Raw genomic sequence first — 57,671 nt, 5'->3', positions numbered from 1 at the left:
TGGGGGTGGTTGGTTTGGGTTGCCCGCGATTCGTTGCTCAAAGGCGATGGAATAGGTTGCTCGCTGGGGTTTGTATTCGGCGTCGGAGCTCGCTACCGCTGTCATGGTTCCAGTGGGGCGTGAGTCTGCGGGTAGCCCTTCAATCGGAGGAAGCAGTGAGGGAAAGTGCCTTCCGTCCCGAGCATCGGGAGCGCACCATACAAGGGACGTGTTGACGCAGGAGAATCGAACGATGAGTTGTGCAGTTGGTAGTTGACTGGATGCTTTCTTTTGCCAGCACTCAAGAACTGTTGCTGAGTATCCGGTTGGGATGAAGAACTCGAAGTATTCAGTGGGGGAGAAGCTGGTTTTCCCGAGAATGAAGTCTCGAATGAACGAATGCTTCTGTCGCTCTGCGGCCTCCAGTGACAGCCAGGTGGACCGCAAGATTGACTTGATTGCATCCACGGGGCGATAAGGCGGCGCATACATGCTGAGGGTTGCTGTTTTGCTCGCTTCGGACACCTTGAATTCCAAGGTGGTGTCGCTGCCGCTCAGCACGACTGGTAGTGGTCCGTCAAACTGACCTCCGCCGATATGTGAATCTCCTCCCGGGTGCCTCAGCTTTGCGGTGCCCGCTCGTCCCCTGACGCGACCAACGGCGCGCTGTGGATGGAACATGCTCGCCAGTTGGTTGTCGTGTGTCTCGCCGTACCCTCCATTGCATGCGTCGCATTCTTCATACGAGAAGAGGTGTCGATTTCCGAAGGCTGCAGGAATGAGGTGCGCCTCTTTGCTGAATTTGGTTTCGCCTTCCGTTTTGTTGCAAAGTGCGCACCTCTTGTTATCGCGCGAGCCTAGGGATTCGCGAGGTGGATTGTCGCCTCTTAGGTTGCAGGCGCGGAAAACGAGCTGGTCGTAGTGGTCGGCGAAGGCCTCATGTCCGCTCTTCCATCTCGGGTCAAAGGGCTGGAAAAAACCGCTATCTGGCATGAATTGCTCCTGCGGACGTTCCTGTTGGCTGATGTGAAGCTTCTCTTGCAGTTCTTGAGATGTGGTCTGCAGCTCAGCGTTGGAAATGGCTTCCAAACTCGTATGTAATTTTAAATGAATGTATGGGCTTCAGTCGGCGAGCTGTCCTTGACGCGAGGGGTTCCTCATTCTTCATCGATATCAGGGCACTCGCGAGCCTCAACGGCACCGCTGCGGCCTACGCGAAAGAGCTGGAATTTTGATTTCTTCGACACGGAGAGTGGGTATGTTTTCGCTGCGAGGAAGTGCGCTCCTCCCTCAAAGATGAGACGGCCGCTAACCACCCACGTTCGGGTTTCGGGAGTTAGGGCAAAGCCATCAAGTGTTGTGAGCTGCTTGAATGCTGCTCCGTCCGGAGTGATGGAGAGAAGCTCAGGAGCTTGCCTGCTGCTGAAGCCTGAGCCGACGGTGCGATTGGTGAGCACGGAGAAGTTCTCGCCAGCCCACACGACCCACGGCTTTGTAGTGACAGCTAGGCTGTTTGTCAGGACTCGAGGGGGGACTCGCTCTCTCCCGCGGACGTCGTACTCAAGCCAGACGAGTTCATCGGAATGGCCAATCGCGACACCGAACCTGTCAGGGCCGGCGGCGAGATAGGGGGCGTGGCCGTCGGTCATGCCATCTTCAGTGAGAGGTGGCATCGATAGCTTGGCTGTCTTCGCGAGGCGCATCTTCTTGGTATCGACGAAATAGAGGACGTAGCTGCTTCTGCCGAACTGCGCAGCAACGGCCAGGACATCCCCAATCACTGCGGCGCTAGGGTGTCCGCGCATCGATCCGTCTGGAGACCGGCCCAGGGAAATCTCCCGCTGCTTACCGCCGTCTCCAAGATTCTCTACTACGAGCCGCAGGCTGCGACCGAAGTCGTTGGACTTGATCGATACGACCAATGGTGACGCGCCAAGGCTCGTCACATCGCAGTCGAGGCACGAGCGAACCCGTTCGACAATCGTCCGTGTCCACCATGTTGGAGTCAGTGCGGGGGGGCCGACGACTCGGTGGCGCCCGTGGTTCATGAGGTGGCGAGGACAGTCGACCCACGTGCCTTCTTCTCCAGCGGCTATTGATGCCACGGGGCTCAGAGAGAGGAGCAGCGCGACGGACGTGGCTAGGTGTTGGAGTTGATGCATGGCGAACAAGAATGTACAGCGCAGGAAGTTGGGGCCTAGGGGCTTTCCGGAGGGGAGTTGGGTCCGACCCGCTATGCTCGCGAGGCTGGCGGCGTTAGCGACAGCACAGCCCCAAGGGCCCATGTCCACAGCGGGCGCCGGTCAGCGCCACGGGCAGCCTTCTCCGCGTGCTGTGCCATGGCTGCATCGAGCTCTGTTCCTCACCGGGGGACAACAGTAGCGAGCCTTCCCTGGGGCGTCGAGGAGTTGGGGACTCACCCTTGAGAGGTATGGACGAAGAGGTTGCGCTCTGCCTTCGGACGAGTCGCGCCTGAAGGCATGGACGAGCAGCTTCTGGAGCGTCTCTGCCCGCGGGCAGAGACAGAAACGTGCGGGCACGGAGCGATTCTTCGGGGCGGTCTTCGGCTCTCAGAGAGAGACTCACCAAGAGCCGTAGTAGCGGCTTGACGAGAGGAGTAGGGAAGGCGGCATCATCCCGGCATGAGTCAGGCCTCTCCTTCTCAACCGCTTTCACCTCCTCCTTCGCAGCCAACGCCGCCGAAGGGGATGCCCGTCCTTGTCATGCTCATCGCCTCCTGCTTCGTGCTGGCCTTCATGGGCTGGGTCATGAGGCTTGGATACCCTGGAGCGGTGCTGGGAGCGGGCGCCCTCGCTGGGTCCATCGCAATCTTCAGGAAGAAGGACTCCAAGCACCGCAGCGCTGCCGTCATTGGCGCAATTGCTTCTGGCATTGTCGTCTTCGGCGCCATCGGGAACGGGAACGAGAAGTCGCGCAGCGAAGCTGCGAAGGCGGCCTCCATCGAAGAGGCGCGGCAGAAGGCGGAAGCAAGTCGCGCTCATGAAGAGGACGTGTCCTCGCGCATTGCTGCGCTGGTTGCGTCGACGGCTCCCCAGGAGGCAGTAGACCTTTGCAACAGCTTTGGGGACGTCGGAGCTATCCCCGAGAAAGGCCGTGCCGGGTGCGGTGTGGCGTACCTTGCCAAGGGCCGCGAGTCGCTGGCCGCCGCGAAGCTCGCAGAGGCAGTGCCCCTCCTGGAGAGGGCGAGTGCCTTGTCTCCAGGCAACGCAGACGCGGCGACCGCGCTTTCGAGCGCGAGGGAGCTGCGCGGCAAGGAGGACTTCAAGAACAAGGGGCCGGAAGTCTCCGCTGGGCTGGCGCGTGCATTGACCCATGCCAAGGCGAAGGAATGGGAAGCGGCGGAGACGGAGCTGAACGCTGCTGACGCCACCCTGAAGGCATTTGAGGGACTCGAGGTCGCCAAGTCGAAGGAGTGGAACATGCTGTCGGGCCAGGCCGCCCAGCAACGCAAGCGCATCCAGCCAGGGCTGGAGAAGCTTGAACTCCAGCGTCAGGCGCAGAAGGTGATGGTGGAGATGCGCGGGGAGAAGCCGCTGAACTCACCTTGGGATGGCTCGGTGCCGGAGGTGGAGCGGTACCTCAAGAAGGTGATGAACGACCCGGACAGCTATGAGCATGTCTCGTCGTCGGCTCCTGTTGCCCGCGACGCCTACTGGATTGTGAAGAGCTCCTTCCGTGGGAAGAACGCCTTCGGAGGGAAGGTCATCAACACGAGGTACTTCTTCATTCAGCAGGGGCAGGTTGTCCGCGTGGAGGAGTAGGGCGGTGCCCCCCCACGTGACGAGGTGCCAAGCTCTTCTCCGCCCGTTCCGTCAATCGCTGCTGGACGACTCGCTCACATGAGCAGGAGAGGAGCATCGGAGCCTCAAAGGAGACGAGACTAGGTATGAATCAGTACTTCCATCTTACCGCACAACAACTCATGACGCGTCTCGCTCAGATTCGCGTATTTGTCACCAACCACAACCCTACTATCGGTACGCTCACGGAGACTGTACTTCGCGAGTTCCTTAAGGAACACCTTCCTGAATCCGTCGGCGTCGCGCAAGGCTTCGTACTTGGTAATGATGACGTCTTGTCCCCCCAAATGGACATCGTCCTGTACGACCGGCATCGGCACGCGCCCGTGTATCGGCTTCATGATATCGTGATCCTTCGACCAGAAGCGGTGCTCTCGATAATCGAAGTCAAGACCACGATTAATAAGAGCATCATGCACGATGCCGTTCGGTATTTTCGTCGTCTGCCGTACATTCCTCATGTGCAGACACACCTCTTCATTTATGATGCAAAGTCAATCGATAGCATTGGGAGCTATCTTCGTAGTTTTCCACATGAAGGGGAGTGGAAGTCTTTTGATCACGACACGTTCGAGATGCTTCCGGACTACGTGACTGGCATCGATGAATCATACCACCTAGGAAAGAGCGCGGTTATCCACGACTCGGATGACGTAGGATACGCCTCTTGGTTCTATGAGGACGCGGCGGGGACGCAGATCAGCGCGCTCCAGCTTTTTCTTGAAAGCATCTACAGGCACATCGATGGGAGAATTGGCACGCAACTGATTCAGCCGCAGACCCAAGACACGGGGGGGCTCAACCCTGAAGAGCAGGGCTCTGGTCGGCGAAACCGACGGACCACGCACATCCACGCCATCTCCCTCTTCCCGATGTAGCGCGTAGAGACGGATAGGGAACTCCGCCACGGCGTGACCCTCGCCACTCCTTCAGGAGCTTCTTCCGACCTACTTAGTGGGGTGGCGACATTGGGCGTCGCGCTAGAGTCTACCGGGCCGGCTATCAACAGAGCCGCTCAGGGCTCTATTCCGGAGGAAATAGGTGAGAAATCTCGAGCAAGAAGAGGCCAAGGAGAGGATGCGGCGAGAACTCCTGCCTGTGGTGCTTGAGGAGATTGGTTTGACTGGATTGTATATGACGGACGAACTTACTCGGCCGATGGCTGGAGTATTGGCCGGCCTCATTGAGCAGAGTGGCGTTGAGGTGATTCACCTCAATGTTATTCCTTGGGTTGGTGTTCATGCCTATTTGACGCATGCGAAGTATGATTTGGTGAAAGGTAAGTTGGAGGGTATGGCGATGGCTAGGTTTGGCAACGGAAGCATCTAGAGGTAATCGGCCTGGCCCTGTGTCTCGACTTCAAGGGCACGAAGCGCGCTGCCCGCGCCTTCCGCCCGGGTGGCCGCTGCCTCATACCGGCCGGCGTAGCCGAGGGTGATGAGGTTCAGCAGGGCGCCTTCCGCCATGGATGTCCCCTCCGCATGCTGCGAAAGCGGCGAAGGTAGCAGTGCATGCTTCGCTCGAAACTGCGTGGAAACTCATGCCTTCTCGCGCAGGCAGGCGGTGTTTGTTCACGCGCAGCTCCTCGCGGGCGGAAACGGCCTCGCCTCCGCAGATCAGCGGGGCCGTCTTGGGGCGGGCGCGGCGGACCGCTGCGCGGGCCTCGACACGGCCCCGCAACGGGCGCTGGCGGCGAACGCGGGCGCATCCTCGGGCTGTCCCCGTCCTCGCCCAGCCGGAGCCACCACGGCGCGCGGGCAAGGGCCGAGAGGAGGGGCAGAGGGCCGTGCCGAGGACGCGGCCAAGAGTTTCTGAGAGCCGTCTCGGAGAGTCTGCGCGCGAGACGAAATCAGGAGTACCCAGTAAGGACTGAGGGCGTTTCGCTCTCTCGGTTAACAGAAACGAAGGGCCGGACTGGCCTCAAAAGGCTCCGGGCCGTCTTGGAGACAGGGAAGCGAAGCAACCCTGGAAGGTACGACATCGAAAGCCCTGGATTGTTAGAATCGGTCGCCCGAAGTGGTTAACAAAACTGTTAACCACTCTCGGCCTCTCTCTCCCCAAAACGGGTGAAAGAGCGGTCCAGAGAGCCCAATCGGCGGCGGAGGAGAGGGGCATCTCGCTCTGCGGGGTAGAGAGCCGAGAGCGCCCTCTTCGTCACCGCGAGCCAGAATCCCTTGGGATTCAGCGGCTTAAGCACGAAGGCCCCGCGATATCATCGCGAGGCCCTTGTTAAACAAAAAGGGCCCTACCGGTTGGTAGGGCCCTTCAAGTAGCTCCCCGACGAGGACTCGAACCTCGGACCTAGTGATTAACAGTCACCCGCTCTACCGGCTGAGCTATCGGGGAATATGTCGTCCCGGCGGAACCGCGTTGCCGTGATGAGGCGCTTTCTAGAGAATGGTGCCCGCTCTGTCAACAGTCCCTTTTGATCCGCTCTCCCGGCTTCGCCTCCAGCCCTGGTCCGCACTCGCCGGCCTGGGCCCTGTGGCGGCCGATTCCATCGCCCAGGTGCTCGCCGGCTCCGCCGCTGAGCGCGTGCTCGACCGCACTCTGCGTGACCATCGCTCCCTGACCCGCGAGCAGCGCCAGGCCCTCAAGGAAGCCGTTTTCAACGTCGGGCTCTGGCGGCGCCGCCTCGGGTTCCTCCTGGGCCGGGAGGACGTCGCGCCTCTCTCCCTGCTCCATGCCCTGCTGCACGGCCTCGCCGGCCTCCCAGCCGTGGAAGCCGCCTCCCTGGCCGGGCTGGAGGAGGGGGCTCCGCCTTTCTTGGACGCGTCTTCGCCCCCCTCACTCGCGCTCCGGGCCTCCCTGCCGGACTGGCTCGCCGAGCACTTCACCCGGGAACTCGGGCCCGAGGCCGACGACTTCTGTGCCCACCTGAACGTCCCGGGCCCCATCACCCTCCGGGCCAACGTCCTGCGCACCGCCCGAGAGGCCCTCGCCGAGCGGCTTCGCTCCGAGGGCGTCGAGACGCGCCCCGGCCCCTGGAGCCCGCTGGCGCTCCATATCGAGGGGCCCCGGCCCAACCTCTACGGGCTCCGCGCCCTCCAGGAGGGCCTGTTCGAGGTCCAGGACGAGGGCAGCCAGCTCCTGGGGCTCCTCGTGGGCGCCCAGCCTGGAGAGACGGTGCTGGACCTCTGCGCCGGCGCGGGCGGGAAGACGCTCCAACTGGGCGCGGACATGAAGGACTCGGGGCGGCTCCTGGCCTATGACCCGGACCCCGAGCGGCTCGACCGGCTCCTCCAGCGCTCCGCCCGCGCGCACCTCACCCGGGTCCAGGTGCTCCGGAGCCTCCCCGAGCACCTCGAAGCGGACCGGGTGCTCGTGGACGCCCCGTGCTCCGAGCTGGGTTCCCTGCGCCGGGGCCCTGACCAGCGCTTCCGCATCCAGCCGGAGGTGCTCACCCGGTTCCCGGCGCTCCAGCAGGACATCCTCCAGCGCGGGGCCCGCCTGGTGCGCCCCGGCGGGCGGCTCGTCTACGCCACCTGCACCGTCAACCGCGCGGAGAACGAGGACGTCGTCGCCGCCTTCCTGGAATCCCGCCCGGACTTCCACCTCGTGCGGCCCGGGACGGGGTGGCTCCCCGACGCGTGTCTCCGGGACGGCTTCCTCTTCGTCGCGCCGCACCGGCATGGCACGGACGCCTTCTTCGCGGCCGTCCTGGAGCGCTCGGCAGGGTAGGGGCAGGAGCGGCAGGCGGTCGCAGTGTCCGTGTCCCGACGGACGGGGGAACTCAACGCTTCGCCCGTCCAGGCCGCGAATCACCGTGCCGCCCGAGCCCCGGATGCTATGAAGCGCACCGTGCGCTGGCTCAAGCCCCTTCCGCTCCGTCCTCGCGACGCCGTGCATGTCGTCGCCCCCTCCGGGCCCTTCGACCGCCCGAGCTTCGAGGCCGGCCTGGCCGTCATCGCCGAGCGCTACCGCCCCATCCACGGCTCCGACCTCTTCTCCGCCCACCGCTACCTCGCGGGCGACGACGCGCGCCGGGGCGGCGAGCTGTCGCGCGCCCTGCTGGACCGGGACGCTCGCGCCATCTTCAGCGCCCGTGGTGGCTACGGCAGCGCCCGGCTCCTGCCGGACCTCCCCTTCGCGGACGCCTCGCACGCGGCCTTCGTCGGCTTCTCCGACCTCACCTCCGTACACGGAGCGCTCCAGGCGCTGGGGCGCGTCTCCTTCCACGGGCCCGTCCTCACGCAGCTCGGTCGGCAGCCCCCCTCGGTGCGCGAGTACCTGTTCCGCCTCCTCGAGTCCCCCGAGGCGCCGCCCCCGCTGACGGGCTCGGCCACCTACGTGCCCGGCATGGCGGAGGGGCACCTCGTGGGCGGCAACCTGTCCGTGCTGTCGCGCCTCATCGGCACCTCGTATCTGCCGCCGCTCGACGGCGCTGTGCTGCTGCTGGAGGACGTCACCGAGCGCCCGTACCGCCTCGACCGCATGTGGACCCACCTGCGCCTGGCGGGTGTCTTCTCGCGCGTGCGCGGCATCGTCCTGGGCGACTTCACCGGGTGCGAGGAGAAGGGCGCGGACTACTCCAGCGCCGACGTGCTCCGAGAGCTCGCGCGCGAGGCGGGCCTCCCCTGCGCCGCGGGCTTCCCCATTGGCCACGGTGACCTCAACTACCCCGTGGCGCTCGGCACCCAGGTCCGCCTGGACGCGGACGCCGCGCGCCTCACCTTCCTCGAAGGAGCCGTGCGCGCATGAGTGGCGGTACCCACCCCATCGCGATTCTGCAGAAGGTCCTCGACGATGCCTGTGCCCTGGGCGTCTTCCCCTCGGCCCAGGCCGTCGTCCTGCACCGGGGCGTCCAGGTGTTCGGCGGCGTCGCGGGCAACGTCTCTGGCGACACGCGCTTCGACCTGGCGTCGCTCACCAAGGTCATCAGCACCACCTCGCTCTTCCTCCGCCTCTGGACGGAAGGGAAGGTAGGCCCGGAGACGCTGGTGTCCCGCTACTTCCCGGGCACTCCGGTGGGCGACGCGGGCGTCACCGTGGCGGACCTGCTCTACCACCGCTCCGGTCTGCCGCCCTTCGTGCCCTTCTTCGCGCAGGCGCTCACCGTGCACCCCGAGTTGCTCGACGCGGACTGTCCCTCCGCCCTGCGCGCCCGCGTCCGCGACGAGGTCATCCAGGCCGCCGCCGCCACGCCGCTCGCCGCCGAGCCCGGGACGCGCGCCGCCTACAGCGACGTGGGCTTCATCCTCCTGGGCGAGATCCTCTCGCGGGCCGCGGGCGCTCCGCTGGACACGCTCTTCTCCCGCCACGTCGCCGAGCCCCTGGGCCTCGGCGCCCGCTTCCACCGCCTCACCGACTTCCCCGCGGACGCCATGCCCGCGCCCACCGGCGCCACCCGCCCGCGCGAGCCCGCTCCGGGGCAGGAGACGCTGTGGAAGGACGTGCCCACCCAGCCCACGCGCCCGGGCGAAGTGGACGACGACAACGCCTGGGTGATGGACGGCGTCGCCGGCCACGCGGGCCTCTTCGGCACCGCCGTGGACGTGGCCCGCTTCGGCCAGGCCGTGCTGGACGGCTGCGCGGGCGGGGCCATCATCGCGCCGGGGCCGCTGTGGCACCGCGCGCTGGCCACGGACCCGAAGGTGCAGGCCAGCACCCGCTCCATGGGCTTCGACTCGCCGTCCGAGGGCGTGTCCAGCGCCGGGCACTACATTGGCGACACCCCGCCGGGCGCGGTGGGGCACCTGGGCTTCACCGGCACCAGCCTCTGGGTGGACCTGCGCCGCTCGCTGGTGGTGGCGCTGGTGACGAACCGCGTGGCCAACGGCCGCCAGGAAACGCGCATCCGGGACTTCCGCCCGCTCTTCCATGACTTCGTCGTGGAGGCGCTCGAGCTCACTGAAACGAAGCAGGGACACCATGGCTGACGACAACGGAAACGTGCTCGACACCCTCGAACCCGGCAGCGTGCGCCGCGTCCACCTGGTGGGCGTGGCGGGCACGGGCATGGGCTCCTTCGCCGGCATGCTCAAGGCCGCCGGCTACGACGTCACCGGCAGCGACGAGAATGTCTACCCGCCCATGAGCGACATGCTCCGGACGTGGGGCATCCCCGCCTCCACGCCGTACCGTCCGGAGAACCTGGACGCGGCGAAGCCGGACCTCGTCATCATCGGCAACGTCATCCGCCGGGTGAATCCCGAGGCCACCGCCGTGCGCGAGCGCGGCCTGAAGCAGATGAGCTTCCCCGCCGCGCTGGGCTCGCTCTTCCTGGACCGCGCGCACTCCGTCGTCGTGGCCGGCACGCACGGGAAGACGACGACGTCCTCGCTCATCGCCCACGTGCTGGTGGCCGCGGGCAAGGACCCGTCCTTCCTGGTGGGCGGCGTCACCCAGAACTACGCGGGCAACTACCGCGTGGGGAAGGGGCCGCACTTCGTCGTCGAGGGCGACGAGTACGACACCGCGTACTGGGACAAGGGCTCCAAGTTCCTCCACTACCGGCCACGCACCGCCATCCTCACCAGCGTGGAGTTCGACCACGCGGACATCTTCCGCGACCTGCCGCACTACGAGGCGACCTTCGAGAAGTTCGTCCGGCTCATCCCCCAGGACGGGCAGCTCGTCGTCTGCGCCGCCTACCCCAACGCCGTGAAGCTGTCGCGCGAGGGGTGCAAGGGGCGCGTGGTGACGTACGTGGCGAAGGAGGGCGCGGACGCGGACTACACGCCACGCAACCTGTCCTTCGGCCCGGACGGCGCCCGCTTCGACGTGGTGGCCCATGGAGAATCACTGGGCACCGTGCAGCTCCCCATGGGCGGCGCGCACAACGTGGAGAACGCGCTGGCCGTCATCGCCGCGGCGCGGGGCCTGGGGCTCACCTTCGACGAAGTCGCCCAGGGGCTGGCCACCTTCAGCGGCGTGAAGCGCCGGCAGGAGCTTCGCGGCGAGCCGGACGGCGTCATGGTCATTGACGACTTCGCGCACCACCCGACGGCGGTGCGGGAGACCATCGCCGCCGTCCACCACCGCTACCCGGAGCGGCGGCTGTGGGCGATTTTCGAGCCGCGCTCCAACACCAGCCGGCGCAACATCCACCAGGAGGACTACGCCCACGCCTTCACCGGCGCGACCCGCGCCAGCCTCAAGGTGCCCGAGCGCCACGACAAGGTGCCCGTGGGCGAGGAGCTGGACGTGCGCAAGCTCGTCTCGGACCTCCAGGCCCAGGGCATCCCCGCCGAGGGCGCCACGGACGTGCAGACCCTGGTGGACCTGGCCGCCCGCGAGGCCCGCCCCGGCGACGTGCTGCTGGTGATGAGCAACGGGGCCTTCGGTGGTTTCATCGACAAGGTGCTCGTGGCCCTCTCGGCCCGGGCTCGGAAGGGAGCCTGACATGCCGCGCCTGCCATTCGCCGTCGTCGTGGGAACGCTCGCGCTGTCCGGCTGCGCGAGCCGCCCCGCCATGCCGCCTCCGGTGCCGGAGGGGCAGGGGGCTGCGCAGCCGCTGGACTTCCAGGTGAAGCGCTACCCCGGCGGTGAGCCGTACGACGTCGCCTCGGACCGGGGCAGCGTGGTGGTGCTCGACGTGTGGGCCACCTGGTGCGAGCCCTGCAAGGACGCGCTGCCCTACTACCAGGACCTCGCGAACGAGTACGCGGCCCAGGGCTTGAAGGTGTACGCGCTCAACATCGACGAGGACCCGCGCGCCATCCCCGCCTTCCTGGCGGAGACGAAGGTGACGCTGCCCGTCCTCATGGACGAGAACGCTCAGGTGGCCGAGCGCACCCTCAAGGTGCGGGGCATGCCCACCACGTACTTCATTGACCGCAAGGGCGTGGTGCGCCACGTCCATGAAGGCTTCACCGAGGAGTTCCTCGCGAAGTACCAGACGGAGCTCGAGGCGCTGCTCGCCGAGCCCACCCCGTAGAGGAGCGCGTCATGTCCCAGGACTCACCCGACAGCCTGCGCCGCACCGCCGAGGAGGGCGCCCGGCTCGCCGGCCGCATCCTCGCGGACCGCTTCCTGGGCGAGCGCACCATCGAGTTCAAGGGGGGCATCGACCTGGTGACGGACGCGGACAAGGCCTCCGAGGAGGCGCTGCTGGCCTTCATCCGCGAGCGCCACCCGGAGCACGCCATCCTCGCGGAGGAGAGCGGCGCCACGCAGGGCACCGACAGCCTGCGCTGGCTGGTGGACCCGCTGGACGGCACCACCAACTACTCGCACCGTGTGCCGCACTTCTGCGTGAGCGTGGCGGTGGAGGGCCCCGGCGGCGTGCTGGCCGGCGTCGTCTATGACCCGATGCTGGACGAGCTGTTCTCCGCCGCGCGCGGGCAGGGCGCCACGCTCAACGGCCGTCCGCTGCGCGCCAGCACCGTGGCCTCGCTCCACCGGGCGCTGCTCTGCACGGGCTTCCCCTACGACGTGCGCGAGCGCCCGGATGGGCCCGTGGGCCTCTTCAGCCAACTCATCCTCCACGCGCAGGGCATGCGCCGCACGGGCAGCGCCGCCCTGGACCTGGCCTACGTGGCCGCGGGCCGCTTCGACGGCTTCTTCGAGTTCGGCTTGAAGCCGTGGGACATCGCCGCGGGCTCGCTGCTGGTGGAGGAGGCGGGGGGCGTCATCCGCCACATCTCCGGCGAGCCCTTCGAGGTGCTGCGCGGTGACGTGATTGCCTCCGCGCCCGCGCTGGCCCCGGCGCTGCTGGCCGAGTCGAAGCGCTTCGTGGACGGGCTGCGCGAACAGCCTCCGCGCGGCTGAGGCCCCAGGCTAGAAGAAGCTCTCCGGCACGAAGACGATGTCGCCGGGCTGGAGCATGAAGTTCTTCTCCCGCCCCACGCCGATGTCCTCCACGGGCACGCGAATCTTGCGCTCCTGCCCGCCCACCACGCGCGTCACCAGCGTGTTGTTCTTCGCCGCCAGCTTGGTGAAGCCGCCGGCCAGCGTAATCGCCTGGACGATGGACATCTCGTTGTCCACGGGGAAGGTACCCGGCTTCTGCACCTCGCCGAAGACGAACACCTTCTGCGAGTTGTACTCGCGGATGAGCACCGACACCTGAGGGCGCCGCACATAGCGCGCCAGGCAGTCGCGCAGCTGGTCCGCCGCCGAGCTGGGCGTCGTCCCCGACAGCGGCACCTTGCCGCACAGCGGGTAGTCAATGGTGCCCTCGCCGGACAGCCGCCAGGTGCCGGAGTGCTCGGGCTCCTGGAAGACGCGCACCTCCACCACGTCCCCGGGGCCCAGCCTGCCGCCCGTGGAACGCGCGGCTTCGGCCTCCGCCGCGGGAGTCGGGGCGGGCGGCGGCGGACGCCGCGACGTGCCGAAGCAGGCCGGCAGCGTCAGCAGGGACAGCACGGTGAGGGCGGCGCGGAAGCTGTTCATCTCCAAAAGGGACAGACGCTCACTCAGTACGTCACGGAGAGGCGGGCGTACCCCTCGTGCCGCGAGTAGTTGAGGCCGCCGCCATCCACCGATGATGAGCGGCTGCCCAGCATGTAGCCGGCCGCGCCCGTCAGCCACGGGTAGAACTGGTACTCCGGGCCGATATTCACCCCGACGACGGTGTCCTTCCGGCCGCCGTCGAAGCGCAGGAAGTCCACCGCGAGTCCACCGGTCACCGTCAGCTTGCCGCCGAAGAGGGCGCGCACCTCGCCGTAGCCCCGGTTGTCCGTGAAGAAGCCGTAGGCGGCCACGGGCTCCAGGGCGCGCAGGTAGCCCGCCTTGAAGCTCAGGGTGGGGCTGTAGAGGTAGGTGCCATCCAACTGCCCCAGCAAGGTGCCGCCGCCGGTGCTGCCGAAGTTCTGGCCCCAGCCCGCCTTGGCCGTGACGGCCACCTTGGGGGACACGAGGCCCGCCACGCCGCCCATGACTCGCAGCAGTGCGGCCCCCGGCGTGCTGTCATTGAAGTAGCTGCGCACGTCCAGGTTGGTGTCCAGCACCACCGCCGTCTTCGGCAGGAAGCGCCAGCGGCCCTCCGCGCCCACGCGCAGGTTGCCGTAGTCGAAGCGCTCCACGGCGGCCGGGTCACACACGCTTTCGGTACAGCCAATGGGGCTCACCGAGCTCAGCGGCTGGAAGAACTCCACCGCGTAGGCCACGCTGGGCGTCAGCTCCACCGCGCCGCCGCCGGGGCGCCACGGGGCCTTCACGCGCGCTTCATTGAAGAGGCTGAGCACGCCCACGCCCACGGCCGCGGTGCGCGTGCGGTCCGAGCGCGCGAACTGGTTCGACACCTCCAGCGACAGCGGGGCGTCCGGGTTGAAGCGCGCGTTGAGGTCCGCCGCGCCCTCCATGCGCGAGGCCGCGCTGGAGTTCTTCGTCACCAGGCCCGTGTACATCACGTAGTCCAGGTTGGCGCCCAGGTTGAACGCCAGGGTGGACGACGGAATCTCCAGCCGGAAGCCAGGGCGGAAGCGCAGCGCCACGTCGCTCGCCAGGTTGGCTGACACCGGGTCGCTGTTGGGCTCCGAGTTGCCGGTGGGCGAGAAGTAGCCCACGCCGCTGTCCAGCCGCGTCTCCAGGTCGAAGTAGGGGTGCAGCCGCCCGTTGCCCACCTTGAAGCCGTTGCCCCCGGTGGGAGGCGCCGCGATGCCCTGGGCGGAGGCCGTGCCGCCCAGCGCGAGCAGCGCCAGCGCACCCAGTCCTCCCCAGAATGTCGCGGGTTGCTTCATGGCTCAGGAGGGCTTCCCAGGTGTGAGGCGCATCTCCTCCCACCTTTCGTGCTTGCGGCCGGCGGCGTCATAACATGCGAGTCAGGCCGGACCGAACGTTTGTTACCGGACGGGGCTGGCGGGAGGTGGGCGTACCAGGACGATGTCGGGCGTGAGGGGACGGCTGGGGTCTCCTCCGGGGAGGTTGTTGGGCTCCTCCACCTCCACGAAGAGGTTCTCATCGGTGCGGAAGGCGAGCTGGCCGATGCACTCCTCGGCCTCCGAGCGGAGCTGTCCCACCTTCTGCTGGGCGATCATCACCTTGGTGAATTCGTGCTCGCTGGACGAGGACTCCTGGCGGGACACCGCCTCCTGGAGGGACACGTCCGCCTGCTCGGAGATGCGCAGCAGGCCCTTGATTTGGGTGAGCTTCTCGTTGGCGCAGTTGAGCTTCACCACGTCCTTGGTGCGCCGGGCCTCCTCCACCTTCCCCAACACCGAGCGCAGCACCTCGCGCATGACGCCCAGGGCCTGCGTGCTGCGCGCCAGCTTCGCCGAGTCCGGCACGTCGCGGGCCTGCTCCAGCGCCGCGGTGGCGGCGGGAGGGGCGGGTGGCGCGGCGGGGGACGGACCTTGTGCCGTCGCCATGCCGGCGGCCAGGACGGCGAGCATTCCGACAGTGCGCATGCGGCTCACGATGCCGCAGAGCGTAGAGGCAGGGGTGGGGGGTGTCAAACCAACACGAGGGCGATGAAAGTGGTCAGGACTGACTAATCAGACCTTCGTCGCGAGACGGACATTGGCCTCGCGCAGCCGGGCAGACAGGCTCCTGGCGATATTCACCACGATGAAGGTGAACCCATCTCCATGTGTCCTCCGGAACTCGCGGAGGTCCTGTGCGCAGAGCTGAAGGACGTCCACGTCCGTCATCGCGCGCACGGTGGCGGAGCGGAAGTCCTTGTCGATGAGGCCCATCTCCCCGAAGAACTCGGGCGGGGACAGCACCGCGAGCGGATGCAGGCCGCCCTGCGGCTGACGGCGAGCGACCTCCACCTGTCCGCGGACGACGACGAAGAGGCTGTCGCCCAAATCTCCTTCTTCGAAGATGACGTCCCCGGCCGCGAAGTGCCGCGCGCGCGCCAGCTCGGCGAGGTGGCCAAGCTCCGCGGAGGAGAGCATCTCGAAGAGTGGCGAGGCGGCGATGACGGACAGCTTCTCCATGGTCCCCCCGGGGCCCGGCCGGGTGCTCCCGACACCGGGAGCCTAGCCCGCCGGCGCGAAGACGAAGGGGTAGGAAACGGCTGTCTCGTCGTCGGGTTTGAAGGGGAACACCCAGCTGCGGATGGTGGTGCGGATGCAGCTGCCCACCGCCTCGCTGCCCAGGGTGTTCTCCTCGATTTCAATGTCCCCGGCGCGGCCGGACGTCTTGATGGTGAAGCGCACCACCACCTTGCCCTTGAGGCGGGGATTGCGCTTGAGCTCCTTCTCGTAGCAGCTCTGGATGGCGGCCTTGCGCGCGCGCACGTAGCGGGCCAGGGCGTCGCGGTCCACGTCGGAGCTCTCGATTTCGGGCGTGGCGTCCTGCACGCGGCCCCTCACCACCGCCTCCTTCTTGTCGCCCAGGTCCACCTTGCCGCCGCCCTGGGTGCCGATGGCGCCGATGTCCGTCACCGTGCCCGTGCCACCGCCGCGAGGACCGCCGGTGGCGCCCACGGAGGCCTCGCGGGCCACGCCCACGCCGCCCGCGCCCGCCAGGGCCTCGGCGATGTCCCCGCCGCCACTGGCACCGCCCAGCACGTCCGCGAAGGCCCCCTGGCCGCCGCCGCTGTTGGAGCCCAGAATCTTCAGCAGGCCCTTGCCGGAGACCTTCTTCACCACCTCCGCGCGGCGCTGCTGGGCGGCGTCACCCGCGGGCTTGTCTTGCGCGGGCGAGTCCTCCTTGGGCGCCGCATCGGGCGTGTCGCTCCTGGGCGCTTCCGCGGCGCCGGTGTCCGCCGGCTTGAGGGCCTCCACCGGGCGCTGGGGGATGATGGCGCGCACGAAGCGGTCATCCAACTCGTCCAGCTCCAGCTCGGCCACCTGCGGCGTCTCCGAGGTGATGATGAGGGCGGCGCCGGAGAAGTGGACCAGGAGCGAGGCGGCGAGGATGCCGAAGAAGACGCGGTCCATCGTCTTCCACCGGCTGACCATGACGTCCGCGGGCAGCACCGGCTTCGCCTCTTCGGGCGGCGGCGTGACGAACTGGAAGAAGAGGGTGACGTCACCCAGCTCCACCTTGCCGCGCGCGCTCTCCGGCAGGGGCAGGACGTGCAGGTCGCCGCGGCGGGTGGCCAGGCCCTGCGCGCGCAGGGCTTCGAAGTCCACGTCGGACGAGCCCAGGTTGACGCGGCCCTTCATGTCCGGCGCGATGACGAGCTGGAACTGCTGGTGCTGGTTCTCCAGCAGGGCGAAGCGTGCGGGCCGGCCCTCGGTGGCGGGCAGGACGATGGTGTTCTTCGCGTCGTGGCCGATGGTGACCGTTTCGCGGCGGACGTGGTGCTCTTCGACGATGCGGCCGTTCTGGATGACGCCGACGCGGAGCAGCTTGTTCTGCGAGGTGGCGGCCATGGGACTAGAAGGGTTCCTGTTCCACGCTCTTCTCGACCTTGGGCACGAAGCTCTCGGTGCGGCTGAGGTCGTCGAAGCTCAGGTTGGAGCGCTGGAGGATGTACATGGCCTGGGGCTTCTGGATGCGGCCCTCGACGGTGAGGGCTTCCAGGCGGATGACTCTGCGCGGGGCCTTCTTTGGCGCCGCGGCGCCGCTGCTGGACGAGGAGGCCTGACTGGCGTCCTGGGCCAGCACGGGCGCGGCGGCGAGCAGCACGATGAGGGCGAAGGCGGAGCGCATGGCGGATTTACTGGGCGTCGGTGGTGAGTCTACCCGAGCCGGTGGGCACCGGTGCAGCGGACGCGCCGTCCGGTGCCGGTGCCGGGCTGCTTGGGGTGGAGGTGGTGGAAGGTGAGGCGCCAGGCGCCGCGGCGCGCGTGCCTGGCTCCGGGTTGGACACCGTGGGGGTGGGCGGTGTTCCCTCGGGCGGCGTGGCCGCGGCGGCTTTCTGCGCCTCGGCGGCCTTGCGGAGCTGGTCCTTCTGCTCGCGCTCCAGCCGCCGCTCCTCGCGGTCCATGAGCTTGCGGGCGTCCTTCACGTACTGGGGGATGCGCTCATCGCGTCCGCCGCGCGCCTGGTAGCTGTCGAAGTGGGTGAGCGCCGTCTTGTAGCGCTTCAGCGTCTCCATCCCCGGCGGCTCCACGTCGAGGTAGAGGATGGCCAGGTTGAAGTACGCGTCCGCGGCGCCCGGCATCAGCAGCAGCACCTGTTCATACTCGGCGCGGGCCCGCGCGAAGTTCCCCTGGCCCCGGTGGGCGTTGCCCAGGTTGAGGCGGGCCGACGCGAAGTCCGGCGCGGCGCGCACCGCGGCCTCCAGCTCTGTGACGGCGGCCGCGTAGTCCTGGGCCTCGTTGAGCATGGCGCCGAAGTTGTTGCGCGCCTCCGCGAAGTCCGGCCGCAGCAGCGCGGCCGTCTTGAAGGACTCCAGGGCCTGGGGGCGCGAGTCGAGCGCCAGGTACACCAGCCCCAGCGCGTTGTGCGTGGCCGCGTCCTTCGGGTCGATGGCGCGGGCGTTCTCCAGCACCATGCGCGCCAGCTCGTGCTTGCCCTCGCGGTAATAGACCTGCGCCAGCACCTGCATGGCGCGCACGTGCCGCTCGTCCCCCTTCAGCGCCTGCTTGGCCTCGGCCGAGGCGCCCGCGTGGTTCTTCGCCTGGAGCAGGGTGATGGCCAGCGCGGTGCGCAGCGCCACCGCGTCCGGCTGGGACGACAGTCGCTCGCGCAGCTCGGCCTCCAGCTTCGCCGTGCGGCCGGTGCGGCCATACAGGCGCGCCAGGCAGTCCCACGCGGATTGCTGCTCGGGGGCCACGTTCAGCGCTTCGCGGTAGGAGCGCTCCGCGTCCGCTGGCTTTCCCAGCCGCTCCTGGACGATGCCCAGGTTCGTCCACGCGTAGTCCAGCTTCGGGTCCAGCTCGACCAGGGTGCGCAGCGCCGCTTCGGCCGCGGTCAGCTCTCCCCGGCGCGCAATCTCCACCGCCTCGACGAAGTCACGCTCGGGGCCGCGCGGCGCCTCCAGGCGGGGCAGGGGCTGCGGCCGCGTCTGCGCGGTGGCGCCCGCGTCCGGCGGTGTCGCGGCGGCGCCCGCGTCCTCGGTGGAGCCAGCCCTTTCGGGCGTTGGCCGGGTGACGGCGGGCGTGGTGGCGCACGCGGACAGCCAGAGGCTGGAGGCCAGCACCACGGAGGTCAGCGCACGGGCGCGGGAAAGACGCGGGCCAGGGCTCACTTCGTTCCCTCCCCGGACAGGCGCGGGCCCTCTTGCGTCGTGGAGCGAACGGGCCCGGTGAGGCTGCCCACCAGCCCATCCGGATAGGTGGCGTCCGCGGCCAGCGCCTGCTTGGGCTCCTTGAGCACCGGATACTCCTTGGGCCGGAAGCGGTTGAGGGACTCCAGCGTGCGGCGCGTCCACTCGTTGTTGAGGCGGTTCTTCCGCGCCTCGGCCAGCGTGGCGGCGTAGCTCTCCACGGCGGCCTCTTCCAGCGAGGTGGTCTGCTGGACCAGCGCGTCCTGGTAGACGACCACCGCCTCCTCGCCCATCCGCTTCACCTCCACCGGGACGGGCGTCTCGATGATGGTGTTGGCGAAGCGCTCCAGCGCGTACCCCCGGCGGTAGAGCGCGGCCAGCGTCCACTCCAGCTGCTTGTACGGGTAGACGCGCGCGTACGCGGTGTTGACGGACTTCACGCCGTTGCGCTTCGCCGTGAAGCTGCGCTCCAGCGCCTTGCCCTTGCCGCCAATCTTCAGCTTGTCGAACTTCTGGAACTCCAGCTCGGCCAACTGGAAGCGGCTGTAGGCGGCGGCATCCGCGGCCAGCGGGTGCGTGTCCGGCTGGAGCTTGCGCCGGTCGAACTCCGCGGCGGAGCGCTCCCAGGCGCGCTGTGCCTCGCGCGCGCTGCCCAGCTTCTGGTGGGCGTCGCCCATGCGCCGGTGCGCGTCCACCACCAGCTCCACCTGGCTGGACCGCGAGGCGAACTTGCGGACGAACTCCTGCAGCGCGCGGACCTCTCCGCGGGGGTTACCCTGCTTCTCGTAGATGATGGCGGCGCGGTACTGATTCTTGGGCGCGTCCTCCGCCTTGGGGAACAGGTCCGAGTAGCGCATGAAGGCGGCGGCCGCCTCCGGGTAGCGCTGCTGGCCTTCCAACAGGCGCGCGGCGTTGAAGAGCGCGGCCTCCCGGTCCTTGGAGCCCGGGTAGTCCTTCACCAGCTTCTGGTAGCTGACGACGGCCTTGTCGAAGTCGTAGGAGTTCTCCGCGTTCACCGCCACGCGGAACAGCGCCCCGCCAGCCAGCGGCGACGACGGGTATTCGCGGTAGATGCGCTCGTACAGCTTCAGCGCGGAGTCGAAGCGGCGCGTGTTCTCATTCGCCACCGCGGCGTTGTTGAGGGCCTTGTCCGCGAACTCGTGGCGGGGTGACTCGTCCACCAGCTCGATGTACTTCGCCGCGGCCTCTTCGTACTTCGACTCGGCCATGAGCTGGTCGGCGAGCTTGAAGCGGCCGGCGAGCTTGAACTTCACCAGCTGCTTGTGCAGGTCGCTGGCCGGGTCGATGACCTTGTCGTTGCTGGCCAGCCGCGCGCTGACGGACTCCACGCTCCGCCAGTCCTCGTCGATGAGGAAGGTCTCGATGGTGAGGTTGGTGGCGTAGCGGGCCACCTCGTGGCTCGGGTACGCCTGGATGATGGCCTCGAAGCGGCGGCGCGCCTCGGGGAAGTCGTCGTGCGAGTAATGCAGCTCCGCGGCCTGGTAGGCGATGCCGGGCGCCTTCTCACTGCCGGGCAGCAGGGCCACGTAGGCGTCCGCGGCGGCCACCAGCTTCTGCTCGGTGGGCGCGAAGGGGCGGGGCTTCACCGCCTGGCCCTGGGGCCGCTCCGTCGAGCGCAGCGTCCTGGACTCCGGCACCGTGCCCGCCTGGACGTCCAGCGTGAGCTGCTGCTGCCACGCGAGCACCGCGTTGAGGGCCGCGTCCGGGCGGTGCTTGTTGGCCGCGTCCGTGTCGCGCACCTCTTCATAGACGCGCGCGGCGGCGGCGAACTGGAAGGCGTTGTAGAGGCACTCCGCGTAATAGAAGCGCATGTCGCCCGCGCTCTTCGTCCGCGGGAAGCGCTCCAGGTACGTGCCATACGCGCGGGCGGCGACGTCGAAGGCGCTCCGCGCCTGCTCGAACTTGCCTTCCTGCTTGAAGACCAGGGCCTGCTGGTGGTGGTAGGTGGCGCTGCCGTAGAGGCTGCGCTCGGCCAGCGTGTTGGCGCGGGTGATGGCCGCCGTGTCGCCCTTGTTCTTCTCGTGCCAGGCGCCGCCGGGCTGGTAGAGGTTGGCCAGGGCCTCGGACTCGGCGAAGGACAGGCCCAGCAGGCGGTCCCGCTCGTAGGCCTGGACGATGCGCTGCTGCACCATGGGCGCGTCCGGTGCGTCCGGCGCCTTCTGCAGCACCCGGCGATAGGCCTCGATGGCCGGCGCGTGCTTCGTCTGGTCGAAGTAGACGTTGCCCAGCCGCTGGTACACCTCGGCCTCGTAGGGGCGTGGGCCACGCTCCGCGAAGAGCGCGTCCGCCCGGGTGATGCCGCCCCAGGCGTCGTCCGCCAGGGAGATGGCCACGTACTGGAGCGCTTCCTCGCGCAGGTCGCCGCCGGCCGCCGCGTCGCCCTTCGCCACGCGCTGGGCCTCGTAGAACTCCACCAGCGTCAGGAAGGACGCCACCGCCGGCTCGAAGCGGTCCATGCGGTAGTACGTCCAGCCGAGCTTGTAGAGCGCCTTGTCATAGAGCGGGTGCGAGGCGTCGCGCGTGGCGGCCTCGTAGGCCTGCGCGGCCTTGGGCAGTGCCCGTGGGTCCTCGTAGTTGTCGAACCAGTACTCGCCGATGCGCACCCAGGACTCGGTGGCGAAGCGGCTCTGTGGGTAGCGGGCGATGAGCTGCTCGTACGCGTGGAGGCTGTCGTCGTACTGGTCCTGCTTCTCCAGGCAGTAGGCCAGCAGGTACCAGGCGCCGTCGTTGAGGCGGTAGTCCGGGAAGGTGGCCAGCAGCTGCTGGTAGAGCGCGATGGACGGCGCGTAGTCCACGCGCGGCTCGGTGGGGAACTCCGCGCCGGGGTCCTTGTCGTGCGCCTCCAGCCGCTCCGCGTAGTCCCGCATCGCCAGCAGGTGGTCGTCCGACGAGCGCTCGTAATAGAGCTCCGCCAGGCGGAACATCACGTCCGGCGTGAAGCGCGGCTCGGCGGGGTAGCGGCGCAGGAACGCCTCGAACCGGGCGATGGCGTCCAGCCGCTCGCGGCGCTCCTGGGCCTCCAGGTCCTTGATGCGCTTCTCGTAGGAGGCCGCCAGCGCGCCACGCTTCTGCTCGTAGCGCCGCTCCACCAGCTCCTGCACCTCGCGGTGGAACTCGCGCGCCTCGGACTCGTAGCGCTCGAGCGCGCTGCTCACCTCCTGGAACAGCGCCTCCTGCTCGGGCGTGCGTCCCATGCCCAGGAGGTAGGGGGATGCGGGCGCGGCGGGAGCCTCCGCTGCGGACGCGGGGCCACCCAGGGCGAGCAGCGCGGCGACGAGACGGGCGCGCATCACTCCTTCACCTCGGACAGGACGTCCTGGAACTCGGCGTCCAGCTCGCGCAGGGCCTCGTCCTTCTGCGCGGAGAGCGTCTGGATGGCCGTCGTCTTGTCCTGCTTCTCGTTGAAGGCCACGTCCACCACGCCCACGTCCGCCTTGAGCACCAGGTCGTAGAGCTGCTGCCGCACGCGGCGGATGCTGTCGTAGGCGATGCGGCCCACCAGCTGCCGGGCGTCACCGGACACGGTGGCCACTTCGGCCTCGTAGCGCTCCAGGAGCTGTTGCTCGGCCACGACCTTCTCGCGGATGACGCGGCCCCGGCGCTCCAGCCGCTCGCGCACCACGACCCGGGCCGCCGTCACCCGCCCGCGCAGGACGTCCAGTCTGCCGCGCACGCCCTGGGTGCGCCGCAGCGTGGCCAGGACCTCCGCGTCCGCCCGGGGCTCCGCCTCGCGCAGGAGCGCGTGCTCGCGCCGCAGCGAATCAGCATAGGCGGTGCGGATGGCGCGCTCGCCGGCCAGGGTGGTGTCCACGGCGTTGCGCTCGTCCGCCAGTCGCGCGCGCGTGGCGGTCAGCTCCGCCTTGAGGTCCTTCAGCGTCTGGACCTCGGCCTGCAACTGCAGCAGGAACTCGCGCTCCTCGTCCGGAGGCGTCTGCCGGAGCGGCCGCGAGTCATCCACCCACTTGCGCACCGAGGCGGCGATGGCGTGGAGCGACTGGAGCTCGACGTCGAGCCGGTGGGCCTCTCGGTCCAACGCGTCCACGCGCCGCTGCATGCGCTCGCGGCGGTCCTCCATCGCCGTCAGCGTGGTGGGCAGCGCGGAGAAGCGGCGCTCCAGGGCCTCGCGCGCCTGCCGGGCCTCCGTCAGCCGCGCCACTTCGTCGGGCGTGAGCACGCCTTGCATCGCGAGCGTCTCCACCCGCACCAGCTCCGCCTCCGCCTGGGTGAGGGAGGTGTCGACCGCGTCCGCGCGCGCGTTGACTTCCTGCAGCTCCGGGAAGGTCTCCAGGCCGCGCGTATCCAGGGCGTGGAGGATGCGCTGGGCAATGGCCGCGGCCTCGCTCCGGCCCCGGCGACCGCTGTCGAGGTCCTCCACCAGCCGCACCGCGTCCGTCACCTCGCGCTGTGTGGTGGCGTACTTGAGCACCAGGTGCGGCAGCACCGTGCGCATGTCCAGCGGGCCGTCCGCGCGCACCAGCAGCCGGTCGAAGTACGCCACCGGGTCGCTGTGCGAGCCCAGCAGCGCGTCCACCTGCTCCCTGGGGGGACGGAAGGTGTCGATGACGTGGGTATAGGCGTCGGTCGCCTCGTCGTACCGGCGCAGCTTCTGGAGCAGGTGGCCCTGGAGGATGCGGCCTTCGGCCGCGAGCTGCGAGTCGGGCGCCACCAGCAGCAGGATGTCGATGGCGTTCTTCGCCTGCTGGTAGTGGCCCTGGCGCACGTGGACCCAGGCGGATTCGTAGAGCGCGTCCGGGAAGGACTCGCTGTCACGCGGCACCTGGCCGTAGCGGTCCAGCGCGTCGTCGAAGCGGCCCGTCTCATACAGCAGCCGCCCCAGTGACATCAGCGCCAGCTCGCGCACGCGGCGGGACTCCTCCTCTGGCGTGGGCGTGGCGCGGCGAGGTCCCGTCTTGCCCGGAGCGGCCTGGGCGGCCTGAGCGGAGGGTGGGGTGGCCAGCTGCTGGAAGCGGGTGATGGCCGCGGGCAGGTCACCTTCCTGCACGGACAACACGCCCAGGTGGTAGGCGGCCTGGAGCTGGAAGGCGCCGTCGGGCACCTGCGCCAGCGGCGTGAAGGCGGCGCGCGCCTGGGCGACGCGGTCCGCGGGAGCCAGGTCCGTGCGCCGGAACAGCCACTTGGCGTGGACGTAGGCAATCTCCGGGGGCAGCTGTCCGCCGGACAGCGCGCGGGCCTGCGCCACGTAGGCCTCGACACCGTCGAAGTAGTTGAGGCGGCCAGCCACCGTCAGGTAGCGCGACAGGGCCTCGCGGTAGTGCCCGGAGGTGGGGGGCAGCGCCAGCAGCTCGCGCAGGTACAGGCGCGCGCCAATGTAGTTGCGCTGCGCCAGGAGCGAGTCCGCCAGAAAGAAGAGCGCGTCCGGATAGCGCGGATGCGAGCGGAAGCGCGGGTCGCCCACCAGGTCGTAGAAGAGGACGGACGCCGCCGGCCAGTCGCCCAGCAGGTAGTGGATTTCGCCGTCGGAGTAGCGGCGCGCGCGGGCGTCGTCGTCACTGGGCTCGGCGCGCTGGGTGAACTGCGTCTCCACGAAGCGGAGGTTCTCCTCGACGCCGAGCAGTCCCGCCTCCACCGCGTCGAGCCGTGGCGACAGGTCGCGCGCGGTCGGCGGGGGCGCGGGCACCTGCGCGGGTTCGGCGGAACGGACGGCCGCCGGCCCCAGCAGGGCCGCCGCGAGAGCGAGGGCACGGAGTGACGCGTTCACCGTCTGGCCCTCTACTGCCCGGGAATGGAGCGGGTGACGGGCGGCGGCGCGGCCTTGCGGCCCGACTCACGAGCGACGGAGACGTCATAGCGCACCGCGGGCCGGTCCTTCAGGTCCGTGGTGATGCCGCCCTGCTCGTAGCCCACGACGTGCACGGTGGAGGTCTTCCCCGGCTCGGAGTTGAAGGTGTAGCTGGACTGCACCTTGAACTTGTAGCCCTCCAGGTAGCTGAACACGCCGTAGCCCTTGCCCCGGTACACGAGGCGCACGGCGAGCTGGTGCTGCCCGGGGACGATGCGGCCGTTGAAGACCTCGAAGCGCTCGCGCTTGCCCAGGTCCGTCTGGCCCTCTTCATCCACCTGCGTGTAGACGGGCGCGCCGTCGAGCGCGTACGCCACCGACTCCAGCTCGAAGGAGCCGCCCATCTCGTTCTTGTGGAGGATGACGGCGCGAGCGCCGGTGGAGACGTCACCGCCCAGCACCGTCTCCTGCAGCAGCAGCAGGCGCGCCTTGGAGCGGTAGATCTTCTCCTTCAGGTCGACGACGTTCTCCTCCAGCGTCTTCACGCGGGTGTCGAACGCCTCGTCCGCGGTGGCCTGCGCGGAGGGAGGAGCGGAGGCGGCGGGCTCCTGCGCGAGCGCCGGCCCACAGAGGGCGGCGCCCAGCAGGGCGAGGAGCGGGAAGGTGGCGGCGACACGCACGGTACGACCTCAGTGGGCAGACGGTCCGACCTGACGGCAAGGGAGGACATAGCACCCTTGCCTGTAGGACGTCTTGCCACGCCGTGGGCGGGGACCGGGGTCGCCCGCCTGGGCGCTTGCTTCAACCACCCTTCTTGAGCTCGGTGAGGACGAGCTTCGCCACGGCCTTGAGCGTGTCGAAGACGCCCACGCCCGTGGGGGCCACGGCCTGGTACTCCGGGATGTTGCGGGGGTTGAGCGCCTTGCGCATCTCCTCCACCGTCACCGCGTTGGGCAGGTCGCGCTTGTTGTACTGGATGACGTACGGAATCTTGTTCAGGTCGTAGCCCTGCTCCGCCAGGTTGATGCGGAGGTTCTCGAGCGACTCCATGTTCGCTTCCATACGTTCAATCTGGCTGTCTGCCACGAACACGACACCGTCCACGCCCTTGAGGATGAGCTTGCGGCTGGCGTCGTAGAAGACCTGACCGGGCACCGTGTACAGGTGGAAGCGCGTCTTGAAGCCGCGAATCTCACCGAGCGACAGCGGCAGGAAGTCGAAGAAGAGCGTGCGGTCCGTCTCCGTGGACAGGGAGATGAGCTTGCCCTTCGTCTCCGCGGCGGTCTTGTTGTAGATGTACTGAAGGTTCGTCGTCTTCCCGCAGAGCCCGGGCCCGTAATAGACAATCTTGCAGTTGATTTCGCGGGATGAGTAATTGATGAAGGACATGGCTTCCCGGGTTACTCGCTGAAGAGGTTGTCGATATCGTCGTCGGAGATCTCGGCGAAGGGCGACCCAGCTCCAGGACTGTCCGTCTTCTTCACCAGGCTCTCGAAGATCTTCGTGAGCTCGTCGCTGGCCTTCTTGATGCGAAGGCGGACGAGGCCGAGGCTGGTGCGGTTGTCGAAGATGACGACCAGCACGACCCGGCTGCCGACGATGGTCATGTACAGCGAGTCCTTGGCCCCCTCGTGGAACTGGTTGGGGAACTCGTTCTCCCCAATCAGCTTGGCCAGGCCTCCCATCGCCGCCACGTTGCCGGCCGTCAGCGAGGCCAGTGACGTGGTGTCGATGTTCTGCGTCTGACCCGCGGAGGAGATGAGCTGCCCGTTCTTGTCGACGAGGAAGACCACCTTCGCGTTCGCGTCCTTGGTAAGCCGGTCGCAAACGGCGTTGATCTTGGTGAACTCCTCTTCGTACATCACCAGTTGCGTGCCCATGGGCGTATGCGCTCCTCAGCGTTCGCTCGCCCCGCTCATGGCGACGCTCCGATGTTTCTAGAGTGAATCCACGAGGTTAGACGAGGCGCTACCGACCGTCAGGATGCTTAGCAAAGCGTCTCCACTCCAGCAAGAAGCCTTCCGCTTCCTGAAGGAGGTTCCGTGCCCGTTCCCATGCCCTCCGGACGCCCTGTGGGGTGGAGGCCACGGATCCGCACCCTGCGCGCGAGGGGTGGAACGGGCTTGTCCCCCGGGGTTGGGGGCCTTCCCGGCTTTCTCTATACTCCGCCGCGTTTTGCCGCTTCCGCTTCTCCCGCGTTGCTCCGTGGCGCGCCTGGCGCTGGTGCTCCTCGTCATGCTGGCCATGCCCTCCGCCCACGCGGAGGCGGTGGCCGAGCACGCCTCGTTGCGCCTTCGCTATGGGCTGTCCCTCCGTGACGGCCGTCAGGCGGATGTAGGGCCCGGGCTCACCTATGAGGGCTTCACGCCGAACGACGTGGAGGCCGTGGGCACGGCGTGGCTGGGCACGTCCTGGCTGGGCGCGTGGGCCGGGGGGCGGCGGGAGGCCTTCGACCTGCGGGAGGGCGCGCTGCGGATCACCGGGGGCAGTCTGTGGAGGGTCTCGGCGGGCCCTCGGGCGCGCTTCTTCCTGGGCCCGGTGCGCGCGGAGCTGGGCGCGGGCTACGGCTTCTCGCAGCTTCCCCACTTCAGTGACTCCACCGAGCCGGTGCTCCTCCGGGGCGCGCGGCATGCAGCGGTGGTGGGGGGCTCGGTGCGCTTTCCCCTGATGCTGGGGCTGCGGTTGGAAGCGCGCGGCGAGCTGCCCGTCTCGCTGTCGGTGCGCGACGCCGCGGGCGCCCGGGCGGAGGCGACGGGGTTCTCCGCCGGGGGCGCGCTGCTGGTGCCGCTGCGGCGAGCGGAGCGCTGGACGGGCACGCTGGTGCTGGACTTCCAGCATGTGCAGGACACGGTGACGCTGGCGGATGGGACGCAGTCCCGGCAGCGGCTGCGGCGGCTGGGCGCGGCGCTGGAGCTGGCGTGGCATGACGGTGCCCGGGTGGCGCGGCAGGTGCCCGTACCGGTGGCGGTGGTGGTGCCCGGGAGCGTGCGGTTTCACGTGCTGGACGCGCGGACGGGCGCGCCGCTGCCCGGGGCGCGGGTGATGGTGGAGGGCGAGGCGCACGTGGCGGACGCGCAAGGGCTCGTCGAGGTGGCGTCCCTGTTACCCGGGCCGGTGTCCGCGCGGGTGACGGCGGAGGGGTACGCGTCCGCGGAGGCGACGGCCACGGTGGAGGAGGGCCTGCGCGCGGAGCTGGAGGTCCGAGCCGCGCCACTGCCGCCGCCGACGGGCGCGCTGCGGGTGACGGTGGTGGATGCGCGGACGGGCGTGCCGCTGCCGGACATTCGCGTGTCGGTGGGCACGGCGCAGGTGCGCACGGACCTGACGGGGCAGGCGGTGGTGAAGGACCTGGCCCCAGGGCCGGTGGCTGTCTCGGTGGCGTCTACGGGCTTCCGGTCCGCGGATGAAGCCGCGGTGGTCATCGCCGGGCAGGAGTCCACGCTGTCGGTGCCCCTGGCGACGGAGAAGAAGGGGACGCGGGCCACGCTGGTGGGACAGGTCCGCAGCGCGCGAGGGGGCAAACCGTTGGCGGCGACCCTCCTCATCACGAAGGCCCGGGTGCGCGCGCGCACGGATTCGAAGGGGGCCTTCAATGTCCAGGTGCGGGGTGGCACCTACCGCATCACCCTCTCCGCGCGAGGGCACCTGTCCCAGACGAAGGTCATCACCCTGCGCGAGGGTGAGCGGACCATCCTGAATGTCGACCTCTTCCCGAGGGGGAAACGGTGAGTGCCCCGCGTCGTTGGTTCCTGGTCCTGCTGCTCCTCGTCGCGGGGTGTGATGATGACGCCGTGGCGCCGCCTCCCGGGCCCTCGGAGGTGGTTGATGCTGGCGCGGGTGAGGTGCTGGGCCGCCTGGAGGGCTTGCGCGGCGACGTGCGCCTGGAGCGAGGTGGCAAGCAGGGGGCCGCCCAGGAAGGCCCCCTGTACGGAGGCGACGCGGTGGAGACGGCCTCGGGTGGCGCAGCCACGGTGCGTTTCCCGGATGGCCGTTCCGTGGAGGTGGGGCCGGATGCGCGCTTCGCGTTGGGCGCGGAATCGGGAGGCATCGTGCTCCAAGTGGAGCGCGGCATCCTGCTGTCGCGCGTGCCCGCTCGTGAGCCGCGCACGGGCCGGGGCGCGAAGGTGGCGTTGACCATCCGCACGCCCTTCGGCCTCACGCGCGTGGGAGCGGATGAACCCAGCGAGGTGCGCGTGCAGGTGGCCGAGGACGCGGGCAGCGTGGAGGTGCGGCTGGGCGCCATCGAGTTCGTGGGCCGTGACGGCAAGACCCTGCGCGCATCCGAAGGCGAGACGGTGGAGGCGACGTCCGGCCGGACGGAGCTGGTGGTTCGCGGGGCGCGTGTCCTGGAGCTGGCGCCGATTCCGGTGACGGTGCGGCTGGGGACGGGGCGCGCGGAGGTGTGGGCCAAGGGGGCGTCGGCCTGGCGCGCGGTGGCGAAGCAGGGCGAGGTGCTTTCGCCGGGAGGCAGCGTGCGCACCCGGCGTGGAGGCTCCGCGGTGCTCGCGCTGGAGGGCTCGGCCACGGTGGCGTCACTGGGCTCGGACGCGGAGCTGGTGCTGACGTCGGCGGAGCAGGGCGGCGCCACGGACGAGGCGCGCTTCGACTTGTTGAGGGGCTGGCTGAACCTGCAGCTCGCGCGAGGGCGCACCAGCCGGCTGGTGCTGCCGGGGCTGCGGGTGGAAGGCGGTGGCGAGGCGCGGCTGGCGGTGCGCCGCACGGCCGCGGGCTATCTGGTGGATGCCCTCACCGGCGAGGTGACGCTGGTGCGCGGAGACGCCCGGCAGGCGCTGCGAGCGGGTGAGCGCGCCACGGTGGAGGCGTCCTCCGCGCAGGCGCCGCGCGTCGAGCCGCTCAAGCCCGCGCCACTGGCCCTGGGCGTCGTCAACGGCGCGGAGGTGTTCCATCCAGGGCTGCGGGAGGTGGCCATCACCTGGGAAGGGGAGGGCGAGGCCACGGTGGAGGTCGCGGAGGACGCGGCCTTCACGCGGCCGGTGCTGTCGGGCACGGTGTACCGTCCCTTCATCAATGTGCCGGCGCCGGCGCGTGGCAGGCTCCACTGGCGGGTGCGCCGCGAGGATGGGACGCAGGTGTCGGGCAGCGCGTCGTTCGCGCCGGAGCGCGCGGTGCGCTCGCTGGCGCGGGTGCGCAACGTGGTGCCCGAGGGGCCGGAGAAGACGACCATCTTCTACCAGGACAAACCCCCGGCGGTGACCTTCACCTATGCCGCGGAGACCTCCGCGGCGCGCTACCGTGTGGCGGTGTACCGCGCGGGGGCATTGGATACGCCGGTGGCCGAGCGCACCGTGACGGAGACTCGCGCCGCGCTGGACGCGGGCGCACTGCACGAGGGCAGCTACCTCTGGTCCGTCACGCCGCTTTCCGCCACGGGTGCACAGCTCAAGGGGGGACGGATGAACAAGCTGGAGCTGGTCTACGACAACTCGGTGCCGGTGCTCATGGTGTCCACACCGCGCAACGGACAGGCGGCGGGCGTGAGGGTGCGCGCGGCCGGCGTCGCACCTGTGGACGCCCGCCTGTCCATCAATGGACGCCCGGTGGCGCTGGATGGCAAACACCGGTTCAACACCTGGGTGGAGCCGGTGGGCTCGCCGCCCGTATTGGTGTTTAAGATGACGCGTCCTGGTGCCCCGGCGGTCCATACAGTGCGCACCCTGAAACAGCGAGGGCCGTGAGGATGTCCCCCCCCCAGACGACCCTGCCTGTGCCGGACGCGGGCCTTGTTCCCCTGCTGCAGCCATATGGCCCGTACGTGCTCGTGCGGAAGCTGGCCGAAGGCGGCATGGCGGAAATCTTCCTCGCCAAGCTGCTGGGCGCCGACGGCTTCGAGCGCAACGTCGTCATCAAGCGGATGCTGCCGCACCTGACGAACAACCCCGACTTCGTGGAGATGTTCCGGGACGAGGCGCGGCTGGCGGCGAAGCTGGCCCACCCCAACATCGTCCAGATTCAGGAGCTGGGCTTCGCCGAGGGCTGCTACTACATCTGCATGGAGTACCTCGCGGGGGAGGACTTCTCCACGACGCTGCGGCTGGCCGGGCGCAAGCGCCACTACGTGCCGCTCCCCGTGGTGCTGCGCGTCCTCATCGACGCGGCGCGCGGGCTGCACTTCGCGCACGAGTTCACCAACGAGGCCGGACAGCCGCTCAACGTCGTCCACCGCGACATCTCTCCGTCGAACCTGTACCTGACGTACCAGGGGCAGGTGAAGGTGCTGGACTTCGGCATCGCCAAGGCCGAGTCGCGGCTCGTCAACACGCGCACCGGCGTGGTGAAGGGCAAGTACATGTACATGGCGCCGGAGCAGGCGCGCGGCAAGGAAGTGGACCGCCGCGCGGACGTCTTCGCGCTGGGCGTGAGCCTGTACGAGGCGCTCACGCATGTGCGGCCCTTCTCCCGGGAGAATGACCTGGCGGTGCTCAACGCGCTGCTGCAGGGCGAGCTCAAGCCGCCGCGCGAGCTGCGGCCGGACTTGCCCGAGGAGCTGGAGGCCATCCTCCTCAAGGCCATGGCCTTCAAGCCGGAGGACCGCTACCCCACGGCGGAGGCGTTCGCGGACGCGCTGGAGACGTTCCTCTCGGAGCACCTCAGCGGCTCGGGCGCGATGCCGCTCGGCGCCTTCTTGAAGGGCCACTTCGGCGAGGAGCGCTTCACCGAGCGCTCGCGCATCCCCACGTTGGCCACGCTCACCGCGACGTACGGAAGCTCCGCGGAAGGGGCGCAGGCGCAGGGCGCGGAGCCGCACGGGACGAATCTGTATGGCGTGCTTGCCCGGGACGGTGACGCCACGTCCGCGCAGCGGCCCGGCATGTCCATGCGGCCGTCTTCGCCGGGCGTGCCCGCCCATGGCGCGGCTTCACGCGGGCCGGCGTCATCGGAGCCCGCGACCACGGCAGGGGGCCGACGCTGGCGCACGCTGGCGGTGGGTTTGGCGGGCGGCTTGTTGCTGGCGGCGGCGGGCATCGTTGGATACCGGCAGTGGGTGACGACGCCTGCCTCGGTGTCGCTGGTTCCGGCGACGGCGCCCATCGTGGAGGCCGTGGCACCACCGGTGGATGCTGCCGCTCAGGCTGGCTCGCCGACGGAGTCCGTGGTGAACGGGGCGGGGGGCGCTGTGGCCGCGGCGGAGCCGGCGCCGGGCGAAGCCGGGCTCGCGGGGGCTGCGTCCGATGCCGAGCCGGAGGCGGATGAAGAAGTGGCGGACCCTTCACCCGTGCGGTCGAAGAAGGCCTCGTCGCAGAAGCGGGTGACGCTGGGCATCGACGACGTGCAGCGTGTCGTCTCGCGGGGACGGGCGCGCATCACCACGTGCTTCGAGCGCTACAAGGCGGACCTGCCTTCGAGCCAGGGCGAGGTGCAGGTGCAGCTCACCATCGTCTCATCGGGCAAGGTGCGGGCGGGGACGCGGGGGCCGCTGGCTTCCTCGGGCGTGGGCCGCTGCCTGGAGGCCCAGGCGGAGCGCCTTCGCTTCCCGCCTCACCGGGACCAGGAGGTCACGGTGGTGATGCCCTTCTCGTGGCGGGTGACGCAGTAGCGGCGCGAGGTGGCTCGCGCCGCCACCGTGAGGGGCCTACAGGTCTCGGCGGGCGGAGAGCGCCTTGGCGAGCGTGGCCTGGTCGGCGAACTCCAGGTCGCCGCCCATGGGCAGGCCCTGGGCGATGCGGGTGACGCGCAGGCCCATGGGCTTGAGCAGGCGGGTCAGGTAGAGCGCGGTGGCTTCGCCCTCGACGTCCGGGTTGGTGGCGAGGATGAGCTCCTCCACCCGGCTGTCGTTGAGGCGCTCCAGCAGCTCGCGGATGCGGAGCTGGTCGGGGCCCACGCCCTCCAGGGGAGACAACACGCCGTGCAGGACGTGGTAGCGGCCCTTGAACTCACGGGTGCGCTCCAGCGCCATCAGGTCGGCGAACGTCTCCACCACGCACAGCACGCGCTCGTCGCGCCGCGTGTCCCGGCAGAAGTTGCAGGTCTCCGCGTCGGTGAGGGAGAAGCAGCGCACGCACAGGTGCACCTTCTCCTTCACCTCGTGGATGGCCTGCGACAGCTCCGCGGCGTACTCACCCGGCGCCCGCAGGATGTGGAACGCGAGGCGCTGCGCGGTCTTCTCGCCAATGCCCGGCAGCTTCGCCAACTGGGCGACGAGTCGATTCAGCGGATCGGGGGTCATCCGGTATCAGGTAACGCCGGGGATTTTGACGCCGCCGGAGATTTTCGCGAGCTCGCGCTGCATGTGCTGCCGGCTGCTCGCCAGGGCGGCGTTCACCGCGGCGGTGATGAGGTCCTCGAGCATCGACGTGTCGTTGGGGTCGATGGCTTCCTTGTCGATCTTGATGCTGCGGATCTCCTGGATGCCATTGGCGACGACCGTGACGCGGCCGTCACCGGCCTTTGCCTCCACGCTCTCATCCGCCAGCTGCTGCTTCCGCTCTTCAATCTTCTCCGTCAGCTTGTTCGCCTGCCGGATGAAGTAGTTCAGGTCGACGCCAGGCATATGCTTCCTCGGTGCTCGTGGGAGCGGGTGCCATGGACGTGGCCCCGCCCCGGCGTGGAATGGGGCGCCACCCTACCGTTGCGCGAGGCGGTTGTCAGGCGCTGTCGTCGGGAGTGTCGGCCGCTGGCACGGCCCCGGGGCGCTCGGGCTCGTAGACCTGGATGTGTTCGATTTCGCCCCCCAGGAACTTGAGCACCGCCCGGACGGCGGGGTGGCCGCGGACCTTGCTGTCCGTGTTCTTCTCGTGGGTGGCGCGCGTCTGCGCGTCCTGCTCGGCCAGGCTGGGGCCCAGCCGGGGGTCGTCCGGGGACGCATCCTGGACGGTGAGCTTCACCGGGCGGCCGAAGTGCTCGGCCAGGGCCTTGTCCACGGCGGCCTTGCCCGCGGTGGCGTTGACGGCCATGCGGTGGAAGCCGGCCACGGGCAGGAAGCCGAGGACGATTTCGCCGTTCTTCATGGACAGCAGGCGCCCGTTGGAGAGCGCCGCGCCCTGCCGGGGATGGGAGGCCTTCACCGTCTCCACGGCGGCACGCCAACGCTCGATGAGGGGCAGGTTGGGGTTGTCCCGGGAGCGGGTGACCGGGGCCGGCTCGGGCTCGGGCTCGTGGTGGATGACGGGCTCGGGCGCTGGCGCGGGAGGCGGAGGCGCGGCGGCGACTTCGGGGAGGCACTCGCCGGAGGCACAGCCTTCGGGGGAGTTCTCCTCGGGGTAGTAGCGCGCGTCCTCTTCCTCCGCGTAGGGCGGCGATTCCGGCGGCGCGATGGGCTCGGGCCGGCGGATGTTGGTGACGCGGACCGACGGCGCGGGCTCGGTGGTGCGCGACAGCGGCGTGGCGCCCACGGCCCCTACGTCCCCGCCCCCCGTGCCTCCCGCGGGCGCGCGGCGGAAGGTGACAGTCCATCCAGCACCGGGCCGGCGGGGACCACCTGAGTGGCCTGATAACCCTGGGGGGACGGGGTGGCGCCGCCACCGTTACGGAGGAACGACAGGGGGCGGGCCGCTGACGGTGACAGGCCCTCCATGTGGGGCCCGGGCGGCGGCGGCTCGGCCGGGGGCATGGCTCCAGCGTGGCCTATGCGCGGCGGCTCTTCCTGGCGCACGGCCGCCATCGGCGCCGGTGGCTCGCCGACGCGCGCAGGCGTCTGCCCTTCAGGCGCAGCCCTCGCTTCCCACGGTCGTGGGGCCGGGGCAGCGGCCTGCATCACGGATGCGTCGTGTCGTCCTTCAGGCGCGAAAGTTCGTGGGACTGGAGCGACCTCCCGGCGCTCCAGCGTTCGACTTCGCGGAACCTTCACCCATCCCCGCCGCGAGCTTGTCCACGCGGGCAAGCAGCTCGGGAATGGACCCCCCCGGCGACAACTGGATGGCCTTGAGCAGCGCCATCTCCAGGGCCAGCCGGGGCTGGGCCGCGCGCGACACGTCCCAGATGCAGCCGTGCACCACGTCGAAGAGGCGCGTGAGCTGCGCGGCCTCCGCGTCCTGAGCCAGCGCCACCAGCGCCTTCTGCTCGGACTCGGCCAGCTCGTCGGGCGCCTTGCCCAGCGTCTTGGTGACGAAGAGGTGCCGCAGCTGGAAGGCCAGCTCCTCTGCCAGGCGCTTCAAGTCCAGGCCGCGGTTGAAGACCTCCTCCACGCGCTCCAGCACCCGCTTCGCGTCCTTGTGGACGAGCGCATCGGCGAAGTCCTGCACCAACGTCCGGTCGATGGCGCCCAGCGCGTCGGCTACTTCCTCGTCGGAGGGGTTGGCGCCGCACGAGGCGAGCACCTGGTCCAGAAGGCTCAGCGCGTCGCGCATGCCACCTTCGGACTGGCGCACGACCAGCGACAGCGAGCGGTCGGAGATACCAGCGCCCTCCGCCTTGCAGATTTCCTGGAGCCGCTGAAGCATCCGCGCCGCCGGAATCCGACGGAAGTTGTGGCGCTGGCACCGCGACAGGATGGTGTCCGGGAGCTTGTGCGCCTCCGTGGTCGCGAAGATGAACTTCACGTGCCCGGGCGGCTCCTCCAGCGTCTTGAGCAGCGCGTTGAACGCCGCTCCCGACAGCATGTGGACCTCGTCGATGATGTAGATTTTGTGCCGGTCCCGCTGGGGCAGGTACTTCGCGTTCTCGCGAATCTCGCGGACGTTCTCGACGCCGTTGTTGGAGGCACCGTCGATTTCCGCGACGTCCACGCTGGTGCCGGCGGCAATCTCCGTGCAGGCACGGCACTCGCCACAAGGCTGGGCGGTGGGGCCCTTCTCACAGTTGAGCGCCTTGGCGAGCAGACGCGCGGCCGTCGTCTTGCCCACGCCACGAGGGCCACAGAACAGGTACGCGTGCGCGACCCGGTCCATCTTGATGGCGTTCGCGACCGTCCGGACGACGTGCTCCTGCCCGGTCATGTCGTCGAACTTCTGTGGGCGCCATTTGCGGGCGAGAACGAGGTAGCTCATGGGGGGCGTCATCTAAACACGGCGGCGTGAATGATCCATGTCGTTGCCCTCCCACGAGGTGGGATTCCACTCCCCGTCAGGCTCGGACCCAGGGTGGGCAACCGAACGCTTCACACCTTGCGTCCGGGAACGCGGGCGGGAAGAGTCGGCCGCGCCCGTGTCCGCGCCCCTCCTCGCCACGCCCACTGACGCCAACCCGACACCCGAGCCTACCTCGCTGGAGCCCGAGCTCACGCCGCCAGAGGCGCCGGCCCGGAGCTGGATGCGCTGGCTTCTGGGGGCCGTGGCGCTGCTGCCGGGCCTCATCGCGGTGGTGCAACTGGGCCGCATCCACCCGGATGAGGTGTACCAATCCCTGGAGCCCGCCTGGTGGCGCGTCCACGGCTACGGCGTCCTGGCGTGGGAGTGGCGTGAGGGCCTCCGCAACTGGGCCGTGCCCGGTGTCCTGGCCGGCTTCCTCAAGCTGGCGGACCTGCTGGGCATCACCCACCCACGGGCCTACCGCGTCCTGGTGGCCCTTCCACAGGTGGCCTTGCACGCCTGGAGTCTCTGGGCCGCGTACCGCTTCGCCCAGCGCCGCGCGGGGACCTTGGGTGGCCTGCTGTCGACGTTGCTCGTGGGGCTCTACGGACCGGTGCTCGTCTTCGCGGGGCGCACCATGGCCGAGTCAATCTCCGCCTCGCTGCTCATCGTCGCCGTGGAGGCGCTGGACCGCAGGGCGCGGCTCGCGAGGGCGGGGCTCGTGGGCGGCATGGCCCTGGGGCTGGCGGTGGTGGCCCGCTACCCGTCGGCCATCTTCGTCCTGGCGGCGCTGGTGTGGCTGGCGGCGGCGCGGCAGTGGCGGCTGCTCGCCTTCACCTGCGCGGGCGGGTTGGGCGTGGCGGTAGCGCTCGGCGCGCTGGACTGGGCGACGTGGGGCTCGCCGTTCCACTCCTTCTTCGCCTATGTCCGCTTCAACGTCCTCTCGGGGAAGGCCGCGGCCCAGTTCGGCGCCGATGCACCCAGCTTCTACGTGAAGCCGCTGTTCACCGCGGTGCCCCTCTGGGCCTGGGCCGCCGTGCCCGTGGGAGTCGCCGCGCTTCGCCGGCACCGCGCCGTGTCCCTGCCGCTGTGGTGCGCCGCCGTGTACACCGGCGTGCTCCTGGCCACCGCGCACAAGGAGGAGCGCTTCCTCTATCCCGGCCTGATGCTGGGGGTGCTGGCCGCGGCGCCACCCGTGGCGGCGGGCCTCGTCCAGCTTGCTCGGCCAACGAGGCGGTGGGGCCTGGCAGGACTCGCGCTGGTCGCCAGCCTGGCCTCGGCCGCCTTCTTTCCGTCCGGGGACCTGCGGGCAGACCAGCTCCGGGCGATTGTCGCCGCCACCCGGGGCAACGCGCGGGGGCTGCTCATCGTCAACGAGGGGCTGTGGGGCTCGGGCGGCTTCTTCTACCTGGGGAAGCGGATTCCCTGGCTCACCTGTGACTGGCCCCACGACGGCGCGTTCCAACGCGCGCTACGGGACAGGACGTTCAACCGCGCCGTCACCTTCGAGGACCGAGCGCTCGACGAGCTCCAGGCCGGCGGCTTCCACATCGTCCGGAAGGTGGGCCGCGAGACGATTCTCTCCCGCGAGTAGGGGAGGGGGGCGGCCAGCCCGCAAAGGCGAAGAGCCGGTGCCCTTTAGCAGGACACCGGCTCTTCAAAAGGACGGCCGGGACACACGCGGAAGTACGCTACCGTTGCTTCCTTCCGGACCTGGCGGGGTTCGCGCCCCCACGTTGTCCCGACCATAAGGGATGTAACCACGGACTGCAGAAACAACAACGGAGAGGGTGGGATTCGAACCCACGATACCCTTTCAGATATACACGCGTTCCAGGCGTGCGCCTTCAACCGCTCGGCCACCTCTCCAAAAATCTGGAGCGGAGAGCGTAGGATTCGAACCTACGATACCGTTACCGGTATGCCTGATTTCGAGTCAGGTGCCTTCGACCACTCGGCCAGCTCTCCAGTATTCAATTGTCACGTTTCTTCGTACGCAAGCGCCCGAAGAACGTCTTCAAAAGCAGGCGGCTCTCGTCCGCCAGGATACCACTCGTGACCTGGAGCCGGTGGTTGTGCCGAGGCTCTTCGACCAGGTTGTACAGCGAGCCCACCGCACCGGCCTTCGGATCGGATGCACCGAAAACGAGTCGTGTCACGCGAGACTGCACCAGTCCTCCGGCGCACATGGCACATGGCTCAAGCGTCACATACAGGGTGACACCCGAGAGCCGCCAGGCGCCGATTCTCCGGGCTGCGGCATCCATTGCCAACATTTCCGCGTGAGCGAGCGGATTGCGGTCCACTTCGCGGCGATTGAAACCAGTGCCAACGACTTCACCGTTCAGCACTGCCACCGCACCTACGGGGACCTCTCCGAGTTCCGCTGCTTCCCGCGCGAGCGATAACGCCTGCTGCATGAAAACTTCGTCACTCATGGAGAACTGCTCGAAAGAAGTGGCGCTCCCTGGAGGATTCGAACCTCCGGCCTTCGGATTCGTAGTCCGACGCTCTATCCAGCTGAGCTAAGGGAGCATTTCTTCCGGCGCTGCTACAACAACAAGTGGCGGAGAGAGAGGGATTCGAACCCTCGATACCCTTTCGAGTATGCAGGTTTAGCAAACCTGTGCCTTCAGCCTCTCGGCCATCTCTCCAACTCTTCTCTGTCAAAGAGCCAACAAACTCAAGAACAAAAACTCGGAGGCGGTAGGATTCGAACCTACGGAGAGCTTTCACCCTCTGCGGTTTTCAAGACCGCTGCCTTCAACCGCTCGGCCACGCCTCCATACCACCGGGGCCGACTTGGCACCCCCCGGACCGACGTCCGTGGGGCCGCCCTTCTACCTGATTCTTCGCGCGTTGCAAGTCGGATTCAGACTCAAATCGGTTTCAGTTCCTTCAAACCGCCCATGTACGGCACCAACGCCTCCGGAATGGCCACGCTTCCGTCCTCGCGCTGGTAGTTCTCCAGGATGGCGATGGTCGTCCGGCCGACCGCCAGGCCGCTGCCGTTGAGCGTGTGGGCGAGCTGGGGCTTGTCCCCCTTCTGGGCCCGGTAGCGAATCTTCGCCCGGCGGGCCTGGAAGTCGCCGCAGTCGGAGCAGGACGAAATCTCCCGGTAGCCGTTCTGTCCGGGGAGCCAGACCTCGATGTCGTACGTCTTCCGGGCGCTGAAGCCCATGTCTCCGGTGCACAGGAGCATGACGCGGTGGTGGAGGCCCAGGCGGCGGAGGATGTCGCAGGCGTCGTCCGTCATGGCCTCGAGCTCGTCCAGGCTCTTCTCCTGGTGGGCGAACTTCACCAGCTCCACCTTGTGGAACTGGTGCTGGCGGATGAGGCCGCGGGTGTCCCTGCCGGCGGCGCCCGCCTCGGCCCGGAAGCTGGGGCTGAAGGCGCAGTAGCGGATGGGCAGGGACTCGCCCTCCAGGATTTCGTCCGCGTGGTAGTTGGTGACGGGCACTTCCGCGGTGGGAATGAGGAAGCGCTCCGGCTCGCCCATCGTCTTGAAGGCGTCGTCCTCGAACTTGGGGAGCTGACCGGTGCCCATCATCGTCTCGCGCAGCACCAGGTAGGGCGGGAGCAGCTCCGTGTAGCCCTTGCTGGTGTGCACGTCGATCATGAAGGTGACGAGCGCCCGCTCCAGCCGGGCCAGCGCGCCCTTGTAGAAGGTGAAGCGGCTGCCGGACACCTTGGCGGCGCGCTCGAAGTCGAGCATGCCCAGCTTCTCCCCCAGCTCGAAGTGCTGCTTGGGGGCGAAGAGCAGGTCGGGCTTCGCTCCCCAGACGGCCACCTGGACGTTGTCCTCGGCGCCGCCGCCCACGGGGACGGAGTCATGGGGTACGTTGGGGATGAGCAGGAGGATGCGGTTGAGCTCCTCCTCCACGTCCTTGAGGCGCGCTTCCTTCTCCTTGATTTCCTGGGAGACGGCGCGGAGGTCGCCGCGGAGCGCGTCCAGCGCCTTCGGGTCCTCCTTCGCCTTGCGCTTCATCTCCTCGTTGGCGGCGTTGCGGCGCGCGGCCAGCGACTCCACGGAGACATACAGCTCGCGGCGCTCGGCGAAGAGCCGCTGGAAGGGGCCCAAATCCAGGTTGCCGCCCCGCGTCTTGAGCCGGGCGACCACCGCATCGAAGTTCTGCGCAACGTTCCGGAGGTCCAGCATGGAGCACGCCTTGTAGTCACCCCGGGTGAGGCCAGCAAGGTTCCTCACGCCTGGGGTGCTCAAGGCCGGACGCCGCGCCCCCTCCGCCCTGACTCCGGGGGGGAGGGGAGGCGACCTCAGTTCTGCAGGTCGTAGATTTCGTCCTCGATGTCCTTCTTGTCCGTCGCGTCCGGCTTGCGGGAGAGGTAGTCCTTGAAGGCCTGCACGGCCTCCCGGCGCTTGTTGCGCTCCTTATAGGCGAAGCCCAGGTAGTAGTAGGCCATGGGGTTCTCCGAATCGAGGCTGGTGGCCTTGCGGTACCAGTCGATGGCCTTGGCGTGCTGGGCCTGCTCGGTGAAGGCGCGGGCCACCTTGTAATAGACGTAGGTGAGCTTGGGGTCCGCCTTCAGGGCCGACTGGTACCGCTTGATGGCGTCGTTCCAGCGCGCGGCGGCGAAGTACGCATCACCAATGGAGCCCAGCACCCGCGTGCGGCGGGGGTCGGCCTTGAGGCTGGCCTCGAACGAGGTGATGGCCTCGTCGAACTGGCTGCCCTCCAGCAGTGCGTGCCCGAGCGCCTCGTGGGCGTCCGCGTGGGCGCCATCCAGCTCCACCGTCTTGCGCCACGCGCTCATGGCGTCCGGCAGGTTCTTCGCGTCCCGCAGGATGACGCCGTAGGCGTAGTGGTAGTCGGGGCGGTTGGGGGCCCGCTCCACGGCCTTGCGCATGTTGTCCAGGGCCTGGGTGAACTCCAGCCGCTTCGCCTTCACCAGCGCCAGGTAATAGAGCGCCTCGTGGTTGGAGGGCTCGTTGCTCAGCGCGAGGCCCAGGTTGCTCTCCGCGCCCGGCAAATCCCCGCGCTCCAGCAGCACGGCGCCCAGCGTAATCGGGATGGTGGTGGAGCGCGGGTCCTCCGTCTTGGCCTTCTCCAGCTCCGCCACGGCCTCTTCCAGCTGGCCCAGGCGCCACAGCACGAGCCCGCGCTGCAGCCGGCCGTCCTTCAGCAGGTGCGGGTCCAGCTCCAGGGCGCGGTTGGCCTCCGTCTTCGCCGTCTCCAGGTCGTCCGTCAGCAGGGCCACGCGGGACAGGCCCAGGTGGGCGTCCGCGAGGATGGGGTCGAGCTTCACGGAGCGCTCGAACTCCTGCTGGGCCAGCAGCGTGTTGTTCTCCGCCAGGGCCAGCTCGCCGAGGCCCGCGCGCACGCCCGCGTTCTCCGGTGCCTTCTTCGCCGCCTCCTCGAGCTGGGGCCGCGCCTCCGCGTTGCGGCGCTGGGCCAGGTAGAAGCGGCCCAGGTAGAGGCGGGCCTCCACCAGGTTGTCGTCCGCGGCGATGGCGCGCTTGTAGTGGCCCTCCGCGTCGGAGAGGTTGTCGAGCGCGTCCTCGATGCGTCCGTAGAGGTAGGCGATGCGCGCCTCGTTGGGGAACACGCCGTTGGCCTTCTTCACGGCCTCCAGCGCGTCCTGCATCTTTCCGGTCATCACCAGCGCGGTGATGTGGCCATCCGCGAACTCCAGGTTGTTGGGCTCCTCGGTCGCCAGGGCCTTGTAGATGGGCAGGGCGCCCTCGAAGTTGCGCTGCGCGCGCAGCACGCGCGCCAGCTGGCCACGGAGGAAGGTGGACTTCGCGTCCATCTCCAGGGCGGCCTTCAGCTCGGCCTCGGCCTCCTTCGGCTGGTGCTTCTGGAACATCGCCACGCCCTTGAGGCCGCGGGCGCGGGCGATCTCCGCGGGGCCCAGGGCGGACTGGACGTCCGCGGCCAGCGCCCGCTCCACGGCCTCCGTGCCCTTCGCCACGTCCTTGCGGACCAGCAGCTCCACCGCGGCCAGCTCCACCGCGGACGCCACGTGCTTGGGGTCCGCCTCCAGGGCCGCGGCATATGCGGCGGCGGCTTCGTCGGCGCGGTCGGCGGCCTGGTGCAGGTTGCCCACGGCGTGGTGGGCCTTGGCGGACTTGGGGTTCTTCGCCAGCACCTTGTTCAGCGTGTCCAGGGCGCGCTTCTCGTCGCGCTTCTGCGAGTAGGCCTCGGCCAAGAGGAAGGCCAGCTCCAGGTCACCCTGGGTGTCCTCGCGGCCGTAGGCGCCGCTCAGGGTGGGGATGACCGAGTCCGCCTGACGGGAGGTGAGGGCGATGGCCGCGGACGCCTTGATGACGTCCACGTCCTTCTCACCCAGGAACTCGATGTCCTCCAGGTCCTGCCGGCAGCGGCTCATCTCGTTCGGATTGCCCGCGGCGTAGCGGCGCTGGAGGTAGTAGACGGACTGGCACCACAGCGAGCGCACCTCCGGGTACTCCTTCTGCTGGAGCACCTTGGCGCTGAGCTCGCGGGCCTGCTTGTAGCTGTCGAAGGTGTCCGTGAGCAGCGCCTGCTTCGCGTCCGCCACCTGCTTCGCCTCGGCAGAGCCGTCGGAGACGCGGGCGGGGAAGAGGGCGCGGCGGCCGAAGGCGCCGTAGCGCGTGCCGAACTCCGTGCCCGCGCCGATGCCCGCCACCACCACGGCGACGCCCGCGGCAATCATCAGCGGGACGCGCTTCTTCCACTTCTCGGTGTTGCCGCTGCGGTCCACCACGGAGACCGCGGCCATGCGGCCTTCATAGAGCTGCTCCAGCCGTCTCATGTTGGCCTGCGGGCTGGCGCCGTCCACGCGAGGCGCGTCGATGACGTCCGCGGCGGGCGCGGCGGTGGGCGTCACCAGCTTGGCGGGGCCTTCCATCAGCCGCTGGATGGCGGCGGCGAAGATGGGCATCGTGCCGATGGCGGACCAGGTCTCCGAGTCCAGCGACACGTCCTCGTTTCCGAGGAGCTGCCCGTCCTCGAGCATCTTGACGATGACGCCCTCGTCGAACGGGCCGAACACCTTGCCCGAGCGCCGGCGGACGTGGAAGCGGCGCACCTTGGTGCCTGCCTGGGCGCCGCCGTCCTTGCCCGCCGCGTCGTCGATGAAGGACAGCATCTCCAGGCCGTCCGCGGGGCCCGCGTTGGGCGGCGGCGGCAGCGGGTCGGAGAGGTCCGCCTCCAGGTCGTCATCCGGCCGGGCGGTGGGGTCGAACTCGAGCGAGTCCGGGATGCCGGGCGACGGAGGCGCGCCGAAGTCCACGTCTCCGAAGTCCACGCCCGGGTTGACGGCGACGGCTGGCGCGGGGGCCGGAGGCTCCGCGAAGTCGATGGCGAAGGGATCCGCACCAGGCGCTGGCGCGGCGCCGAAATCGGCGGCGAACGGATCCGCCGCGGGGGCGGGGGCCGGTGGTGCGCTGAAGTCGACGGCGAACGGATCCGCGCCGGGCGCGGGCTCATTGAAGTCGAATGACAGGTCCGGTGCCGCGGGGGCCGGCAGGTCCGCGAACTCCAGGGCCTGGGGCGAGGCGGGCGCGGGCAGGTCGGAGAAGTCCGCTCCCGGAGGGGGCAGCGCGAACGGGTCCGCGTTCGCGGGGACGGGCAGCTCGGCGAAGTCGAAGGACGGCGCTCCCTCGGCGGACGGAGGCATCGCGTAGGGCGCGGCCTCGGGCGCGTCCGGCATCGCGTACGCGTCCGGCGCGAAGGCGTCCGTCTGGGGCGCCGTCTCCGGTGGCGGCAGGGCGAACGGGTCGTCCAGCGGCGCGGCCGGCTGCGCGTAGGCCTCGGGGGGCGGCAGGGCGAAGGGGTCTGCCTGGGGCGGCTGGGCCTGGGCGGCACCGCTGGGGGCTTCGATGTCGAAGGCGAACGCGTCCTCGGCGGGCGACGCCTCGACGGGAGCGGGCAGGGCGTCCTCGGCGAAGTCGAAGTCCCTGGCGGTGCCCGCGGGCGCGTTCACGCCGTAGCCCTGCGCGGCGTCCTCGACAGGGGCTTCGACGGTCTCGAAGTCGAAGTCGCGCGCCGTTTCCGCGGGCTCATTCACGCCGTACCCTGAAGACGGAGCGTCGGTCGGCTCGCGGTAGGCGTCGGTCGGCAGCGGAATGGAGACGACGCGCGTCACCTCGTGGGTGTCCTGGACCGGCTCGCCAAAGTCGTCACCGAACGCGTCCATGCCGGACGGGCCACCTGCCTGCGGCATGGCCGCGGCGGCCTCGGCGGGCGAGCTCATGTCGAAGGCGAACGGGTCGGCTTCCGGGGCGCCTCCGGGCAGCGGGATGGGCTCGGCCTGTGCGGGCTCGCCCATGTCGAAGGCGAACGGGTCGGCCTCGGGAGCGCTTCCCGGCAGGGGGATGGCGGCGGGCTGAGGCGCGGCCGCTCCGGGCAGGGGAATCGCGGCGGCGTGGGGCGCGGCGCTGAGCGCCTCGGGGGCGCCCGGCAGCGGAATGGCTCCCGCGGGCGCACCTGGGAGCGGAATGGCGGCGTGGGCCGGCGCGGCACCTGGCAACGGGACGGCCCCCGTGGACGCGGGAGCGCCAGGGAGCGGAATGGCGGCGGCCTGCGTGGGCGCGGCGCCCGGCAGCGGGACGGCCCCCGTGGACGCGGGGGCGCCGGGGAGCGGAATGGCCGCGGACTGCGAGGGCGCGGCACCGGGCAGCGGAATGGCGGCGGCCTGCGCGGCGCCGGGCAGCGGGATGGCGGCGGCCTGCGTGGAAGCGGCGCCGGGCAGCGGAATGGCCGCGGACTGCGCGGGCGCGGCGCCGGGCAGCGGGATGGCGGCGGCCTGGGGCGCGGCGGCGGCTCCCGGCAGCGGAACGGCGTGCTCGGCGGGAGCAGGCGCCGCGGGCGCGCTCACCGCTTCGAGCTTGATGGGGAAAGTGGTCTGGCACCGGGCGCACTTGAGCTTCGCGCCGCCCGGGGGGATCCGCTTGTCATCGATGTTGTAGTTCGTCTGGCAAGACGGGCAGGAGACTTTCATGGGGTTCCGAACTCGCGAGAGGGGGACCGAGCGCCTTCGCGGTGCGCGCAGGCTACCAGAGGCGTTTCCAGCCCGGAAAGAACGCACACGAGGAGGTTGAAGCGCACCCTCCCGGGCAAGCAGGCGAGGGCTCCCGCCTTCCACCGGTCAGCACGCCGCGTTCGATTCGCCGCTCCCGGAGTGGAAGATGCTAGACCCGCCCCTCAATGGAACCCATTGTCATCCTGGGCGCGGGCCTCGCGGGCCTCTCCACCGCCCACTTCCTGAACAAGCCCTGGCGCCTCATCGAGAAGTCCGACCGTGTCGGCGGCCTCATCAAGACCGAGGTCATCCAGGGGTGTTATTTTGACCCCACCGGTCACTGGCTCCACCTGCGCGACCCGGAAATCCAGGCCCTGGTGAACACGCTGTGGCTGCCGGAGCAGATGGTCCGCATCCAGCGCAAGGCCGGCATCTTCACGCGCGGGGTGTTCACCCGCTTCCCGTACCAGGTGAACACCCACGGGCTGCCGCCGGAGGTGGTGGCGGAGAACCTCACCGGCTACGTGGAGGCCGTCTACGGTGAGAAGGGCCGCGAGCTGCGCGAGCGCGAGCCGCGCAACTTCGAGGAGTTCATCCTCCGCTTCATGGGGGAGGGCTTCGCGAAGAACTTCATGGTGCCCTACAACCAGAAGCTGTGGACGGTGCACCCGCGTGAGATGTCCGCCGCCTGGGTGGGCCGCTTCGTGCCCCGCCCCAACCTCAAGGAAGTGGTGGACGGCGCGCTGGGGGCTGGCAGCGACGCGGTGGGCTACAACGCGTCGTTCCTGTACCCGCGCGAGGGCGGCATCGAGAGCCTCGCCCGCGCCATGCTGAGCCACCTGAAGGGCGGCCAGCTCAGCACGCACACCGAGCCCACCGCCATCGACTGGAAGGCCCGGAGGGTGACGCTGTCGGACGGGAGCGTGCAGCCCTATGCGGGGTTGGTGTCCAGCATCTCCCTGCCCGGGTTGGTGAAGCTGCTCGCCCAGGGCGAGGCCGGCGTGCCGGACACGGTGCGGGACGCGGCGAAGCAGCTGCGCGCCACCACCGTCACCTACGTGGCAGTGGGCGCCAAGGGGGCCAACCGCCAGCCCTGGCATTGGATCTACCTGCCGGAGCCGGAGTTCCACACGTACCGCATCGGCTCGCCCTCCGCGGTGTACGCGCCGCTGGCGCCGCCGGACACGTCCACCTTCTACGTGGAGTACAGCCACCACGGCGAGCTGTCCCCGGCCGCGGCGGAGAAGTACGCGGTGGAGGACCTGGTGCGCTCGCAGATGATTCACGCCGCGGACGACGTGCTCTTCGCCCAGGCGCGCGAGATTCCCCACGCCTACGTGCTCTACGACGATGCCTACGGCCCGGCGAAGTCAGAGATTCTGCGCTTCCTGGCGCATGCCGGAGTCCAGATTGCCGGCCGCTACGGGCAGTGGGAGTACTCCTCCATGGAGGACGCCATCCTCGCCGGGCGCGCGTGCGCGAGGACACTCAACGGTTGACATCCCCTTCGCCCACCCGTCGCATTGTGTCGACGGGTGGCCTGGGTCGTGTTAGCCATCCCGGTTCGAGTTCATGGCCCCGCACCTCACCGTCGTCATCCCTGTCTACAACGAGGAGTCCATCATCGCCTCGGCGGCGGAGGAGTTGCGCCAGGGGCTGGATGCGCGCGGGCTCGACTACGAAATCATCTTCGCGGAGAACGGCTCGCGCGACGCCACGCCGGCCCTCCTCGAGGAATTGTGCGCGAACAACCCGCGCCTGCGCTGGTTCCACTCGGAGACGCCCAACTACGGCGTGGCGCTCAAGGCCGGCATCCTCAAGGCCCGGGGCACCTACGTCGTCTGTGATGAAATCGACCTGTGCGACCTGACCTTCTACGACGCGGCGCTGCCGCGGCTGGAGCGGGGCGAGGCGGACATGGTGGTGGGCTCCAAGGCGGCCAAGGGCGCCAGTGACCAGCGTCCGCTGATTCGCCGGGCGGCCACGCGGGTGCACAACAAGCTGCTGCGGGTGGCGCTGGGCTTCCAGGGCACGGACACGCACGGCCTGAAGGCGTTCCGCCGCGAGGCGCTGCTGCCCGTCATCCAGAAGTGCGTGGTGGACATGGACGTGTTCGCCAGCGAGTTCGTCATCCGCGCGTGGCGCGAGGGCCTGCGGGTGATGGAGATTCCCATCCAGCTCCACGAGAAGCGCCAGCCCTCCATCCACCTGTTCAAGCGCGTGCCCAACGTGCTCAAGAACGTGGGCAAGCTGTTCTACGTCATCCGCGTCCGCGGGACCTGAGCCGGGGAGGGCGCACCGTGCGGCTGGCGTCCATCTCCGTCGACCTCGACTCGCTGCCCCATTACTGCCGCATCCATGGCCTGCCGGAGTCGCTGCTGGACGCACGCGCCCGCTCGCTGGTGCACGCGGTGGCGGTGCCTCGCTTCCGGGAGCTGCTGGACGGGCTGGGCATTCCGGGGACCTTCTTCGTCATCGGCGAGGACCTGGAGTCAGACCCGGTCGCCGTGGCGGGCATGCGCGCCTCCCACGAGGCGGGCATCGAGGTGGCCAGCCACAGCTACGCCCATGACTACGCGCTGACGCGCCGGGGCCCCCAGGCCATCCAGGCCGACCTGGCGCGCGCGGATGCCGCCATCCTCGCGGCCACGGGTGTGCGGCCGGAGGGGTTCCGCGCGCCGGGCTACACGCTGAACGCGGACCTGTACGCGGCCACGGCGGCGCTGGGCTACCGGTATGGCTCCTCGGCGTTCCCCGCCGTGCCGTACTACCTGGCGAAGGCGGTGGTGATGGGGGGCCTGGCGATGCTGGGGCGTCCGTCCCGCTCCGTGCTGGACACGCCCCGCGTGCTGCTGGCGCCGCGGGCGCCGTACCGGCCCGACCCGGCGCGGCCCTACCGGCGGGGCTCGGGCGCCGTGCTGGAGCTGCCCATGACGGTGACGCCCGCGCTGCGCTTTCCCTTCATCGGCACCTTCGTCACCACGCTGCCCAGCGCGTCCCTGCGCGGGCTCTGGCGCGCCTGCCGCCGGGACACCTTCTTCAACTTCGAGCTGCACGGCGTGGACGTGCTGGACGCGTCGGACGGGGTTCCCCCGGAGCTGGTGCGGCAGCAGCGGGACTTGCGCGTCAGCGCCACCCGGAAGATGGCGCGCCTGCGCGAGGTGTTCGGCTGGCTGAAGTCGGAGCGCGAGGTCCTCACGCTGCGTGACGTCGCCGGGCGCCTGTCCGCCAGCGCACGTCCCGGCTGTCTCTGAGGGCCGGGATGGCATGCTTGCTTCGCCGGTGCGGGGCCGGTGGTGTAAAGAGCCCCCATGCTGGAGAACGTCACCGACCGAGTGAAGAAGGGCCTGCGCGAGTGGACGGACCGGCTGGCCAACACTGAACAGAAGCATCGGCTCCAGGGCCTGACGCGCCCGGGGAACGAGTACGGGGTGGACCCGTTCGGCTTCGATTTGGACTACAGCCTGTCCGCGGTGGCCCCGCTCCTGTGGCTCTACCGGAACTACTTCCGCGTGGAGACATACGGCATCGAGCACGTGCCCGCCGGCCGGGTGCTGCTGGTGTCCAACCACTCCGGCCAGCTGCCCATGGACGGCGCCATGATTGGCGTGGCGATGATGCTGGACGCCAGCCCGCCCCGCGTCATCCGCAGCATGGTGGAGAAGTGGGTGTCGTCGCTCCCGTACGTGTCCACCTTCATGGCCCGCGTGGGGCAGATTGTCGGCACGCCGGAGAACTGCCGGCGGCTGCTGGAGTCGGAGGAGGCCATCCTCGTCTTCCCCGAGGGCACGCGCGGCATCAACAAGCTGTGGCCCCAACGCTACCAGCTCCAGGAGTTCGGCCTGGGCTTCATGCGTCTGGCGCTGGAGACGAACACGCCCATCGTCCCCGTGGCCGTCATTGGCGCGGAGGAGCAGGCCCCGGCGCTGATGGACCTCAAGCCGGTGGCGAAGCTCTTTGGCTTCCCGTCCTTCCCCATCACCCCCACGGGCCTGCCCATCCCCCTGCCCACGAAGTACCGCATCTACTTCGGGGAGCCGCTGCACTTCTCCGGGCGCCCGGACGACGAGGACAGCGAGCTGGACAAGAAGGTCCGCACCGTGAAGGCGTCCATCCAGTCCATGCTCCACCAGGGCCTCAAGGAGCGTCAGGGCGTGTTCTGGTGAGCACCCGGCGCGGCGGTGCTAAAGAGGGGAGTTCCATGAAACCGGCCGTCGTCGTCACGGGCATCAGCGGCAACCTCGGCCGCACCCTCGCGAAGTTGCTGCACAAGCATGAGCGCATCATCGGCATCGACCGGCGGCCCTTCGCGGGGCGGCCGAAGGATGTCGAGATGTACGAGCTCGACCTCCGCAAGAAGAAGGCGGAGGACGTCTTCCGGAAGAACGAAATCCGCGCCGTCATCCACATGGGCATCATGCATGACCCCCGGATGAGCGAGGAGGAGCACCACTCCTTCAACGTCGTGGGCACCACGCGCCTCCTGGAATACTGCGCGAAGTACGGCGTGAAGAAGGTCGTCGTCCTGTCCTCGGCCAACGTCTATGGGCCCAGTCCGGACAACTCCAACTTCCTCATGGAGGACGCGCCGCTCATGGCCGCCAGCCGCTTCTCCGGCGTGCGCGACCTCATCGAAGTGGACATGCTGGCGCACAGCTTCTTCTGGAAGCACCCCCACATCGAGACGGTCATCCTCCGGCCCGTCCACATCGTCGGGCCCACCATCAAGAACGCGCCCTCCAACTACCTGCGCATGCGCCGGCCGTGGATGATGGCGGGCTTCGACCCCATGGTGCAGCTCATCCATGTGGAGGACGTCGCGCGCGCCATGGTGGAGGCGCTCCGCCCCGAGCCCAAGGGCGTCTACAACGTCGTGGGCCCCGGCGAGGTGCCCCTGTCCGCGGTGATGCGCGAGCTGGGCAATACCCCCATCCCCGTACCGCACCCCGTGGCCCGGCCGCTGCTGGGCATGCTGTTCAAGTACCGGCTGGCCAACTTCCCGCCGCCGGAGCTGGACCACATCCAGTTCCTCTGTGCGGTGGATGGCAGCCGCTGGGTGAAGGACGTGGCCTGGAAGCCGCGCCACTCCATGCGCGACACCATCCGCTCCGTCCAGGGCGACTAGCTGGAAAGTCCGAGGCGCCCTGACACCGTTGTCAGGCCCGGCGCGACGTCCGGCCCGGGGGCCCCTGACAGGCATGTCAGAGGCCCACCTCGGAGGCTGGGCGGCGTCAGGCTCCCGGGCGCCGCAACCCCTTGAATCTCCAGCCATTCATCAGCGCCCGCTCCGGGCTCGGTGCTTGGCACTCCCGTTGCTCTAGTGGCTGCCCATCACGGCGCGGCGACATGGGCCCGGCAACGGTGTCGCCCCGTCAGACTGTAGGGCACTCCATTGGGGAGTTCCCGACGCCCTCCGTCTCGGCCGGCCCCGAGACGGCGGGCGGACTCTTGTAGGGCGCTCCATAGGGGAGCTCCCGACGCCCACCGCCTCGGCCGGCCCCGAGACGGTGGGCGGTTTCTTTTCAGGGGGATGGGGGCTGCTCGGCGAGGGTGCTCGGGCTCGGCAGCTCGCCCTCGAAGGGGCCGTCGTCCTGGCTCTCCAGGAGCCACGCCCCGTCCCGGAAGACGAACTCCGAGGTGACGATGGCGGTGCGCTCGGAGGCCGAGGGCAGCCGCATCCACTGGATGCGGCTCTGCACCGTGGCCCGGTGCCCGTCGTCGGACAGCTTCACGTCCTCGATTTCGTAGTCGGTGATGGACAGGTCCTTGTCGTCGTTGAGCGCCAGGCGCGACTTCTGGAAGTCCTTGCGCCGCTCGGGGACGAGGATGCGGGTGGCGCTCCGGAAGTCCTTCCACCGGAGGGCCTGGTGGAAGCGCTCCACGGTGGGCTTGAGTGCTTCCAGGTTGGATTTCTTGGACGTGGTTGCGCACGCCCCAAGGACGAGCGCGAGGAGCAGGGCAGGCAGGCGATTCACGGTGGGGAGGGTACCACCCGGCAGCAGCCTGGGACGAGAGAGCGGTGGTATGGTCCGGCTCCCCCGCCCGAGCACCGGAGTCGCGAGCGCAATGGCCAAGTCGATGGTGGAGCGTTACGAGCAGCTCCTCCGGCAGGACCCCACCTCTTCCGTTTTCGTCGAACTCGCCAAGGCCCTGCTGGAAAAGGGGGACGCCGCGCGTGCCATCGAGGTCTGCGGGCAAGGCATCTCCCACCACCCCGCGTCCGTTGTCGGGCGTGTGCTGTGGGGCAAGGCCCTCATCCAGCAGGGCCGGCCCGCGGAGGCGATGGACCAGTTCGAGCAGGCCATCTCCATCGAGAAGGACAACCCCTACGCCTACAACCTGATTGGCGAGGTGCTGCTCCAGCACCGGCTGTACCGGTCCGCGCTCCCCATCCTGCGCAAGGCCCTGGCGCTGCAGCCGAATGATGGCCGCGTGAAGCAGTGGCTGGAGCAGACCGAGCAGGCCTTCGCGGGTGGGCCGGCCCCTGTGTTCGCGAACCTGATGGGGCTGGACAAGCCCTCGTCGGACGAGGACGCGCCGGCGGAGGAGGCGTCGAAGGACGAGGCGCCGAGCCCGACGGTGGCGCCCATGGCGGCGGCCCGGCTGCGCGCCGCCGCGCTGGGGGATGGGGCGAAGCTGAAGCCCGCGAATGTCGGCGCCACGCCAGCGGGAGACGCCTCGGGGGCGGCTCGTGGGGAGGTTGCGTCCGGAGCCTCCGAGAAGGACGCGGATGCGGAAGGGAACACGCAGGCTGGCTCGGACGCTGACGCGGCGGCACCGTCGAGTCACGCGGCGGAGCAGGGCGGCGCGGGAGCCTCTTCGGGTGACGCTGCTGACGAGGGCCGTGACGCGGGCGCCGCGCTGGGCTTGTTGAACCGGCCGGTGCCGGTGTCGTCCGTGTTGGGCGCGGAGCTTCCGAGCCTGGACCTGGGGTTGGGGGACGATGACGACGCCCCTCCGCGTGGCGCGGATGGAGCGGCCTCCGAGGCCCAGGCGCCCACGGAGGACTCCGCGCTCGAACAGCGCGCTGACGCCGCGCAGGACTCCGGCGCCGTCGCGGACGCGCCGACGCAGCAGGTGTCCGTCGCGGACGAGCCTGCCCCGGCCTTGGAGTCCGAGGCGGGCAGTGACGCGGAGGAGCAGCAAGCCGGGGCCGCCGTGGCCGAGGACACCGGGGCCTCTGGCGCGGGGGGGCTCCTGGGCGACCTGCCTCCTCCCGAGCCGACGGCGTCGAGGCCCGTCGTGGCGAGCGCGCCTGTGACGTCGCGAGGCGCTGGAGGCAAGCGCTCCCTGCTGGAGGACATCCCGGACGCGGCGCCCGCACCCGCGGCCTCCGCCGCGAAGGCCAAGGCGCGCAAGCCGGACACCGAGGCGCTCACCGCCGAGTACGAGAAGGAGCTGCGGGCGAAGCTGGCGCGCGAGGCCGCGAAGACGTCGTTCATCGCCCGGCACGGCGTGAAGGCCGCTGGGGCCGTGGTGGGCGTGGTGGTGCTGGCCATCGTCGTCTTCAGCTTCATCAACATCCGCGCGAACCAGGGCGGACAGACGCTGAACGAGACGCTGGCCCGGGCCGAGGACCTCATCATCCAGGACACGGGGGCCTCGTTGGAGGCCGCGCTGGCGCAGCTCCAGAAGGCGCGGGACATGGACGACAGCAGCAGCCGGGCCTGGGCGCTGACGGCCTGGGCGCACGCGCTGCGCTACGCGGACCATGGGCAGGCTTCCGAGGACCGGCGTCAGGCGCTGGAGGCGCTGGAGCGGCCGGGCGTGAAGGACACCGCCCCCGCTCAGGTGCTGGTCACCAACGTGCTGGTGGCGGACGAGCGCGGACGCGCCCTGGCGCGGAGCGCGCTGCTGGGCTCGCAGCAGGAGAGCACCGAGGTCCATGCGCTCGCCGGCAGCCTGCTGCTGGAGGCGAAGGACGAGAAGCAGGCGCTCGAACGCTTCGACCGCGCGCTCCGTGCCTCCGCCGCCAACGTCCGCGCGCTGGTGGCCCTGGGGGATTACTACAAGGCTTCCGAGGACTTTCCGCAGGCCATTGAGATGTATGAGCGCGCGCGCAAGAAATCCCCCGAGCACCCCGCGGCCCGCATCGGCCAGGCGGAGGCTCGGCTCGCGCTGTACCAGGACCTGGAGGCCGCGCTGGCGGACGTGGCGAAGCTCGCGGAGGACCCGAAGCTTTCCTCGCCACTGAGGGCGCGCCAGCAGCTGGTGCACGGCGAGCTGCTGTCCGCTCAGGGCAAGCATGCCGAGGCCCGCGCGCTGCTCTCCAAGGGCACTCAGGGGCCCCTGGCCTTCGAGTTCCAGCTCGCGCTCGGCGCCGCCAGTCGCGCGGCCGGGACGCTGGGCGCGGCGCAGGCCGCCTACGAGGCCGCGCTCAAGCTGCGGCCCAAGAGCGAAGAGGCCCGCGAAGGGCTGGGCCGCGCGTTGCTGGACCGCGACCGGGAGCGCGAGGTCCTCACCCGGCTGGACGCCGATGGGGGCCGCAAGGTGTCCCTGGTGCGCGGCGCCGCGTATGCGCGCCTGGGAGACTGGAAGAAGGCCCGCGCGGAGCTGGCGCGCACGCGTGTGAATGACCGGTATCCCCCGGAGGCCGTCTCCTGGCTGGCCCTGGCGGATGCCGCCGAGGGCCATGGCGCCCAGGCGCGGGAGCTGCTGGAGAAGGCCCTGCACGCGGCGAAGCGGCCTCGCAACGACATGCGGCTGGCGCTGGGGCAGCTCTACTGGCGCGAGCGGGCCTACGACAAGGCGCAGGCCCTGTTCGAGGAGGCCCAGAAGGACCCGCGTGACTACGAGGCCGCGTGCTCGCTGGGGCGGTTGATGCTGTCGCGTGGGCTGCCCGACATGGCCCTCAAGCCGCTGACGGAGGCGGTGGAGCGCAACGGCGCGCACGGCGAGGCCCGGGACGCGCTGGGGCGCACGCTGCTGGCCCTGGGGCGGACGCAGGACGGGCTCAAGCAGTTCGAGGCGTGGCAGCTGGAGAACCCGGCGAGCGCGGCCGCGCACAAGGGCTTCGCGCTGGCGCTGTTCCACGCCGGCCGCCGCAAGGAGGCGGAGGGCGCGGTGCAGCGCTCGGTGAAGCTGGTGTCGAATGACGCCGAGGCGCACAAGCTGCGCGCGGCCATCCTCTTTGGCGCGGGAGACGCGCGGGCCGGCTTCTCGGCGCTGGAGCGCGCCAACAAGCTGGACCCGAAGGACGCGGACACGTTCTGTGAGATTGCCCTCGCCTTCATGCGCCAGGGCAACAGTGGCAACGCGGAGGCGGCCTTCGCCGCGGCCCGGCGGGAAGGGCCCGATGCCACGTGTGGCCGGGTGGGAGAGCTGTACGCGCAGTTGCCGGGCGGTGGGCGGGGTGCCGCTCGGACGCTCGAGGACCTGGCGGCCAGGGCGCCGACTGTCTGGGACAAGGCCTTCGCGCGGGCCACCATGGCGCGCGCGCTGCTGGGGGCGGGGGCCGTGAAGGATGCCCGCACCGCGGCGGATGAGGCCGTGCGCCTGGCGCCTTTCGATGGGCGCGCCCAGCTTGCACTGGGAATGGTGGCGCTCAAGCAGCGGCAGGAGGACGTGGCCCGGGCCGCGCTGGAGAAGGCCGTGGAGCTGGAGCCCGCGGACGGCCTGGCGCGCCTGGCGCTCGCGGATGCGTTGGTGCGCGAGCCCGGCGCCCTGCCTCGGGCCGTGGAGTCCTACGAGGCGTTCCTGAAGCTGGCCGGCGGCGCGAATGAGGCCGCGCGGGTGAAGAAGGCCCTGCCCAGCCTCAAGAAGAAGGCGGCGAGGTAGCGTGAGGTATTTCTCCTCCCGAACGGATTCCCCACTGCTGCACATCATGTGGGGCAATGCGTTCCTGCTGTCGCTCGTCTACCTGCTGCTGGGGCTCGGGGTAGAGCTTGCCCTGCGCTACTTCCCCTCGCGCTTCCTCCAGCGGCTGTCGCTGTCGCTGGACTCGCTGCCGGCGCGGGCCCTGGAGCTGACAGGGGCCATGGAGCCCTTGCGAGCCGCCTACTTCTCCGGCCGCATCTCCGAGGTGGGCGTGCGCGTCGTCTTCGGGCTCACCACCATGGTCGTGATTTTCCTGCTCGCGATGGTGGTGGGCACGGTGATGGGCGGCGTCCGGACGCTGCTGGCGCGCCGGGCCCTGCGCCAGGGCGGACGCCGGCACCCCTGAGGAGGCCGCGACTTCAGCTCCGGCGCCGAATCGCGGGCTTGCGCGCGCGCACCGCGGCGTCCGGCACGGCCTGGGGCTCATGGCCAGCGGCGCGCGCCATCAGGCAGATTTCCACCACCTTGGGGCCAAAGCGCTCCCAGCGGCTCTCCCCGGTGCCCTTCACCGCGAGGAAGCCCTCCCGGTCCACCGGCAGCGCCGCGGACAGGCCCAGCAGCGTGGCGTCGTTGAAGATGATGAAGGGGGCGACGCCCAGGTCCTTCGACAGCTCCTTGCGCCAGCGCCGCAGCTCCGTGGAGGCCAGCTCGCTGTAGTTCGTCACCACCGGCGCCGCCGCGGAGCCCGTGCCACGCGAGCGCGACGCGGCCGGCCCGTGGGCCAGCAGCGTGGGCATCTTCTCCGGCGCGCACACGTCGCAGTTGCCACACGACGCCTGGGCGTCGCGCTGGCCGAAGTAGTGGAGGATGGCCGAGCGTCGGCACTTCTTGTCCCGGTCCGTGTACGCGTACTCGGTCATCCGCCGCAGCAGCGACAGGTTCTGCCGCTCCTGCTCCCGCACGTGGCTCAGGTCGAGCCCCAGCTCGCGGAAGGGCACCCGCTCCAGCGCGCGGATGGAGCGCCCGGCGAAGGGGCGCCGGACCTTGGTCACCTGGGCCTTCTCCAGCAGGCCCAGCGCGTGGCGGACCTCGTCCACCGACAGGCCGATTCGGCGCGCGAGGATGGGCAGCTCCGTGGTGACCTGCCGGCCCACGGGGAACGTCTCCAGCAGGGACTTGAGCAGCCGCTGCGCGTCCGGCGAGTGCGGGTGCGCGGAGGTCGCCTTCTCCAGCAGGGTGATGCCGTGCTCGCCCTCTCCGCGGCCACCGCGCTCCACCTTGCCCTCGCGTTCGAGGATGCGCAGCGCCGCGCTGACCTCGAATTCGCTGGCGTTCACCGTGCCCGCGAGCGCGTGCACGCCCCGCTCGAACTCCTCCACCGACTGGAGCACGTTCCACACGTCCCCGAAGATGGCCTCGGCCGGGTGGCTGCTCTGGATGAGCCGCTCCTGGGTGAAGACGTCCGAGTGGTTGAAGAGCAGCACCGCGCGCGCGGCCTGTCCGTCGCGGCCCGCGCGGCCAATCTCCTGGTAGTACGCCTCCACCGCCCGCGGGATGTTGGCGTGGCCGACGAAGCGGATGTCCGGCTTGTCGATGCCCATGCCGAAGGCGTTGGTGGCCACCGCCACCGCTTCCTTCGCGGCCATGAAGGTGTCCTGGGCGCGGCGCCGGGCGTCGTCATCCATGCCCGCGTGGTACAGCACCGCCTTCACCCCGCGCCCGTGCAGCTCGGAGAAGATGCCCTCGGCCGCGCGCCGCGTGGAGCAGTACACGATGCCGCTACCGCCCGTGGACGCCAGCCGCGCGCAGGCCTCGTGCCGGTCCGCGTCGCCGCCCACCTCCTGCTTGCCCAGGAAGAGGTTGGGGCGGTCGAAGCCCATGGCGAACTCCCGCGGGTCCTTCATCAACAGGACGCGCACGATGTCCGCGCGGACCTCCGGCGTGGCCGTGGCGGTGAGCGCCACCGTGCGCGGCGGACGCAGCCGCTTTCGCACCTGCCCGAGCAGCGCGTAGTCCGGCCGGAAGTCGTGCCCCCACTGGGAGATGCAGTGCGCCTCGTCCACGGCGAGCAGGTCCACGCCCAGGGCGGACACCGTCTCCAGGAAGCTCTGGCTGCGGAAGCGCTCGGGCGCCACGTAGAGCAGCTTGTACTCACGCGCGCGCAGCTTGCGCATCCGCTCCGCGCGCTCCAGGTCGGACAGCGATGAGTTGATGAAGGTCGCGGGAATGCCCCGCGCGGTGAGCTGCTCCACCTGGTCCTTCATCAGGGCAATCAGCGGCGACACCACCAGCGTCAGCCCCGGCAGCAGCGTGGCGGGCAGCTGGTAGCACAGGCTCTTGCCCGCGCCGGTGGGCATCACCACCACCGTGTTGCGGCCGCTCAAGACGGAGGAGATGACCTGGTCCTGCCCCGGCCGGAACCGGGACAGGCCGAAGTGGCGGACCAGCCCCTGCTGTGCTTCCTCAAGGTAGGGCAGGTCCACCGGCATCGCGCGCATGTTCATCATCCTGGTCCAACCGTCAACGGAAACGAGGCCGGCGCGCGGCCTCCACTCACAGGTCGAACTTGGGTGGAACCGGAACAGCCAGCCGCGCCCGTGTCCGCGCGACGTCCTGTCGCCGCGCCTCCGTCTGCCCTGGCTCCAGCCGGCCATCCACCACGACGTCACCCTCGCGCACGCCCGTGGGCAGCGACGCGCGCTCCACCGTGGAGGCCTGTCCGGTGTCCAGCCGCACCACTTGCGCCCGGACGTCCTCCAGCAGCTCCACCTGCACCGCGCCCCACAACCCCACCATGCTCACCATCATCCGCCGCCTCCATTCGCGCTCCACGTCCGCCGCTTCTCCCGTGCTTCGTCCGGCAGCAGCCCGCGCTCCAGCATCGACACGTAGCCGCCGTCTCCCATCACCACGTGGTCCAGCACCTTGATGTTGAGCAGCTGCGCCCCCGCGACCAGGTGCCGCGTCAGGCCCAGGTCCTGGACGCTGGGCTCCGGGTCCCCCGAAGGGTGGTTGTGCGCCAGGACGATGGACGTGGCGCGCGAGGTGAGCGCCGCGGCGAACACCTCACGCGGGTCCACCGGGCAGGTGTTCATGGTGCCCTCCGCCACGCGCGCGTCATGCAGCAACACGTTGCGCGCGTTGAAGCACAGGACGTGGAACACCTCGCGCCGCAGCGCCCCCAGCGCCGGCGCCAGGTACGCGGCAATCTCCTTCGGCGTGCGCAGCTTGGGCCTGCGCTCCCCGGCACGCTGCGAGCGGCGGCCCAGCTCCAGCGCGGCCAGTGCCTGCGCCGCCCGGACAGGTCCCACGCCAGGCCGCAGACTCAGCGCCAGGGGCTCCTGCTGCACCAGGCCCTTCAGCCCGCCCCCTTCCGACAGCAGTGCCCCCGCCACCGCCCACGCTCCAGGCGCGCGAGGCCCAGCGCTCCACAC

General features: G+C 69.6%; 46 protein-coding genes, 6 tRNA genes and 1 other RNA gene (1 of these 53 running past the window's edge). 20 read left to right on the top strand and 33 right to left on the bottom strand.

Annotation, left to right across the window (positions count from 1 at the left end):
• Window positions 1-1,068, bottom strand: partial view of an HNH endonuclease gene (locus tag HV826_RS21745; protein WP_217918724.1) — the 5' portion only. It extends 885 nt beyond the left edge of the window; the window shows 1,068 of its 1,953 coding nt (coding positions 1-1,068); its start codon is at window positions 1,066-1,068; its stop codon lies beyond the left edge, outside the window.
• A 68-nt stretch (window positions 1,069-1,136) separates the two neighbouring features.
• Window positions 1,137-1,901, bottom strand: coding sequence for a hypothetical protein (locus tag HV826_RS21740; RefSeq protein ID WP_157757472.1), 765 nt, complete (start codon window positions 1,899-1,901; stop codon window positions 1,137-1,139).
• 801 nt (window positions 1,902-2,702) lie between these two features.
• On the opposite strand from HV826_RS21740, the gene HV826_RS21735 reads away from it, so the two are divergent.
• From HV826_RS21735 to HV826_RS21725, 3 genes are all read left to right on the top strand, one after another.
• On the top strand, window positions 2,703-3,761 hold the full coding sequence (locus HV826_RS21735) for a transporter (RefSeq protein ID WP_239989413.1): 1,059 nt from the start codon (window positions 2,703-2,705) through the stop codon (window positions 3,759-3,761).
• Between the two features lie 125 nt (window positions 3,762-3,886).
• Window positions 3,887-4,678, top strand: coding sequence for a DUF6602 domain-containing protein (locus HV826_RS21730; RefSeq protein ID WP_157757473.1), 792 nt, complete (start codon window positions 3,887-3,889; stop codon window positions 4,676-4,678).
• A 163-nt stretch (window positions 4,679-4,841) separates the two neighbouring features.
• Complete coding sequence (locus HV826_RS21725; protein WP_176418925.1) at window positions 4,842-5,129, top strand: hypothetical protein; 288 nt, start codon at window positions 4,842-4,844, stop codon at window positions 5,127-5,129.
• Here HV826_RS21725 and HV826_RS21720 read toward each other — a convergent pair.
• Both HV826_RS21720 and HV826_RS21715 read right to left on the bottom strand, forming a co-directional pair.
• Window positions 5,126-5,266, bottom strand: a complete 141-nt coding sequence (locus HV826_RS21720) for a hypothetical protein (protein WP_157757474.1) — start codon at window positions 5,264-5,266, stop codon at window positions 5,126-5,128. The genes HV826_RS21725 and HV826_RS21720 overlap by 4 nt on opposite strands.
• An 807-nt stretch (window positions 5,267-6,073) precedes the next feature.
• Window positions 6,074-6,146 (bottom strand) — tRNA-Asn (locus HV826_RS21715).
• A 138-nt stretch (window positions 6,147-6,284) separates the two neighbouring features.
• On the opposite strand from HV826_RS21715, the gene HV826_RS21710 reads away from it, so the two are divergent.
• From HV826_RS21710 to HV826_RS21685, 6 genes are all read left to right on the top strand, one after another.
• Window positions 6,285-7,481, top strand: a complete 1,197-nt coding sequence (locus HV826_RS21710) for an RsmB/NOP family class I SAM-dependent RNA methyltransferase (RefSeq protein WP_176418924.1) — start codon at window positions 6,285-6,287, stop codon at window positions 7,479-7,481.
• Window positions 7,482-7,589: 108 nt separating this feature from the next.
• A complete protein-coding gene (locus tag HV826_RS21705; protein ID WP_176418923.1) occupies window positions 7,590-8,501 on the top strand; it encodes an LD-carboxypeptidase in 912 nt (303 codons plus the stop codon).
• Window positions 8,498-9,679, top strand: a complete 1,182-nt coding sequence (locus tag HV826_RS21700; protein WP_176418922.1) for a serine hydrolase — start codon at window positions 8,498-8,500, stop codon at window positions 9,677-9,679. The genes HV826_RS21705 and HV826_RS21700 overlap by 4 nt, the downstream gene beginning before the upstream one ends.
• A complete protein-coding gene (gene mpl, locus HV826_RS21695; protein WP_176418921.1) occupies window positions 9,672-11,144 on the top strand; it encodes a UDP-N-acetylmuramate:L-alanyl-gamma-D-glutamyl-meso-diaminopimelate ligase in 1,473 nt (490 codons plus the stop codon). Before HV826_RS21700 ends, mpl begins: the two co-directional genes overlap by 8 nt.
• 1 nt (window position 11,145) lies before the next feature.
• Window positions 11,146-11,679: a TlpA disulfide reductase family protein gene (locus tag HV826_RS21690; RefSeq protein WP_176418920.1), complete on the top strand. Its 534-nt coding sequence runs from the start codon at window positions 11,146-11,148 to the stop codon at window positions 11,677-11,679.
• Between the two features lie 11 nt (window positions 11,680-11,690).
• Complete coding sequence (locus tag HV826_RS21685) at window positions 11,691-12,512, top strand: inositol monophosphatase family protein (RefSeq protein ID WP_176418919.1); 822 nt, start codon at window positions 11,691-11,693, stop codon at window positions 12,510-12,512.
• 9 nt (window positions 12,513-12,521) lie between these two features.
• Here the strand turns inward: HV826_RS21685 and HV826_RS21680 are convergent, their stop codons facing one another.
• From HV826_RS21680 to mglB, 12 genes are all read right to left on the bottom strand, one after another.
• Window positions 12,522-13,136: a polysaccharide biosynthesis/export family protein gene (locus HV826_RS21680; RefSeq protein ID WP_176418918.1), complete on the bottom strand. Its 615-nt coding sequence runs from the start codon at window positions 13,134-13,136 to the stop codon at window positions 12,522-12,524.
• A gap of 23 nt (window positions 13,137-13,159) precedes the next feature.
• On the bottom strand, window positions 13,160-14,425 hold the full coding sequence (locus HV826_RS21675; protein ID WP_176418917.1) for a hypothetical protein: 1,266 nt from the start codon (window positions 14,423-14,425) through the stop codon (window positions 13,160-13,162).
• Between the two features lie 102 nt (window positions 14,426-14,527).
• Complete coding sequence (locus tag HV826_RS21670; RefSeq protein ID WP_176418916.1) at window positions 14,528-15,091, bottom strand: hypothetical protein; 564 nt, start codon at window positions 15,089-15,091, stop codon at window positions 14,528-14,530.
• An 87-nt stretch (window positions 15,092-15,178) separates the two neighbouring features.
• Window positions 15,179-15,625 carry a cyclic nucleotide-binding domain-containing protein gene (locus HV826_RS21665; protein ID WP_176418915.1) on the bottom strand — a complete coding sequence of 149 codons (447 nt, stop codon included), beginning with the start codon at window positions 15,623-15,625 and terminating at the stop codon, window positions 15,179-15,181.
• 42 nt (window positions 15,626-15,667) lie between these two features.
• Entirely contained in the window at window positions 15,668-17,011 is a 1,344-nt protein-coding gene (locus tag HV826_RS21660) for an AgmX/PglI C-terminal domain-containing protein (protein ID WP_176418914.1), read from the bottom strand.
• 4 nt (window positions 17,012-17,015) lie between these two features.
• Window positions 17,016-17,291, bottom strand: a complete 276-nt coding sequence (locus tag HV826_RS21655; protein WP_163784540.1) for a hypothetical protein — start codon at window positions 17,289-17,291, stop codon at window positions 17,016-17,018.
• A gap of 7 nt (window positions 17,292-17,298) precedes the next feature.
• Window positions 17,299-18,774: a tetratricopeptide repeat protein gene (locus tag HV826_RS21650; RefSeq protein WP_176418913.1), complete on the bottom strand. Its 1,476-nt coding sequence runs from the start codon at window positions 18,772-18,774 to the stop codon at window positions 17,299-17,301.
• A complete protein-coding gene (locus tag HV826_RS21645) occupies window positions 18,771-22,103 on the bottom strand; it encodes a tetratricopeptide repeat protein (RefSeq protein WP_217918723.1) in 3,333 nt (1,110 codons plus the stop codon). The genes HV826_RS21650 and HV826_RS21645 overlap by 4 nt, the downstream gene beginning before the upstream one ends.
• Window positions 22,103-24,532 (bottom strand): tetratricopeptide repeat protein, encoded by a 2,430-nt coding sequence (locus HV826_RS21640; protein ID WP_176418911.1) that lies wholly within the window; start codon window positions 24,530-24,532, stop codon window positions 22,103-22,105. Before HV826_RS21640 ends, HV826_RS21645 begins: the two co-directional genes overlap by 1 nt.
• Before the next feature lie 11 nt (window positions 24,533-24,543).
• Entirely contained in the window at window positions 24,544-25,233 is a 690-nt protein-coding gene (locus tag HV826_RS21635; protein ID WP_176418910.1) for a dihydrolipoamide acetyltransferase, read from the bottom strand.
• 121 nt (window positions 25,234-25,354) lie between these two features.
• Window positions 25,355-25,942: a gliding-motility regulator Ras-like GTPase MglA gene (gene mglA / locus HV826_RS21630; RefSeq protein WP_002637269.1), complete on the bottom strand. Its 588-nt coding sequence runs from the start codon at window positions 25,940-25,942 to the stop codon at window positions 25,355-25,357.
• Window positions 25,943-25,953: 11 nt separating this feature from the next.
• Window positions 25,954-26,433 (bottom strand): gliding-motility regulator GTPase-activating protein MglB, encoded by a 480-nt coding sequence (gene mglB / locus HV826_RS21625; protein WP_002637270.1) that lies wholly within the window; start codon window positions 26,431-26,433, stop codon window positions 25,954-25,956.
• Window positions 26,434-26,758: 325 nt separating this feature from the next.
• Between mglB and HV826_RS37870 the strand changes: the two genes are divergently transcribed.
• The 3 genes from HV826_RS37870 to HV826_RS21610 are packed head-to-tail and all read left to right on the top strand — an operon-like array spanning window position 26,759 to window position 32,108.
• Complete coding sequence (locus HV826_RS37870) at window positions 26,759-28,282, top strand: collagen binding domain-containing protein (RefSeq protein WP_368670965.1); 1,524 nt, start codon at window positions 26,759-26,761, stop codon at window positions 28,280-28,282.
• Window positions 28,279-30,249 carry a FecR domain-containing protein gene (locus HV826_RS21615; RefSeq protein WP_176418909.1) on the top strand — a complete coding sequence of 657 codons (1,971 nt, stop codon included), beginning with the start codon at window positions 28,279-28,281 and terminating at the stop codon, window positions 30,247-30,249. Before HV826_RS37870 ends, HV826_RS21615 begins: the two co-directional genes overlap by 4 nt.
• 2 nt (window positions 30,250-30,251) lie before the next feature.
• On the top strand, window positions 30,252-32,108 hold the full coding sequence (locus HV826_RS21610; RefSeq protein ID WP_176418908.1) for a protein kinase domain-containing protein: 1,857 nt from the start codon (window positions 30,252-30,254) through the stop codon (window positions 32,106-32,108).
• 36 nt (window positions 32,109-32,144) lie between these two features.
• On the opposite strand, the gene recR is transcribed toward HV826_RS21610, so the two are convergent.
• The 4 genes from recR to dnaX form a co-directional block, all read right to left on the bottom strand.
• Complete coding sequence (gene recR, locus HV826_RS21605; protein WP_163783331.1) at window positions 32,145-32,738, bottom strand: recombination mediator RecR; 594 nt, start codon at window positions 32,736-32,738, stop codon at window positions 32,145-32,147.
• Window positions 32,739-32,744: 6 nt separating this feature from the next.
• Window positions 32,745-33,062: a YbaB/EbfC family nucleoid-associated protein gene (locus HV826_RS21600; protein ID WP_163783332.1), complete on the bottom strand. Its 318-nt coding sequence runs from the start codon at window positions 33,060-33,062 to the stop codon at window positions 32,745-32,747.
• 94 nt (window positions 33,063-33,156) lie between these two features.
• A complete protein-coding gene (locus tag HV826_RS21595; protein WP_176418907.1) occupies window positions 33,157-33,903 on the bottom strand; it encodes a DNA polymerase III subunit gamma/tau in 747 nt (248 codons plus the stop codon).
• Between the two features lie 384 nt (window positions 33,904-34,287).
• Entirely contained in the window at window positions 34,288-35,496 is a 1,209-nt protein-coding gene (dnaX, locus tag HV826_RS21590; RefSeq protein ID WP_176418906.1) for a DNA polymerase III subunit gamma/tau, read from the bottom strand.
• Between the two features lie 157 nt (window positions 35,497-35,653).
• Between dnaX and HV826_RS21585 the strand changes: the two genes are divergently transcribed.
• Entirely contained in the window at window positions 35,654-37,111 is a 1,458-nt protein-coding gene (locus HV826_RS21585) for a mannosyltransferase (RefSeq protein WP_407938416.1), read from the top strand.
• 65 nt (window positions 37,112-37,176) lie between these two features.
• Here HV826_RS21585 and ffs read toward each other — a convergent pair.
• From ffs to HV826_RS21540, 9 genes are all read right to left on the bottom strand, one after another.
• An RNA gene (ffs, locus tag HV826_RS21580) (signal recognition particle sRNA small type) lies at window positions 37,177-37,269 on the bottom strand.
• A gap of 30 nt (window positions 37,270-37,299) precedes the next feature.
• Window positions 37,300-37,386, bottom strand: a tRNA-Ser gene (locus tag HV826_RS21575).
• A 12-nt stretch (window positions 37,387-37,398) separates the two neighbouring features.
• Window positions 37,399-37,485 (bottom strand) — tRNA-Ser (locus HV826_RS21570).
• A gap of 5 nt (window positions 37,486-37,490) precedes the next feature.
• Window positions 37,491-37,955, bottom strand: a complete 465-nt coding sequence (tadA, locus tag HV826_RS21565) for a tRNA adenosine(34) deaminase TadA (RefSeq protein ID WP_176418904.1) — start codon at window positions 37,953-37,955, stop codon at window positions 37,491-37,493.
• Between the two features lie 20 nt (window positions 37,956-37,975).
• Window positions 37,976-38,052: transfer RNA gene (locus tag HV826_RS21560), tRNA-Arg, on the bottom strand.
• A 29-nt stretch (window positions 38,053-38,081) separates the two neighbouring features.
• A tRNA-Ser gene (locus HV826_RS21555) sits at window positions 38,082-38,171 on the bottom strand.
• Window positions 38,172-38,215: 44 nt separating this feature from the next.
• Window positions 38,216-38,302: transfer RNA gene (locus HV826_RS21550), tRNA-Ser, on the bottom strand.
• A gap of 93 nt (window positions 38,303-38,395) precedes the next feature.
• On the bottom strand, window positions 38,396-39,676 hold the full coding sequence (serS, locus tag HV826_RS21545; protein ID WP_176418928.1) for a serine--tRNA ligase: 1,281 nt from the start codon (window positions 39,674-39,676) through the stop codon (window positions 38,396-38,398).
• A 116-nt stretch (window positions 39,677-39,792) separates the two neighbouring features.
• Complete coding sequence (locus tag HV826_RS21540) at window positions 39,793-44,460, bottom strand: tetratricopeptide repeat protein (RefSeq protein WP_176418903.1); 4,668 nt, start codon at window positions 44,458-44,460, stop codon at window positions 39,793-39,795.
• Window positions 44,461-44,666: 206 nt separating this feature from the next.
• On the opposite strand from HV826_RS21540, the gene HV826_RS21535 reads away from it, so the two are divergent.
• From HV826_RS21535 to HV826_RS21515, 5 genes are all read left to right on the top strand, one after another.
• Window positions 44,667-45,980, top strand: coding sequence for an NAD(P)/FAD-dependent oxidoreductase (locus tag HV826_RS21535; protein ID WP_176418902.1), 1,314 nt, complete (start codon window positions 44,667-44,669; stop codon window positions 45,978-45,980).
• Window positions 45,981-46,053: 73 nt separating this feature from the next.
• Window positions 46,054-46,764, top strand: coding sequence for a glycosyltransferase family 2 protein (locus tag HV826_RS21530; protein WP_176418901.1), 711 nt, complete (start codon window positions 46,054-46,056; stop codon window positions 46,762-46,764).
• 17 nt (window positions 46,765-46,781) lie between these two features.
• Entirely contained in the window at window positions 46,782-47,735 is a 954-nt protein-coding gene (locus tag HV826_RS21525) for a polysaccharide deacetylase family protein (protein ID WP_176418900.1), read from the top strand.
• A 57-nt stretch (window positions 47,736-47,792) separates the two neighbouring features.
• Complete coding sequence (locus HV826_RS21520; RefSeq protein ID WP_176418899.1) at window positions 47,793-48,647, top strand: lysophospholipid acyltransferase family protein; 855 nt, start codon at window positions 47,793-47,795, stop codon at window positions 48,645-48,647.
• A gap of 35 nt (window positions 48,648-48,682) precedes the next feature.
• A complete protein-coding gene (locus HV826_RS21515; protein WP_176418898.1) occupies window positions 48,683-49,606 on the top strand; it encodes an SDR family oxidoreductase in 924 nt (307 codons plus the stop codon).
• A 397-nt stretch (window positions 49,607-50,003) separates the two neighbouring features.
• On the opposite strand, the gene HV826_RS21510 is transcribed toward HV826_RS21515, so the two are convergent.
• Window positions 50,004-50,456: a hypothetical protein gene (locus HV826_RS21510; protein WP_176418897.1), complete on the bottom strand. Its 453-nt coding sequence runs from the start codon at window positions 50,454-50,456 to the stop codon at window positions 50,004-50,006.
• A gap of 91 nt (window positions 50,457-50,547) precedes the next feature.
• Here HV826_RS21510 and HV826_RS21505 point away from each other — a divergent pair, with 91 nt between their 5' ends.
• Both HV826_RS21505 and HV826_RS21500 read left to right on the top strand, forming a co-directional pair.
• A complete protein-coding gene (locus HV826_RS21505; protein ID WP_176418896.1) occupies window positions 50,548-54,258 on the top strand; it encodes a tetratricopeptide repeat protein in 3,711 nt (1,236 codons plus the stop codon).
• A gap of 1 nt (window position 54,259) precedes the next feature.
• Window positions 54,260-54,643: a hypothetical protein gene (locus tag HV826_RS21500; protein WP_176418895.1), complete on the top strand. Its 384-nt coding sequence runs from the start codon at window positions 54,260-54,262 to the stop codon at window positions 54,641-54,643.
• Between the two features lie 13 nt (window positions 54,644-54,656).
• Here HV826_RS21500 and HV826_RS21495 read toward each other — a convergent pair whose 3' ends face one another.
• The 3 genes from HV826_RS21495 to HV826_RS21485 form a co-directional block, all read right to left on the bottom strand.
• Window positions 54,657-56,744 (bottom strand): ATP-dependent DNA helicase RecQ, encoded by a 2,088-nt coding sequence (locus tag HV826_RS21495; protein ID WP_176418894.1) that lies wholly within the window; start codon window positions 56,742-56,744, stop codon window positions 54,657-54,659.
• Between the two features lie 46 nt (window positions 56,745-56,790).
• Window positions 56,791-57,042 carry a DUF3006 domain-containing protein gene (locus tag HV826_RS21490; protein WP_176418927.1) on the bottom strand — a complete coding sequence of 84 codons (252 nt, stop codon included), beginning with the start codon at window positions 57,040-57,042 and terminating at the stop codon, window positions 56,791-56,793.
• Window positions 57,042-57,671, bottom strand: a 630-nt coding sequence (locus HV826_RS21485) for a RadC family protein (protein ID WP_176418893.1), incomplete at its 5' end; no start/stop codon positions are given. The genes HV826_RS21485 and HV826_RS21490, both read right to left, overlap by 1 nt.

Origin of the sequence: Myxococcus sp. AM010 (assembly GCF_013372585.1) — a bacterium.
In the GTDB taxonomy this organism is placed as follows: Bacteria; Myxococcota; Myxococcia; order Myxococcales; family Myxococcaceae; genus Myxococcus; species Myxococcus vastator.
Note: the sequence above shows the minus strand (reverse complement) of the source record. Positions and strands in the feature narration are given on the sequence as shown.

Bases quoted from the DNA above. Each gene is read 5' to 3' on its own strand.
- recR (WP_163783331.1), bottom strand. From the start codon at position 32,738: ATGACCCCCGATCCGCTGAATCGACTCGTCGCCCAGTTGGCGAAGCTG.
- HV826_RS21515 (WP_176418898.1), top strand. From the start codon at position 48,683: ATGAAACCGGCCGTCGTCGTCACGGGCATCAGCGGCAACCTCGGCCGC.
- HV826_RS21490 (WP_176418927.1), bottom strand. From the start codon at position 57,042: ATGGTGAGCATGGTGGGGTTGTGGGGCGCGGTGCAGGTGGAGCTGCTG.
- HV826_RS21645 (WP_217918723.1), bottom strand. From the start codon at position 22,103: ATGCGCGCCCGTCTCGTCGCCGCGCTGCTCGCCCTGGGTGGCCCCGCG.
- HV826_RS21670 (WP_176418916.1), bottom strand. From the start codon at position 15,091: ATGCGCACTGTCGGAATGCTCGCCGTCCTGGCCGCCGGCATGGCGACG.
- HV826_RS21505 (WP_176418896.1), top strand. From the start codon at position 50,548: ATGGCCAAGTCGATGGTGGAGCGTTACGAGCAGCTCCTCCGGCAGGAC.
- dnaX (WP_176418906.1), bottom strand. From the start codon at position 35,496: ATGAGCTACCTCGTTCTCGCCCGCAAATGGCGCCCACAGAAGTTCGAC.
- HV826_RS21535 (WP_176418902.1), top strand. From the start codon at position 44,667: ATGGAACCCATTGTCATCCTGGGCGCGGGCCTCGCGGGCCTCTCCACC.
- HV826_RS21685 (WP_176418919.1), top strand. From the start codon at position 11,691: ATGTCCCAGGACTCACCCGACAGCCTGCGCCGCACCGCCGAGGAGGGC.
- HV826_RS21540 (WP_176418903.1), bottom strand. From the start codon at position 44,460: ATGAAAGTCTCCTGCCCGTCTTGCCAGACGAACTACAACATCGATGAC.
- mglB (WP_002637270.1), bottom strand. From the start codon at position 26,433: ATGGGCACGCAACTGGTGATGTACGAAGAGGAGTTCACCAAGATCAAC.
- mglA (WP_002637269.1), bottom strand. From the start codon at position 25,942: ATGTCCTTCATCAATTACTCATCCCGCGAAATCAACTGCAAGATTGTC.
- HV826_RS21655 (WP_163784540.1), bottom strand. From the start codon at position 17,291: ATGCGCTCCGCCTTCGCCCTCATCGTGCTGCTCGCCGCCGCGCCCGTG.
- HV826_RS21700 (WP_176418922.1), top strand. From the start codon at position 8,498: ATGAGTGGCGGTACCCACCCCATCGCGATTCTGCAGAAGGTCCTCGAC.
- HV826_RS21730 (WP_157757473.1), top strand. From the start codon at position 3,887: ATGAATCAGTACTTCCATCTTACCGCACAACAACTCATGACGCGTCTC.
- HV826_RS21600 (WP_163783332.1), bottom strand. From the start codon at position 33,062: ATGCCTGGCGTCGACCTGAACTACTTCATCCGGCAGGCGAACAAGCTG.
- HV826_RS21675 (WP_176418917.1), bottom strand. From the start codon at position 14,425: ATGAAGCAACCCGCGACATTCTGGGGAGGACTGGGTGCGCTGGCGCTG.
- tadA (WP_176418904.1), bottom strand. From the start codon at position 37,955: ATGAGTGACGAAGTTTTCATGCAGCAGGCGTTATCGCTCGCGCGGGAA.
- mpl (WP_176418921.1), top strand. From the start codon at position 9,672: ATGGCTGACGACAACGGAAACGTGCTCGACACCCTCGAACCCGGCAGC.
- HV826_RS21610 (WP_176418908.1), top strand. From the start codon at position 30,252: ATGTCCCCCCCCCAGACGACCCTGCCTGTGCCGGACGCGGGCCTTGTT.
- HV826_RS21705 (WP_176418923.1), top strand. From the start codon at position 7,590: ATGAAGCGCACCGTGCGCTGGCTCAAGCCCCTTCCGCTCCGTCCTCGC.
- serS (WP_176418928.1), bottom strand. From the start codon at position 39,676: ATGCTGGACCTCCGGAACGTTGCGCAGAACTTCGATGCGGTGGTCGCC.
- HV826_RS21680 (WP_176418918.1), bottom strand. From the start codon at position 13,136: ATGAACAGCTTCCGCGCCGCCCTCACCGTGCTGTCCCTGCTGACGCTG.
- HV826_RS21690 (WP_176418920.1), top strand. From the start codon at position 11,146: ATGCCGCGCCTGCCATTCGCCGTCGTCGTGGGAACGCTCGCGCTGTCC.
- HV826_RS21660 (WP_176418914.1), bottom strand. From the start codon at position 17,011: ATGGCCGCCACCTCGCAGAACAAGCTGCTCCGCGTCGGCGTCATCCAG.
- HV826_RS21530 (WP_176418901.1), top strand. From the start codon at position 46,054: ATGGCCCCGCACCTCACCGTCGTCATCCCTGTCTACAACGAGGAGTCC.
- HV826_RS21720 (WP_157757474.1), bottom strand. From the start codon at position 5,266: ATGGCGGAAGGCGCCCTGCTGAACCTCATCACCCTCGGCTACGCCGGC.
- HV826_RS21665 (WP_176418915.1), bottom strand. From the start codon at position 15,625: ATGGAGAAGCTGTCCGTCATCGCCGCCTCGCCACTCTTCGAGATGCTC.
- HV826_RS21495 (WP_176418894.1), bottom strand. From the start codon at position 56,744: ATGATGAACATGCGCGCGATGCCGGTGGACCTGCCCTACCTTGAGGAA.
- HV826_RS21520 (WP_176418899.1), top strand. From the start codon at position 47,793: ATGCTGGAGAACGTCACCGACCGAGTGAAGAAGGGCCTGCGCGAGTGG.
- HV826_RS21735 (WP_239989413.1), top strand. From the start codon at position 2,703: ATGCTCATCGCCTCCTGCTTCGTGCTGGCCTTCATGGGCTGGGTCATG.